The organism is Streptococcus sp. 20925_1_22 (genome assembly GCF_041431685.1).
GTDB lineage: Bacteria > Bacillota > Bacilli > Lactobacillales > Streptococcaceae > Streptococcus.
In genome coordinates, this window is sequence record NZ_JAPVYE010000006.1 from 57,672 (window position 1) to 100,213 (window position 42,542).

Consider the following 42,542-nt stretch of genomic DNA (forward strand, 5'->3'; position numbering starts at 1 on the left):
AAAGCCTCCAAGATCATAGTCTGTTTCGTAGGAGAAAAACTCTTCTGCTGGTCGACAGATAATATCATCCAGATCAGCATGGCGCGCCAGACCAGATAGGTTATCTGTCGGTGTGTAGAGCCAGCTGCTTTCACTCTCAGCCACATAGACAGGTGGGGCAGCATAGTGCTCCCGGACCTTTTCTAAACTCATAATGTGGTCATAATGGGTATGGGTCAAGAGTATAGCAATCACAGGCTTGGCTAGTTCCTCTAATTTGCGCTCAATCTTTTTCCAGTCACTGCCAGGATCGACGACTAGGAGACCCTGATCGTTCTCTAAGATATAGGTGTTTTCAAAAGCAACAAGGTTGATAATTTTATGAATCTTCATCTGATTTCCTCGGAAAATGTATTCTGCTATTGAGTGTAACAGAAAAGCGGATTTTTTGCACATAATTGCTTTCTAAGCTAGGGCTGAAAATTTTCAGATGTCTCAGAATGGCTTTTATGATATAATCATAGCAGTATGACACAAAATGATTATAAGTATGCCGTTGTGGACTTGGAGGCTACAGGAACGGGCAGCAGTGCAAAGATTATCCAGATTGGCATTGTTCTGATTGAGAATGGAATCATTACCAAGACTTATGAAACAGATGTCAATCCTCATGAGGAACTGGATGAGCATATCAAAGAGCTGACAGGTTTGGATGATGAGAGGCTTGGCCGAGCACCGGAGTTTTCTCAGGTAGCAGCTGAGGTATATGAGTTGATTCAGGATGCGATTTTTGTCGCTCATAATGTCAAGTTTGACGCTAATCTACTGGCGGAGGCCCTTTTCTGGGAAGGGTTTGACTTGCTGACACCGCGTGTGGATACGGTGGAGTTGGCTCAGGTCTTTTACCCGACCTTTGATAAATATTCCTTGGGCAATCTCTGTAATTTGCTGGATATTTCTTTGGAAAACGCCCACACTGCTCTGGCAGATGCTCAAGCAACGGCTCAGCTATTTTTAAAAATACAAGACAAAATCAAGAGCCTGCCCAAGGTCTTGGTTGAGAAAATGTTAATGTTGGCGGACAGCATTATCTATGAGTCGCGCCTGGCTATCGAGGAAGTTTATCAGACAATGCCGGATCAGCAAGATAAGGAACTGCAATCCTGCCATGGTATTTTCTTGCGATGTCCCCAAAAGCTGACTTCGGAAAAGAAACTGTCGCAGGATTTCCTCACCAATCTATACCTGCTGGGCTTAGAAGATCGGCCTGAACAGCTCAAGTTTGCTCGTTTTATGGAGGAAGCTCTGAACCAGCAGGAGGCTAGTTTTTTAGAGGCGCAGACAGGCTTGGGCAAGACCTTTGGCTATTTGCTGCCTATTCTGTCTAGAGGTCAAGAAAAAGTACTAGTGACGGTTCCGACTAAGATCCTGCAGGATCAGCTGCTGCAAAAAGAAGGACGATTGTTGGAGGAAGTATTTGGTATTTCCTTTCACAGTCTCAAGAGTCCGGAGAATTATCTCAAGCTGGACCATTTCTATCAGACATTGGATAGGGAATATGACAACCGTCTGATTAATCGTTGCAAGTTGCAACTCTTGGTCTGGCTGACAGAAACCAAAACAGGTGATTTGAACGAAATCGGACAGGCCCATCGTTTCTCAAGCTACTTCAATGAAATCCGTCATGACGGTAAGCTAAGCAAGCATTCTCTCTTTTACGAGGAAGATTTTTGGCGGCTGGGACAGGTCAGGTCAGCTACTAGTCGAGTTGTGATTACCAATCATGCCTACCTGCTGACGCGTTTAGAGGATGACCAGTCTTTGCTGGACAATCGCATTCTGGTAGTTGATGAAGCTCAGAAGATGTTTTTCGCCTTGGAAAGCTTCTCTCAAGCCAGTATAAATCTGATTAAAACGCTGCAGCAGATAAATCATCTCCTTCAGGAAGAAGGGGAACTTCTGCAGCAACGGCTTTTGCAAAGCATTCAGTTTGAGCTGGCTGATGCCGCAGAGAAGCATCGCAAGAAAGCATCTGAGTTAAGTCCGGAAAAGATTGCCCGGCTGCTTCAGGATGTGTCCGAGTTAAAGACTAGTGCACTGCCTGAGCTACAGCACTTGTTCAGTGGCAAATACCAGTATTATTGGTTGGTTGATGAAGTTTTGGCAGATCATCGCTTGATGACTCTGCATGCCGGCCGTTCAGAATTGCTGCATTTTACAGACTTTTTGCCTGAAAGGGCCAAGGTTATCTTGGTTTCGTCTACTCTGGAAATCAGCTCTAAGGTCAATTTGGCGCAGTTACTAGGCTTTGAAAGTTATCACTTTTACAAGCTGAAAAGCAAGAAGAAGCCACTGCAGAAGCTCTTTTTAAATGAGAGTTTTCCAGCAGTAGTGGATTTGTCAACTGAGGATTTTGCCCAACAGATTGTTGCTTTCCTGCAAGAAGTGGCAAAACTTGGTCTGCCTATCGTCGTCCTCTTCACTTCTAAAGACTTGCTTTTGGCTGTTTCGGACTTGCTGGCTCTGCCGCATTTGGCCCAATATAAAAATGGCGATGCCAGCAATATCAAGCGGCGTTTTGATAGAGGAGAGGCAGGTATTCTTTTAGGATCTGGCAGCTTCTGGGAGGGGGCGGATTTTGCTGAGCAAGAACAGATTATTCAGCTGATTACTCGGATTCCATTTGACAATCCCAAGGATTTTTTTGTACAGAAGATTAATAGCCGCCTGAAAGCGGAAGGTAAAAATGCCTTTTATGATTATCAACTGCCTCTTGCCATCTTACGGCTTAAGCAGGCCATTGGCCGGACCCGGCGCAATGAACATCAGAAGTCAGCTGTTATTCTTTTGGACAATCGAATCTCTAGTAAACGCTATGGCAAGCAGATTCAGCATCATCTGTCACAATTGGCTTCTTTGGATATTCTGCTGGAGGCAGCTATGATGCAGGAATTACAAGACTCTTTTGACTGAAACTATTTAAAATCAGCTGAGTTTTATCGGCTGATTTTTTAGGTTCATTCAGATTTTTGGGACAAAATTTGTTATAATGAGAGGCATAGGAAAGAAGGGGTGTTCGTGAAAAAAAATTTACCAGGAGTTCTCTTATCATTTGGCATAGCAGCTGTTTCTATCTTTTTAGGCGGTCTGTTTCCCTTGATAGGCTCTAGCGTATTGGCTATTGTTTTTGGGATTGTGTTAAACAACAGCATAAAGCTACCTGCTGCTTTTAAGGAAGGACTCAGCTATTCGGGGAAGAAATTGCTGCAGTATTCCATCATCTTTTTGGGATTTTCCATGTCCATTGGTCAGGTTTCTGAGACAGGGATTTCTTCTCTTCGTATCAGTCTTATCACCATTCTGATAGCCTTTCTAGCGGCCTATCTTGCTGGGTGTTTCTTTAAGATGAACCGCGTCTTGACTATTTTAATCGGTTTTGGAACAGCTATCTGCGGCGGCTCTGCCATTGCGGCTGCTTCACCAATCTTGGACGCTGATGAAGAGGACATTGCCTTGTCCATCTCCACTATTTTCTTTTTCAATATCTTAGCAGTATTCATTTTCCCCTTTTTAGGGCATTTGCTGCAGATGTCGGATGCATTTTTCGGGACTTGGGCTGGAACAGCTATCAATGATACTTCGTCAGTAGTGGCAGCAGGCTATACATATAGCTCGTCAGCTGGGGACTTGGCGACCATTGTTAAGCTTAGTCGAGCCCTGATGATTGTACCAGCCTGCTTGATCTTCGTAGCTTATCGCTATATCAAGTCTAAGCAGTCAGCACAAAAGACAAACTTGAAACAGATTTTTCCTTGGTTTATAGCTTGGTTTGTCCTTGCTTCACTTGTCAGCAGCCTTGGATTTTTGCCGGCTGCTATCATCCCCTATACAAAATTCATTTCTCAGTGGCTGATGGCTATGGCCTTGGCAGCTATTGGCGCCAAGGTTTCCTTTAAGCAGTTTAAGCAAGCAGGAGCAGCGCCTTTGCTGACTGGTGCCTTCGCTTGGTTTTGCGTCGCTGTTTCTAGCTTGATTATCCAGTATTTTTTCTAAAAAGGAGGGACTATGCCCTATCAAAGACGGACGTTTGAGTCTCGGATTGATTATAGTTTAATTTTGCCCGTTTTGATGCTACTTTCAATCGGAGTTGTAGCTATTTACATTGCTGTTAGTCATGATTATCCTGACAATGCCTGGCCAATGGTTGGTCAGCAGATCGCCTGGATTGCGGTGGGCTTCCTGCTCAGCTTTATCCTCATGTTTTTTAACACCAAGTTTCTCTGGAAAATCACCCCTTATCTCTATGTTTTTGGTCTTGGCCTCATGGTCTTGCCTCTGATTTTTTACAGCCAATCTCTGGTAGCCTCCACTGGTGCCAAAAACTGGATTGCTATTCGTGGTGTGACCCTCTTTCAGCCCTCGGAGTTCATGAAGATTTCATATATTCTCATGCTGTCGCGGCTGGTGGTTCATTTTCTCCAGCAGCACAAGCAGGATGAGCGAACCCTGACTTTAGACTTTTTTCTGATTCTGAAGCTTGGGCTCTACACAGTGCCTGTTCTGGTTCTGTTAACCCTTCAAAGTGATTTGGGAACAGCTCTAGTTTTTGTTGCTATATACGGCGGCATCATTCTACTGTCAGGTGTTTCTTGGAAGATTATTCTGCCGGTCTTTCTGACGGGAGTCCTGCTGTTGGGAGGATTTCTCTTTATCTTTATTTCCGATGGCGGCCGTGCTTTTCTGCATAATCTAGGCATGCCAACCTACCAGATCAATCGGATTTTGGCTTGGCTTCATCCTTTTGACTACGCTCAGACGACTACCTTCCAGCAAGCACAGGGACAAATCGCTGTCGGAAGCGGCGGTTTGACTGGTCAAGGCTTTAATGTTTCTAATCTCTTGGTTCCTGTTCGGGAAAGCGATATGATTTTCACTGTCATTGCGGAAGATTTTGGCTTTCTGGGCTCGACCTTGGTTATCATGCTCTATTTACTGTTGATTTATCGCATGCTCAAGATTACGATTAAATCCAACAACCAGTTTTATACCTATATCTCAACTGGCTTTATCATGATGCTGCTCTTCCATATCTTTGAAAATATTGGAGCGGTGACAGGGATTTTACCTCTGACAGGGATTCCGCTGCCCTTTATTTCACAGGGTGGCTCTTCTATCATCAGTAATCTTATCGGTGTTGGTCTCCTGCTGTCCGTCTCCTATCAGAACAGCCTGACGGATGAAAAGAAGGAGCGAATTCCAACTGTCCGTAAAAAAGTCGTACTGAAGAAATTAAAATAAAAATAAAGCAAGTTTTTGACTCACAAATCCGATGCGATTTTGTGACTGGCTCATCTCAGAAAGGATAGTTTCATGAAAAAAGCAGCTTTACTCTTAGCTCCCGGCTTTGAAGAAATCGAGGCCTTGACAGTTGTGGATGTCTTGCGCCGTTCAGGTCTTGTCTGTCATATGATTGGTTTTGATGAATCAGTGACTGGCTCTCACGCCATCACTGTTCAGGCGGATCAGGTCTGGAAAGGCCGACTGGATGACTACGATATGGTCATCTTGCCAGGGGGAATGCCAGGATCGGCCAATCTTCGTGATGATGATAGCCTGATGCAACTTTTGCAGGATTTTCAGAAGGAGGATAAATTCATCGCTGCCATTTGTGCCGCTCCCATTGCTCTTGACCGCGCAGGTATCTTGACTGGTAAGTATTTCACTTGCTATGATGGTGCTCGAGACAATATTAAAAATGGAACTTACCGGAAAGAAACAGTTCTTGTTGATGGGAAGTTGATTACTAGTCGTGGTCCATCAACTGCCTTGGCTTTTGCCTATGAGCTGGTTCGTCAGCTGGGCGGAGACGCTGACCAGTTGGCTGATGCTATGCTTTATACAGATGTATTTGGAAATTAAAAATAGGCTGGGATTCATAATGTTTCCCAGCTTTTTTGAACCCTTATGACTCTTTGTCGTCCTCTATATGGAACGAGTTTAGAGCTGTTGAAAAGGACGAAACCAGCAGCCATTTTTTAATTTTGGATTCTTCGAAATATTTTGTTTAGAAAATGGGTTGAAAAAAGTCGGAAAAGTGCTGGATTCGGGCAAATATTAGCCCCTTTTTCATGAAAATTATGGTATAATGAAAGGTATGAATTATCAAGATTACATCTGGGATTTAGGTGGAACACTCTTGGATAATTATGAAACTTCGACTGCAGCTTTTGTTCAGACTTTGAAAGAATACGGTCTGCAAGCTGGTCACGATGAAGTTTATAAGGCCCTCAAGGTGTCTACAGACTATGCTGTCCAGCAGTTTGCTTCCCAAGAAAAAGACTTTTTAAAGTTTTATAAGGCCAATGAAGCAGAAGAGTTGACTCATCCTGTCTTATTTGACGGCGCGGCAGACTTGCTTAGGCGGATTGTGGCCAAGGGTGGTCGGAACTTTCTGGTCTCCCACCGGGACAATCAAGTGCTGGAAATCTTGGAGAAAACTGCCATTGCATCAGCATTTACAGAAGTGGTGACATCGGCGAATGGCTTTCCAAGGAAACCTTCACCAGACTCCATGATCTATCTAAAAGACAAGTATCAGATTTCCTCTGGCTTGGTCATTGGTGACCGTCCTCTGGATATTGAAGCAGGTCAGGCAGCTGGCTTTGATACCTATCTCTTTGATAATATGCAGCATCTTGAAGAATTTATAGATATTGATTAGAAAAGGAACACTATGACAGAAGAAAAGCAGCAAGATATACAGGCCCAGGAATATGATGCCAGTCAGATTCAGGTCTTAGAAGGCTTAGAAGCCGTTCGTATGCGTCCGGGGATGTATATCGGTTCGACCTCCAAGGAAGGTCTTCACCATTTAGTATGGGAAATTGTTGACAACTCGATTGATGAAGCGCTGGCTGGTTTTGCCAGTCACATTCAAGTCTTTATCGAAAAAGACAATTCCATCACAGTAGTGGATAACGGTCGGGGAATTCCGGTTGATATTCAGGAGAAAACAGGCCGTCCGGCCGTGGAAACCGTCTTTACTGTGCTCCATGCCGGAGGAAAATTCGGCGGTGGCGGATACAAGGTATCAGGAGGTCTGCACGGTGTGGGTTCTTCCGTTGTAAATGCCCTGTCCACTCAGCTGGATGTCCGCGTTTATAAGAACGGTCAAATTCATTACCAAGAATACCGTCGCGGTCATGTAGTCGCTGATCTAGAAATCATCGGTGAGACAGACCGTACAGGTACGACAGTTCACTTTACACCAGATCCAGAGATTTTCACTGAAACAGTAGAATTTGACTTTGAAAAGCTCAATAAGCGGGTGCAAGAATTAGCCTTCCTCAACCGTGGTCTCAGAATTTCCATCACTGATAAGCGAGATGGAATGGAGCAGTCCAAGGATTACCACTATGAGGGTGGGATTGCCAGCTATGTCCAATACATCAATGAAAACAAGGATGTAATCTTTGAAACGCCGATTTATACCGATGGTGAAATGGACGACATTACGGTTGAAGTCGCTATGCAGTATACGACTGGCTACCATGAAACGGTCATGAGCTTTGCCAATAACATCCATACCCACGAGGGTGGAACGCATGAGCAAGGCTTCCGGACTGCCCTGACACGGGTTATCAATGACTATGCCAAGAAAAATAAGCTTCTCAAAGAAAACGAGGACAATCTGACTGGGGAAGATGTTCGTGAGGGCTTGACAGCGGTCATCTCTGTCAAGCACCCTAACCCTCAGTTTGAAGGTCAAACCAAGACCAAGCTGGGCAATAGCGAAGTGGTCAAGATTACCAATCGACTTTTTAGCGAAGCTTTCTCAGATTTCTTTTTGGAAAATCCTGCGGTGGCTCGGAAAATCGTTGAAAAGGGAATTTTGGCTTCTAAGGCTAGAATTGCTGCCAAGCGAGCTCGGGAAGTAACCCGCAAGAAGTCTGGCTTGGAAATTTCCAATCTGCCAGGAAAATTGGCTGACTGTTCGTCCAACGATCCACAGGAAACGGAACTCTTCATCGTGGAGGGGGATTCAGCGGGTGGTTCAGCTAAGTCCGGTCGTAACCGTGAATTTCAGGCCATTCTGCCAATTCGTGGTAAGATTCTCAACGTTGAAAAAGCCAGCATGGACAAGATATTGGCCAATGAAGAAATCCGCAGTCTCTTTACTGCTATGGGAACTGGTTTTGGAGCTGACTTTGATGTCAGCAAGGCCCGCTACCAAAAATTAGTCATCATGACCGATGCCGATGTAGACGGTGCTCACATTCGGACCCTGCTATTGACTTTGATTTACCGCTATATGAAGCCGGTTCTGGAAGCTGGATTTGTCTATATCGCTCAGCCGCCAATCTACGGTGTCAAAGTTGGAAGTGATGTTAAAGAATACATCCAGCCAGGTGCTAATCAGGAAGAAGAGCTTCAGGCTGCTTTGGCTCGTTACAGTGAAGGTCGCTCCAAGCCAACCATTCAACGCTACAAGGGGCTCGGAGAGATGGATGACCATCAGCTGTGGGAGACAACTATGAATCCTGAACATCGCTTGATGGCTCGGGTTTCAGTGGATGATGCAGCGGAAGCTGACAAGATTTTTGACATGCTGATGGGTGACCGAGTTGAACCTCGTCGTGAATTTATCGAAGAAAATGCTGTATACAGTACGCTCGACGTCTAAAAAAATCAGAAAAATCAACCATTATGGGCAAAAATATGATATAATCATTATGTTTGCTTTATAGTAACAATGTGAAGGAGTTCTATATGTCTATTGGACTAGTTATTCTCGTTGCTGTGGTAGCTCTGCTTTTGGTTGTCGGCTATGGTACTGCAGTTCTGATGAGAAAGAGAAATGAAGCTTTACTTCAAAATTTGGAGGAGAGAAAAGAAGCACTCTATAATCTCCCGGTAAATGATGAAGTTGAAGAAGTAAAAAATATGCATTTGATTGGGCAGAGTCAGGTAGCCTTCCGTGAATGGAATCAAAAATGGGTAGACCTGTCCTTAAATTCATTTGCTGATATCGAAAACAATCTATTTGAAGCAGAAGGTTACAATAATTCTTTCCGTTTCATAAAAGCCAAGCATGCTATCGGTAATATTGAGAGTCAGATTGATTTGATTGACGAAGATATCAAGATGATTCGTGCTGCCTTGGAAGATCTTAAAGAGCAAGAGTCTAAGAACAGCGGCCGTGTGCTCCATGCCTTGGATTTGTTTGAAAAACTGCAAACTCAGGTGGCGGAGAATGCGGACTCGTATGGACAAGCCTTAGCTGAGATTGAAAAACAGCTGGAAAATATCCAGTCAGAGTTTTCTCAGTTTGTGACCCTTAATTCTTCAGGTGACCCGGTTGAGGCGGCTGAAATCTTGGATAAGGCAGAGGATCATATTCTTGCTCTGACACATATCGTTGAGAAAGTTCCTGCCATTGTCGAAGAGTTGACTGTGAAATTGCCAGATCAGTTGGAAGACTTAGAATCTGGTCATCGTAAGCTCTTGGAATCTGGTTATCACTTTATCGAAACAGATATAGAGTCTCGCTTCCAGCAGCTTCATGCAAGTCTCAAACGCAACGAAGACAATATTTCAGCCCTGGAGCTGGATAATGCTGAGTATGAAAATGAGCAGGCGCAAGAAGAGATTAACGCTCTCTATGAAATTTTTACGCGGGAAATTGAAGCCCATAAAGTAGTGGAGAAGCTGATTAAAAACTTGCCTAGCTATCTGGCTCATACAAAGGAAAACAACCAGCAACTCCAAAAAGAGATAGAACGTTTATCTCAAACCTTCCTTCTCTCTGATACGGAAACTTCTCATGTCAAGGAGTTGCAGGCTGAGCTTTCTGCCCAAGAAGATGTGGTGCTTAGCGCGGTAGAAGATTCTTCTGAAACCAAGCAAGCTTATTCTGTGGTTCAGGAAGAGTTGGAAGCTATCCAAGAGCGTTTGAAAGAAATCGAAGATGAGCAGATTTCTCTTGGTGAGGCACTGGCAGAGATTGAAAAAGATGATGCCAACGCTCGCCAGAAAGTCAATATCTATGCTAACAAATTGCATACCATTAAGAGATATATGGAAAAACGCAATTTGCCAGGTATTCCAGATTCTTTCTTAGAAATTTTCTTCTCAACCAGCAACAATATTGAAGAGTTGGTGAAGGAGTTGGAAGCTACACGAGTCAATATCGAATCGGTTAACCGTTGGCTGGAAATTCTAGGGAATGATATGGAGCAATTGGAAGAAGAAACCTATCGTATCGTCCAAGATGCTACCTTGACTGAGCAGTTGCTGCAGTATTCAAACCGCTATCGTTCCTTTGATGATAACGTACAAGCAGCTTTCAACAAGTCCTTATATGTCTTTGAACATGACTACGACTATGCTCAATCCTTGGAAATCATTTCAAAAGCTTTGGATCTTGTCGAGCCAGGTGTGACAGAGCGTTTTGTCACATCCTACGAAAAAACACGCGAGAATATTCGTTTTTAAAAGAAGTTCCTTCGGGAACTTTTTTCTTTTACAAAGAGAACGCTAGAGAACAATCAGTAACAAGGATTCTGAGACTTCAATTTTTCCCAGCTTGTTTTGAAATAGAATTTCCTGTATAATACAAAAAAATAGAAAGAATGAGGTCGGATGATGAAAACAGTCAAAGGCTTGTTGGTCATGGATGTAGATAGCACCTTAATCATGGAAGAAGGGATTGACCTGCTAGGTGAGGAGGCAGGTGTAGGAGCTCAGGTTGCGGATATTACCGAGCGTGCCATGCGAGGAGAGTTGGACTTTGAAGCTGCCTTACGTGAGCGGGTTGCCCTTTTAAAATGCCTGCCAGAGGATATTTTTGCTCAAATTGCTGAAAAGATTCACTTCACTCCGGGAGCCAAGGACTTGGTCAAGGAGCTGCATAAACGTGGTTATAAAGTAGGCTTGGTGTCAGGTGGTTTTCATGAGACGGTGGACAGACTGGCTGAGCAGCTTGGAATTGACTACGTCAAGGCCAATCGTTTGGAAATCCAGCAGGGCTTTTTAACAGGCCAAGTCTTAGGAGAGATTGTCACTAAGGATACAAAGCTTGCCATGTTAAAAGCATGGGCAGCTGAAAATAAGTTGGAATTAAATCAAACAATTGCTATGGGGGATGGTGCCAATGATCTGCCTATGATTCAGGCAGCTGGGATGGGAATTGCCTTTATGGCCAAGCCGATCGTGCGAGAACAGGCACCTTATCAGATTCAGGAATGCAATCTCTATCGGGTCATTGATCTTTTAGACAATAGAAAAGAATAGGAGAGAGGCATGCATATTCTAATTGCGCCGGATTCTTTCAAGGAAAGTTTGTCAGCTGCTCAGGTTGCTCAAGCTCTTCAGACAGGCTTTTCTCAGGCCTTGCCAGATGCCAGCTTTGACTTGCTGCCGGTCGGTGACGGCGGAGAGGGGACAATGGCTGCGCTGACAGCAGCCTTGGGCTGGGCTGAATTTTACCACACTGTAACCGGACCCTTTGGCCAGCCAGTAAAAATGCCCTACGCCAGAAATGGTCAGCAAGCGCTTTTTGAAATGGCTGATTTGGTTGGACTCGCATCTATTCCGCAGGAAAAACGAAATCCCTTGGCCATAGAGACCAAAGGGTTGGGAGAATTGATTTTGCACCTGGCTGAAGACGGTGTCAGAAAGATTTTAGTTGGTGTTGGGGGCTCAGCTAGCAATGACGGTGGAATTGGGCTGGCAGCGGGCCTTGGCTATGAATTTTTCGATGCGGATAATCATAGACTGCGCCCCATTGGCTCGTCTTTGGGAAAAGTCGCTCGAATTTCAGCTGAGCAGGTTCCTGCTTTCTTGAAGGAAGTTGAGATTGAGATTTTGACGGATGTAGACAATCCTCTCTGCGGAGAGCGAGGTGCGACAACTGTTTTCGGAGGACAGAAAGGTCTAGCTCCCCTACTCTTTTCTCAAGTAGACCAAGCCATGGCAAGCTTCTATCAGTTGGTCGCTCCTCAGGTGATTGATATGGAGGGAGCCGGAGCCGGAGGCGGAATGGCAGCAGGACTGCTTGCTTTTGCCGGAGGAAAAATCGTTTCGGGTATTGAAACCTGTCTAGATTTACTGGATTTTGATGAAAGAGTTAAAGAAGCGGACTTGGTCGTAGTTGGCGAAGGGCGGATGGATCGTCAGTCCTTGGCGGGCAAGGCACCGATCGGGGTCGCAAGACGAACACCAGAAGGCATCCCTGTACTGGCGATTTGCGGTAGCCTGGCTGATGATTTACCGGATTTCCCAGTTGAGAATATCCAGGCAGCTTTTCCGATTATTGCGCGAGCGGATAGGTTGGATAGGATTCTAGAGCAAGCGGAGCAAAATTTGATTCGCACAGCAAGAAATATTGGCAATGTACTAAAAATGAAAAAAAGCGGTTAGTCCGCTTTTTTTAGTAGATATTCAATTTCTTTTACAATCATGCCCTTTTCAAAGAAGAAGATGTCACAAGAAAGGTCACCAACGTCATTTTCTAGAAGGGTCACAATCCGATTCTGGTCGGGACTAAGCTGATAATGAGTGCAAGAAAATTGGACGGGGTTGTTATGGTAGACTTTTTGAATTTTAGTCAGGTAGTCCGCTTTGCCTTTGATGATTTCGATTGTGTCACCCTCTAATTCCCAACTAACATGATCAGAAAGAAAGGTCTGATAGGTGTGCCAATCGCGCTGATTTTCAGCTTCAAAAAAGGCAAAAAGTTTTTCTAAATTTGTCATCTTACCCAAACCATTTTTTCCACAGGGAGCGCTTTTCTTTTACTTGTTTTTCTGCTGGCTGAAGGAGGCTAGCAAACTGTTGGCTCATGTCCTTGTCATCTACTTGGACAAGATGGTCGCTATGGACAATCAGTCCAAAAGGAGAAGACTGGTAATCGCTAGAGACGATAGTGGCTTCGCAGCCTAGCTCCTTAGAGGCTTTTAGATAAAAGATTTGATTGCTAGACTCGACTTCTGGGGAAATTTTGACAATTACTGGTTGGCAGTTTTTGATAATGCTGCTGAGCATTTCCTTGAAATGACTGCGAATGAGAGAGCTGTTAGCTTGCTCAATAGAGCAGGAAGCCAGCACTCGCTCCTCAAAAGTACCTAAAAATCTACGCTGTTCATCAGGGTTGAGCTTGACTCCGCCCTGAGTTTTTTCCATGATTACTTTATTAATATCAGTCATAATAAAATTGTATCATAAAAGGAGAAATTCTAAAAGGTCGAATCTTCTTTCTGATTCGCTGGAAAAACATTTATATAATAAATTTGGAATCGCTTTCTTGTGCAAAAATTCTCAAATTTGCTTAGATTCTCTATTTTTCCTTGAAAAAAAAGCGTTTTTGAGGTATCATAGACTAGTAAATAATTTTAAATAATAAGGAGAGTAAGAAATGTCAATTATTACTGATGTTTACGCTCGCGAAGTCCTAGACTCACGCGGTAACCCAACACTTGAAGTAGAAGTTTATACTGAATCAGGTGCTTTCGGACGTGGTATGGTTCCTTCAGGAGCTTCTACAGGTGAGCACGAAGCAGTTGAACTTCGTGATGGCGACAAATCTCGTTACGGTGGTCTTGGTACACAAAAAGCAGTTGATAATGTAAACAATGTTATCGCTGAAGCTATTATCGGTTACGATGTTCGTGACCAACAAGCCATCGACCGTGCAATGATCGCTTTGGACGGTACTCCTAACAAAGGTAAATTGGGTGCGAACGCAATCCTTGGTGTGTCTATCGCTGTAGCTCGTGCTGCTGCTGACTACCTTGAAGTGCCACTTTACAGTTACCTTGGCGGTTTCAACACTAAAGTTCTTCCAACTCCAATGATGAACATCATCAACGGTGGATCTCACTCAGATGCTCCAATCGCATTCCAAGAGTTCATGATCTTGCCAGTTGGTGCTCCAACATTCAAAGAAGCTCTTCGTTACGGTGCTGAAATCTTCCACGCTCTTAAGAAAATCCTTAAATCTCGCGGTTTGGAAACTGCCGTTGGTGACGAAGGTGGATTCGCTCCTCGCTTTGAAGGAACTGAAGATGGTGTAGAAACTATCATCGCTGCTATCGAAGCTGCTGGTTATGTTCCAGGTAAAGATGTATTTATCGGATTTGACTGTGCATCATCAGAATTCTACGATAAAGAACGTAAAGTATACGACTACACTAAATTTGAAGGTGAAGGCGCTGCTGTTCGTACATCTGCAGAACAAATCGACTACCTTGAAGAGTTGGTTAACAAATACCCAATCATCACTATCGAAGATGGTATGGATGAAAATGACTGGGATGGTTGGAAAGCTCTTACTGAACGTCTTGGTAAGAAAGTACAACTTGTTGGTGACGACTTCTTCGTAACAAACACTGACTACCTTGCACGTGGTATCAAAGAAGGTGCTGCTAACTCAATCCTTATCAAAGTTAACCAAATCGGTACTCTTACTGAAACTTTTGAAGCGATTGAAATGGCTAAAGAAGCTGGTTACACTGCAGTTGTATCACACCGTTCAGGTGAAACTGAAGATTCAACAATCGCTGACATCGCAGTTGCAACTAACGCAGGTCAAATCAAGACTGGTTCACTTTCACGTACAGACCGTATTGCTAAATACAACCAATTGCTTCGTATCGAAGATCAACTTGGTGAAGTTGCTCAATACAAAGGTCTTCAAGCTTTCTATAACTTGAAAAAATAATCTAACAAGATATAAGAGGAGCTAGGACTAAGTCCTAGCTTTTTTGGGGTAGAAAGATGAAACAATGGATATTTTTTGATTTAGGGTCAACCCTAATTGATGAAAGGGAGACCTATCATCTTTTCCGAGAACATTGCATAGAAGTTCTGTGTGAGGCTGGGCATACTTTATCTCTTGAGGAATTTAAGGCTAAAATGATAGCTTTTGCTAAGGAAAATAAAGATCCTGTTAAGGAGACATGGACTTTCTTTGCACCGAGTGCTCTTTCACGTCCCAAATGGGATCATACAACAGATATTCTCTTTCAAGATGTAGCAACTGTTTTGGGAGAATTGAGCAAATCTTATCGCCTCGGCATCATTGCCAATCAGCAAGAAAATCTAGCAGAGCGTTTAGAACGATTTGAACTAGGCTCTTATTTTGGAGTAGTAGTAGGTTCTGCTGATGTTGGATTCAGTAAACCTGATCTAGCTATTTTTGAATACGCTTTGGAAAAAGCAGGTATTTCTCCACAGGAAGCTATTTACGTTGGAGATCGTATTGACAATGATATGATTCCTGCTAAAAAGCTAGGAATGACAACAATCTGGATTCGACAAGGTTTAGGAAAATATAATCAAGAAATTCCTGCGTTCCCTTGTGACTACATGGTTGAAAAAGTGAGTGATTTACTGAAGATTTTATAGCTTTCTTGTATCAAAATCAGTCTTTTATGGTATACTAGCAAAGTGGAAGGAGGAGTACAATGGAAGAATTATTAAATCAGGTCTTACTATCACAGGATAGGGAAGTTTTCAATCAGATATTTGACGATTACTATCCCATTGATATTGCTCTTTCTTTGGAAGCCTTGGAGGATGAGGAAGGGAATCTCCTCAAAACCTTTACGGAAATGGCTAGTGATGATCAATTGGTAGAGATTTTAAAAGAAGCCGAACCAGACTTGCAAAGGCAGATTATCCAATCGATTTCTTTCAAACGTACCAGCACTCTTTTTCATCTTATGCCAGATGATGATGTGGTAGATATTTTGGGTTACTTGAGTGTGGACTTGCGTAAGCAATACCTAAGTATGATGAAAAATACCAGTCAAGAGAATTTGAAAGCTATGTTGGCTTACGATCCTCAGACAGCTGGTGGTCTGATGACGACAGAATTCATCACCTTAAATGAAAATCTGACCGTCTCAGCAACTCTCAATAAATTGAGGGAGATTTCGCCCAATACGGAAGTTATTGATACCTTATTTATTAGAAATGTGCATCATTCGCTAGTTGGCTGGATTGATATCCGTGATTTGTTTATTCATGATGCGGAGATGAAACTCAGTGAATTTATGAATACTCAGATAGTGAGTGTAACGCCAGAGGTTGACCAAGAGGAAGTGGCACAGCTTTCTGCCAAATATAATTTATCTGTCGTACCGGTCGTCAATCATCGGCAGGTATTGCTAGGAATCATCACAATTGACGATATCGTCGATGTTTTGCAGGAAGAGTATCAAGAAGATATCTTGCGGATGGGTGGTGTCCAAGAAAGCGAAGAAATTGGAGGACCTTTTAAAGAATCACTCAAGAAACGCTTACCTTGGTTGATGATTAACCTAGTAACAGCCTTTCTAGCTTCTGCAACAGTAGCACTTTTTGATGATACGATTTCAAAAGTTGTAGCATTAGCAGCGATTAGTCCTATTATCACAGGAATGGGCGGAAATTCTGCCTCTCAGACACTTGCTTTAGTTATCCAGGGAATTGCCTTGGGGAAACTGGATCTGAAAGAAGATCGGAATTTAGTATTCAAAGAAATCGTGTTAGCTTTGGTTAATGGTTTCTTTACAGGCTTGATTGCAGCGATTGTCATGTTTGTCTTCTATCAAAATTTCTATCTGTCTGTGATTGTTGTATTGGCTATGATGATCAATCTAGCATGTGGTGCTCTATTTGGTTACTTTGTACCGCTGATTATCAAGACACTGAATCAGGATCCAGCTCTAGCTTCGACCATTTTCATTACCACGGCAACAGATGTGTTAGGTTATCTAGCTTTTCTAGGCTTAGCACAAATTTTCTTACCATTGATTGTATAAAAAATGATACACAAAAAACGCTTGATTTTTCAAGCGTTTTTGTTTTCTTAGTTGTCAAACAAACCTTTAACTTTATCAATAGCACCGCTGGCCATTTCATTTCCAGCTACTAATTTTTGGGCTTGTTCTAGGTATTCTCCGAGTTTGTCTTTGTTTTCTTCGATAAACTTTTTAGCGCCCTCAAAGTCTTTCTTTTCAATCATTTCTTTTACTTGGTTAAATAAATCTACTGGATTCATAGTTGTTGCTCCTTAGTAATTTTTTATATTATTTAATCAAATTTCTAGTAGAAAGACAAGAAATCTGCTTATTTAAAAGTCACGCAAACAGCTTCAGGAACATAGAAATCGCTGGAGATTTCTGTTAATTTTCCACTCTCTGCATCGCGTTTGAAAATGGTTGCATTGTCAGAGTCTTGATGGACAGCGATGATATGGTTTTGATCCGGTGTGATGTTGAAATCTCGTGGATTTTGACCATTGGTAGGCGCAATATGGATTAACTCCAAACTGCCGTCAGCTAAGATTTTATAAACGGCAAGAGAGTCATGGCCGCGGTTGGAACCGTAGAGGAACTTGCCATCAGCAGACAGACGGATAGCAGCAGTTCCATTGGCTCCTTCAAAGTCCTCTGGCAAGGTGGAGACGGTTTGCAGGTGTTCAAAATGGCCGACTCCATCGTAAATTAGGACTTCAATAGTAGAATTAAGCTCACAGATTAAATAGGCGATTTTATAATGATGGTGGAAAACGATATGGCGGGCACCAGCTCCAGCGGCACACTTGTAGGTGTTCAGAGGAGCAATCTTTCCGTCTTCAGAAACATCATATGTGGTGACTTCATCAGTTCCCAAGTCGCAGGAGATCAGGTATTGATCTGGTGTAAGGTCAGCATAGTGGACATGAGCAGAGGCCTGATTAGCGTGTGGTCCTTGACCTTGATGGCTAGCTGAGTCAGCCAGTTCCAGTCTGCCATCAGCCAGTCGTCTGTAGACCAAGACTTGTCCCTTATGATAATTGGCACCGTAAACCAAGTCACGTTCTTCGTCAACTGCCACATAGCAAAGCGGAGCCCCTTCTTCAACGACATGGTTGAGGAGCTGACCTGCCTGGTCAAAGGCTGCAATCCCCCCCTGTCCGTCCTTTGCTCCAACAGAATAGAGATGCCCAGCCTTGTCAAAGGCTAGGTAGGTTGGACTGGGCTCTTCAGCAACCAAGGTTAAGTTTTCTAAAGTTCCTTTGTTAGAATTAAAATCTGCCTTGTAAATTCCCTTGGAATCTCTGCGAGTATAGGTTCCAAAGTAAACTGTTTGTGTCATGACATTACCTCGTGTATATTTAAATTGCTTGCTACTATTATATCATAAAAGCAGATAATAGGCCTGAGAGCGAAGGATATGCTTGATTTTCAAAAGAATAGTATTGATTCGAAAAAACAGATAAAAAACAGATAGTGGGTAGGAAGGGGATAGATGGCTTTGTTAGAATAGAATTGTTCAAAAAAACAATTACTGTCAGGAAACAACAAAGTTCCTGCTTGCTAAACAAAGGAGAAATCAAATGAACGTTAAAAAAATTGCTATGCTCGTTGCTCTTATCGGAATGTCAGGATTCTTTTTAGCCGCATGCGGAAATAAAGAAGCAGATAACTCAGAAATTAAGGATGGGAAACAAGTAGACTTCCAGAAGGATGCTGTTGATAAGAAGACCAAGACAGTAGATGGCAAAGAAGTGACAGAATACACAATGCCTGATGGGAACGTTATCCAAATCCCAGCAGATGGTGAGGAAATTCCAGAAGATGGATCAGGATCTAGCTCAGAAGCTGAATAAAGATTAAAACATGTAGGTTGGAGGCAATATGTTTCGAAGAAAAAAAATGAATCGTAAGACCATTCTATTGGGCAGCACGGTCATTCTTGCTTGTGCTGGACTGGGAGGCTATCTGTATTTTAGACAGATCAATCAACAACAGGCCATGAAAATGGTAGATAAGACGATTGATTCGCTGACGGTCCAAGAAGCTGTCAATAACAGTAAAAAAACAAGCCTGGTTTTATCTGGGGAAGTAGTTGCCAACAATAGCAGTAAGGTCAAGATTGACCCTTCTAAGGGGGAAGTCAAGGAAGTATTTGTCAAAAATGGTGATACAGTTACACAAGGACAGCCGCTCTTTTCCTATGCGACAGAGCAACAATTGACAGCCCAGTCGGCTCAATATGATGCCCAGTCCAAAGCTAATGGCATTACAGCTGCTCAAAACAGCGCTGCGATTAAATGGGAAACCTATAATCGCAAGTTGGCCAGTCTCAATGCTCTCAAGGACAAATATAATTCCAGTCAGGATGAGTCATTGCTGGAGCAGATTAAGTCTGCTGAAGACGAGCTGGCTCAGGCGCTGAGCGATGCCAAGACTGCGGATAATGAAGTAACGACAGCTCAGATTGAGGCTGAAAAGGCTCAGGTAACAGCCCAGACAGAATCAGACCGGATGAAGTATGATACTGTGACTGCAGATACAGCAGGAACAATTACCTCTATGAATGAAGATTTGCCCAATCAGTCCAAGGCCAAAAAGGAAGAAGAAAACTTTATTGAGATTATGGACAAGTCTAAAACTCTGGTCAAAGGGACTGTCAGTGAATTTGACCGTGAGAAGCTGAGTGTTGGCCAGAAAGTGGAAGTGGTGGATCGCAAGGATCCTAAGAAACGCTGGAGTGGTACGGTAACTCAGGTCGGCAGTCTGACTGCAGAAAATACTTCCAATAATAATGGTGGGAATAAGCAACAGGAAAATCCCAACCAAGGTAAGTATCCTTATACAGTTGAGCTGGATCAGGGTGGTGAAATGCCGCTGGTGGGCTCCCATTCCTATGTTAATATCGTGGAGAATGCTCCTGAGGCAGGAAAGGTAGTTGTCAATAAGGCTTATACTTTCAGTAAAAATGGCAAGACCTATGTCTGGAAGGTAGAGGGCAAGACTCTGAAAATGCAGGAAGTCAAGACCAAGAAAGTTTCTGACCGTTTAGTAGAGATTACAGAAGGTCTGACTATGCAGGATACCATTTCAACACCGAGAGCAGGTATGGAAGAAGGGATGGAGGTAGGACAGCATGTTAAAGCTTAAGGATATCCACAAATCTTATCAGCAGGGCAGTCAGGAATTTCCGATTTTAAAAGGAATTGATCTGCATGTGAAAGAGGGGGATTTTCTGGCTATCATGGGACCGTCTGGATCTGGTAAGTCCACACTGATGAACATTATCGGCTGTCTGGATAAGGCAAGTTCTGGGACTTATCATATTGAAGGGACCGATGTGTCTGAACTGTCCGACAATCAGCTGTCCGATTTGCGTAATCAGAAGATTGGCTTTGTTTTTCAAAATTTTAACCTCATGCCCAAGCTGACGGCCTGTCAAAATGTGGAACTGCCTCTGACTTACATGAAAATTCCTAAAAAAGAGAGACGGGAGCGGGCTCTGGAAATGCTGCGATTAGTTGGCCTGGAAGAAAGAAGTGATTTCAAGCCTATGGAGCTGTCCGGTGGTCAAAAGCAGCGGGTAGCCATTGCGCGAGCCTTGGTAACCAATCCCAGCTTCATCCTTGGTGACGAACCAACGGGGGCTCTGGATACCAAGACCAGTGTGCAGATTATGGACCTATTTAAGCAGTTTAATGATGAGGGAAAGACCATTGTCATCATTACCCATGAGCCGGAAGTAGCCCAACTCTGCAAGCAGACGGTTATCCTGCGGGATGGTAATATAGAGAGCAAAGCGATAGGATAGAAAGGAAGCTGTATGGAAGATATTTTTGTAGCTCTGAATTCAATCTTGTCGCATAAAATGCGCTCTATGCTGACCATGTTGGGGATTATCATCGGGATAGGCGCTATCATCGCTATCTTTTCTATCATTGAGGGAAATACGGAGAATACCAAGCGTCAGCTCATTGGCGGAAACAATAACACAATCAAGGTTGTCTATGACAAGAAAAGCGCCATCGATCCAACCATTCCAGAGAAATCTCAAGCTCAGAAGCCTTCTTATATTCCCTTTATGGGAGAGGATGTGTTGAGCAAGATTAAGGAGATCTCCGGGGTCAAGAATGCTCTGCTGACCTATGGTACAGATGAGAAGATTTACTACCTGAGCCAAAAGTCATCTGGGAAGATTCAGGCTGTTTCGCAGACAGCCGCTGACATCAAGCAGCAACGTCTGCTAGAAGGTGAAGGATTTGACTCAGAAGCTTTTAAAAATCAAGAGCAGGTGACCTATCTGGAAAAGTCCCTTTATGACAGTCTTTTTCCAAAGGGTGATGGTATCGGCAAATATGTTGAAGTCTTGGGCAATCCCTTTAAGGTCATTGGCGTGTTTGAGTCGACTGAGCAGAGTGGCTTAACAGCTGGTGCGGAAAAGGTGGCCTATATTCCCCTGCAGCAGTGGCATCGGATTTTTGATACCATTAATGTCAGTCCTGAAGTGACTGTCCAAACCCACAAGGCTGATGATTTGAAGAAGATAGCCAAGAAGGTCAGTGATTATCTCAATCAGCAAATGCCACCGTCGGACTATATGTTTGGTGTGCTCAACCTACAGGAATTTGAACGGCAGCTGGACAATCTCAACAAGTCTAACTTCGTCTTGCTAGCAGGTATTGCCAGTATCTCCCTCCTAGTCGGAGGTATCGGTGTTATGAATATCATGCTGGTTTCAGTGACAGAGCGGACTCGTGAAATCGGGATTAAAAAGGCTTTGGGAGCTAGGCGGAAGATCATTCTCAAGCAGTTCCTGATTGAGGCAGTTATCCTGACTCTGATGGGAGGAATTATTGGCGTGGTGGCTGGTATCGCCTCTGGCTTTGCAATCACCCAGTCTCTGGCCTATCCGTATATTTTATCCCTCTTTTCTGTCTTTGTAAGTTTGCTCTTTTGTTGTATAATAGGAGTAGTATTTGGGCTCCTGCCAGCTGTGAAAGCATCTAAGCTGGATCCGATCGAAGCCCTGCGATTTGAATAGGTAAAGGAGAAAAATCTAAGTATGCACAAGATTCTAGTGGTGGAAGATGATACGACGATTAATCAAGTTATTTGCGAGTTTTTAAAGGAAAGTCAGTATGAGGTGAGGCCAGTATTTGACGGAGGCGAGGCCTTACAGGCTTTTGAAGAAGAGCCCTTCGATCTGGTCATCTTAGATATGATGCTACCGACCAAGAGCGGTCTGGAAGTGTTGAAGGAAATCCGCAAGACTTCTCAGATTCCGGTCATGATTCTGACAGCTCTGGATGACGAGTATACCCAGCTGGTCAGCTTTAATCACCTCATCAGTGATTATGTCACCAAGCCTTTTTCACCGCTAATCTTGGTCAAACGGATTGAGAATATTTTGCGCAGAAATACAGTTGCTTCAGAGATTGCTGTTGGAGATTTGACGGTTTCTATTGATGACTGCACGGTTTACTGGCAGGGTGAGAAGATGCCTCTGACCAAGAAAGAATATGAAATCTTGCAGACTCTGGCTAAGAGGAAGGGGCATTTGGTGACCCGAGATCAGCTGATGAATACCATTTGGGGTTACAGTGAGCTGGATAGTCGGGTACTGGATAATCATATAAAGAATATCCGCAAAAAGATTCCGGGTGTGCCGCTGAAAACTATTACAGGTATGGGCTATCAGCTTGGAGGAGAAGACAAGTGAAAATTGTCAAAAAGAACTTTCTCTTGACCTCGTCTATCATTTTCGTGGTGGTGACTATCGTTCTAGCCAGTCTTTACTTTGCCATGCCGGTGTATTATCAGCAGGTTAAGAGTGGAGAAGCTAAGAGAGAATTTGACCAAGTTTCCAAGCAGGTTAAGGGAAAGTCCAGTCAGCAAATCGGCGAGCTGTTGAGTGATTATAGTAAAAAGAGCAATCTGATTTGGTTTACCTTGCTGGCGAAAGATAATACTATTCTCTATCCCTCACTCGAAGCTGGCGATGAAAGTTCTCTGCAGCTAACTATCGTTCCAACGATTGCCAACAGCGACTATGAGAGCAAGAGTTTATCAGAAAGTTTTCGAACTTCTGATGGTAAAGAAGTTGTCCTGAGAGGGGAATATTCCTTACAGCCGGTTTCTGATGCAAGTCGGATTTTGCTCAATCTCTATCCATTTGTCTTGATCGTATCTCTGAGTCTGGGTGGTCTGGCTGCCTATCTCTATAGCCGGACTTCTAGTCAGCGGATTAAAGCCATCTCTAAAAGCACCCGTCAAATGACGAGTCTGGCTCCAGATGTGACCTGTCAGGTCAAGGGGCGCGATGAGATTGCCGAACTGGCCCAAGACATCAATCATCTCTATGCCAATCTACTGACCAGTATTGAGGCTCTGCGCCTAGAAAATGAAAAGGTTGCAGAAAGCGAGCGGGAAAAGGCTGAGTTCTTACGGATGACATCGCATGAGCTCAAGACACCCATTACCAGCATGATGGGGATGGTTGATGGCATGATCTATGGAGTAGGAGAGTTCAAGGATCGAGACAAGTACTTGCAGAAGTGCCGAGAAATCCTAGAGGAGCAGTCTGAGTTAGTCCAGTCTATCTTAGCCATTTCTAAACTGGAGATGAAGACTGAAACCGAACAGGAAGTCTTTTCACTCAAGCAGGTCTTGGAGGAAAATCTGAGCACCTATCGAGTTTTAGCAGATGTCAGACACTACCATTTTCAGGTCGAGCTGGCAGAAGCGAAGGTCAAGGGGAACCGCACCTATCTGCTCAAGGCTATCAAAAATTTGCTGGACAATGCCTTTCATTATACAGTAGAAGGTGGACAGATTCTACTTAGGCTGGAAGAGCGTAAGCTAGTCATCGAAAATGAGGCGGAACGAGTTTTGAACAAAGACCAAATTCAGCAGATTTTTCAGCCTTTCTATCGGCCAGACTACAGTCGCAATCGCAAGGATGGCGGAACTGGTCTGGGACTCTTTATCGTTCAGCAGATTTTGGATAAGCATGGTCTGCGATATCAGTTTGAAGCCGTTGATGGGCGGAAGATGCGCTTTAGCATTTCTCTGTCAGCTGTCGAGAAATAGCCTTGCATTCTAGCTGGTCCTGTAGGAGCAGAAGAGAGAAGTCAGAAGCTGTATTTTGCGAAAAATACAAGTTTTCTGGCTCCTCTCTTTTTTTGCTTTTCCCTATAGCTGAGCAGAGAATTTTTCTCTGAAAAATGTTACAATGAAATGACAAGTTAAAGGAGGAGAATATGGAGCACAAAGAAAAAGATTTTAGCCTATCTTGGTTTTTTAAATGGTTTTTAGATAACAAGGCCATTACAGTATTTTTAGTAACCCTTTTGATGGGACTGAATATTTTTATACTTAGTAAAATCAGTTTTATTTTTAGTCCAGTCATTGAATTTTTGGGAGTAATCATGCTGCCGGTTATTTTAGCTGGCCTGCTTTATTATCTGCTAAATCCGATTGTCGACTGGATGGAAAAGCATAAGATTAATCGACTGGTTGCTATTACCATTGTCTTTGTTTTAATTGCTTTTTTGATTATCTGGGGCTTGGCTGTTGCTATTCCTAGCTTGCAGCATCAGGTCATGGCTTTTGTCAGAAATGTTCCAGCTTATCTGAAGCAGGCTGACAAGTTCATCGATGATGTCGTGACCAAGTATATTTCGGCAGATTTCAAGCCGCAGATTGAGGAATACACTAGCAATCTGTCTAGTCAGATTACCGATTGGGCCAGCAATTTTTCATCGCGGGCAGTTAATTGGGCAGGGAACTTGATTAGTACAACTTCGCAGATTATCGTGGCTATTATCATCATGCCATTTATCCTTTTTTACCTGCTGAGAGATGGGAAAAATCTGAAAGGCTATGTGACCCAGTTTCTGCCAACTAAATTCCGCGAATCCTTTGGTCAAGTGATGACGGATATCAACAGCCAGTTGGCTAATTATGTGCGAGGTCAGGTGACGGTTGCTATCATTGTAGCTCTGATGTTTATTGTTTTCTTCAAGATTATTGGTCTGCGCTATGGTGTCACTCTTGGAGTAATTGCCGGCGTTCTCAATCTGGTACCTTATCTGGGCAGCTTTTTGGCTATGCTTCCAGCTCTGGCAATCGGTTTGATTGCTGGCGGTCCAGTGATGCTGGCTAAAGTCATTGTCGTTTTCATCGTTGAGCAGACAATCGAGGGGCGTTTTGTTTCTCCTTTGGTCTTGGGCAGTCAGCTCAGCATTCATCCAATTACGATTTTATTCGTATTATTGACTTCTGGTACCATGTTTGGCATTTGGGGCGTTTTCCTGGGAATTCCTGCCTATGCTTCGGCCAAGGTAGCTATTGCAGCCATCTTTAAGTGGTATCAGAAAGTAAGTGGCCTCTACGAAGCCGATTTTGAACAAGAAGGAGAAATCAGTGAGCAAGAGTGAGCAAATGTTGGCGGCTTTACAGGAGCAGGACCTAGCTCTGGCTGACCGCTATTTCGAGCAAGCCCTGACTACAGACAGCGAAGAAGAATTATTGGACTTGGCCGATTACTTAGAGAGTATCGGCTTTTTCCCTCAGGCCAAGCGTATTTTTGAAAAATTGGCCCCTGACTATCCAGCTTCTTATATCAGTCTGGCAGCTATTGCCAGCGATGATGGGGACTTGGAGCAGGCTTTTACCTATCTGGAGGAGATTCAGCCAGACAGTGACTGGTATGTGGCTGCTCTCTTGGCTAAGGCTGACCTCTATCAGCTAGAGGGGCTGCCTGATGTAGCACGTGAAAAATTAGCTCAGGCAGCAGAGCTGACTGATGAGCCTTTGGTAACCTTTGGTCTGGCTGAGATAGATTTGGAGCTGGGGGATTTTTCACAGGCGATTAAGGAATACGCCCAGCTGGACAATCGTACAATCTTTGAGCAGACAGGCGTCTCAACTTATCAGCGGATTGGGGTCTGTTATGCCAGCCTTGGAAAATTTGCAGCTGCTATTGAGTTTTTGGAGAAAGCAGTTGAGCTGGAATACGACGATGCTACGGTTTATGAGTTGGCGACTATTTTAGCGGATCAAGAAGAATACCAGAAGGCCAATCTTTATTTTAAGCAATTAGATACTCTTTCGCCGGATTTTGAAGGCTACGAATATGGCTATGCCCTGTCTCTTCATGCGGAGCATCGGACGGCTGAAGCCTTGACTCTTGCCCAGCAGGGCTTGGCTAAGAATCCTTTTGAGACTCGACTCTTGCTTTTAGCCTCACAGCTTTCTTATGAACTTCATGATGAGAAAGCTGCTGAAAATTATCTTTTGCAGGCTCAGGAAGATGCGGATGATTTGGAAGAGATTGCCTTGCGACTGACTACTCTTTACTTGGAGCAGGAACGCTATGAGGATATTTTAGAATTTGCTGAGCAAGAAGTCGATAACGCCTTGACCCGCTGGAATCTGGCGCGTGCTTATCAGGCTTTGGAAAATCTGGAAAAAGCAGAAGAACTCTATAATCAACTGGCTCGCGAATTGCAAGACAATCCAGAGTTTCTGGAGCAGTATGTCTATCTTTTACGAGAACTAGGCCGATTTGAAGAAGCTAAAAGGGCTGCTGCTTCTTACCTGAGATTGATACCTGATGATGGGAGTATGCAGGAGCTTTATGAAAGCTTATAAAAGCACTCGATCAGCCATTTCCCGAGATTTATGGTATAATGATTGGCGTAGAAATTCAGTAAGCCACTGTAATAAAGATGAAAAAAGCTTAGCTGGATGGGCAATAATATTTTTAGGAAGAGAAAGATTAAGGAAAAAGAATGGCAGAACCAATCAAATTATTTCAATATAATACTTTGGGAGCTTTGATGGCTGGTCTTTACGATGGCAGTATGACTGTTGGAGAGCTGCTTCAGTATGGAGATTTGGGCTTGGGAACACTGGACTCTATTGATGGTGAGCTTATTATTCTCGATGGTAAGGCTTACCAAGCAAAGGGCTCTGGAGAAGTGCCGGAAGTGGTTGAGGTGTCACCAGATATGACAGTACCTTACGCGGCAGTTGTTCCCCATCAGGCGGAGGTCATTTTCCGTCAGCGCTTTGAGATGGATGACAAGGAGCTGGAAAAGCGGATTGAGTCTTATTATGATGGCGAAAATCTTTTCCGCTCTATCAAGATTCATGGCGATTTCGCCCGCATGCATGTTCGGATGATTCCCAAGTCTACGACAGAACGGAAGTTTGCGGAAGTAGCGGTTAACCAGCCTGAGTATCGTAAGGAAAATGTCACAGGCACCATCGTTGGTATCTGGACGCCTGAGATTTTCCACGGAGTCAGTTTGGCAGGCTACCATCTGCATTTTGTATCGGATGATCTGACTTTTGGCGGACATGTTATGGACTTTGTCATCAAGGAAGGTGTCATCGAGTTGGGTGCTGTAGACCAGCTGGATCAGCGTTTCCCGGTACAAGATCGCAAGTATCTCTTTGCTAAGTTTAATATGGATGAGATGAAAGAAGATATGGAAAAGTCGGAATAAATAGCAGGGGCTAGCATTGTTTGCTGCCTCTTTTTTTGATATAATTGGAAAAAGAATAGAGGAGAAGTGAAGCTATGATTTGTTTGGTAAACGCCAGCCCAAATAGGAATGGCAATAGTTTTAAGCTGGGGCACTTTTTTCTGCGAGATAGAGATTATGAGGCTCTTCAATTAGTGGATTACCATATTGAGCAATATGGCCAGTCGGCAGAAAACGATCAGTTCTTTCAAGTCTATGAGCAGCTGAGCCAAGCCGATGTTTTGGTATTTACCAGTCCTATTTATTGGTGGTCTTTTTCAGGCTTGCTAAAAACTCTGTTGGACCGAGTGGCTGATGTGCATGAGCCGCAGGAAGCACTTAAGGGCAAAAAGGTATTCTTGCTCTTGCAAGGTTCTCAGCCTAGCAAAGAAATTGAAATGCTGGACTACGTGATGAGCCGCTTTTGCCGGAACTGCGGACTCAAATATGAGGGGCTGGCAGTGACCAATCATAAGCTAAAAGAAATCGAAGGTTGGGAATTAGCAGCCCTGCAGGAAAAATTAGATAAGGTTTTATCAGAAGGTTAAAAGTGAGAAGATTCGTTTGCGGATCTTCTTTATTTTGCTTTAAAAATGGAGCCTTTTTTTTATGTGTCCATTTTTGGACACAATAGCCCTCAACTACAGTCATATCCATGGCTAACTAAATATAAATGTTGTATAATACCAGTTGCTATTAAATATTAATATAGGAGATTCTATGGGAAAAGAATTATTTAACCCCCATTTAAACAAATTTTCGATTCGAAAATTAAATGTCGGAGTTTGCTCGGTATTATTATCTACCGTTTTCCTTTTAGGTACTGCGGCTACAGTCAATGCAGATGAAACTGCCAGCGGAACTGTAGATGATAATATCTCACTGCCAGAAAAACCGACGGACTCTGCTGTCAGTCAGCCTGCTAATGAAAATATAGCAACATCTGCTGTTTCTGAAACAGCTAACTCAGAAGCAAGTGCGGATCAAAATCAGCTGGTAAGCCCAGCTGCAGCTCCAGAGCAAGCGACACCTGAAAAGGCACAAGAAGCTAATCAAACAGCTGAGACCTCTAATGAAGCAGGACCTGCTGAAGCTAGTCGGACTCGCTCTTATTCAGTGCAATATACGCCAAAACCAAGTTCTGCAGCTATGCCTAGGTCTGAACGTAATGGCCAGCCGATGGAGAGAGGAACATCATTCCGTACTACCAGTCCTGCTGGCCAAGCTAGTTCTGCTATACAAGATGCAACAGCTAATCCTACAGTTTCTAAACCAACACTGGAAGAATCTGTAAGAAAACGCTCTGATGAGTTGATGAAGCAGGTAAACTGGCTAGATTTTGGTGATACGAAATCACTGAGAAATCTAGATAGAGATGGCTCCTTTAAAGTTGGAACGGTTTATGAAAAAGAGATTTCTCCGGGCTATGTAGTCAAACTGACCGTGACGGAATTGAAACCTTTCTATGCGACCGAAATCTATCGTGATCGAGTAAAGGGAACTGAGTACGAAAGCACTTATGATCCCAATGCGAAAAATACTTGGCTTCAGTATAACAATAGTAATAATTATGCTTATCAGTATTGGTATGGTGATGATTACCGTCCTAAAATTACTGGTGCTGCTCAGAATCAATGGTCTGCTATTAAGTCAGAGGGAATTGATACTAAAGGTCGTAAGACCCAACTGCAGGTTCCTAAAGATGAAGCCAACTATGGTGTGAAATTCAAAGTTGAAGCTAGATATCGTGGGAAGCCAGTTAAAGCAACTGTTGTCATGGCTGATGGAGAAGAGGCAAACCCTGGTGAGTACGCTATCTTTACAACCAATGGTAAGGGTTGGGAACATTTGGCTGAGTGGAAGCGTACAGTTACAGACGCAAATGGTGTGACTACTGAGATTACAGAAACCTATAAGCCGATGAAGCCTACTACAGAAGGACAATTTATTGGAAATGACGGTACTGGGGTTCATTGGCAAGCCTATGTCAGTCCTGACCAAAAGACAGGCGGATTGGGAAGTCAAGTATTTGGACCGAACGTTTCTAGAAACAATACAATTCCGCTTGTCATGACACGTGGTGCATCAGAGGTTGGTATTTACATAGCTTCTTCTGGTCAGCAGGCTGCGATGATTGGTTTTATGGCAATCGATGAAGGTGATGCACCGGATTCCTATGGAAAAGCTATCCATGCTATTTCAAGATACAATGCAGAAACTGGCGGTCAAAATCCACAGCCATTCTTGGGCCGTGTTGCGGCTGATATTGATACCACATCTGGAAACAACTGGAAGCATGACGATCAGAATGATTTAGCCGATGAAGGTATTAATCAGCTCTTGTCTGATGATTTAGTCGGGAAAACCAATGGTCTTTTTCCAGTCAACCGTCTGCATGACGGAGATTATTCTCTCCGCATCCATGCTTCGGCTAATGGATACGAAAAAGCCTATGTTCGCGCCTGGATTGACTTCAATAATAATGGTGTCTTTGACGAAGACGAAGCCAGTGAATTTACCGAAGTAACAACTGCGGGAGATTATACTGTCAACTTTAAGAAGAATCCAGCTATGACCAATCCTGAACTTAGCAAACTGGGAATGCGGATTCGGATTGCCTTGAACAAGGGAGATATTGAAAAGCCTACCGGAACTGCATTTAGTGGTGAGGTGGAAGACCTAGAAGTTGAACTGACCTATCCACCAAAAGGTGAGAAGAAGGAAAGTACTGGAATCCGTGATCAGAGACAGACAGCCACTCTTCATTTTACTCCGCAGGGGATTGCTCAAAATACTGAAAATAAGAAAGTAGCGATTGATACTACTAAAGCTCCGATTGTATTGGATGCGAGAGGAAATGCCCTGACAGCTGATGCAGAAGGCTGGTATAACACTGCTGAAGGCCGTTATAAAGTAACTGCAAACGGTGCTGATGTAGATGTGGTATATGAGCCTAAGGCAGGCTTTATCGGCACAGCTCAGGGGATTAACATCCGTCGTTTTGATACTAACGGCGCAAGTACGGATTGGATTGCCAAGAATCAGGCTGAACCAGTCATCAATGATCAACTGAATACGATGGATGGACGCTATGTGCCAACCGTGCTCAATGTTCCTAAGTATGAAACAACGGATGCTCAAGGATTAACGCAAGAAAATACGCCTGTCTTTAATGATGGTGATGCTGGCAAAACTCCGGCAAGTCCGACGGCAGCAAATCCAGTGAAATTTGTGAAAGCAGATGGAACGACTACAGATGATACTAGAGTTCCAGCTTCATCAAATGGTCAGGAAGTTGGTCGTTTTGAAGTCCAAGCTGCAACAGGTAAAATTACTTTCAAACCAAACAAAGACTTTGTTGGTACTGTAGACCCTGTGTCTGTTCGAATGATTGATGGCAAAGGTATTCCGCATCAAGTTGTTTATCAGCCAAAGGTGACTCCTGTTAGACCATCTGCTCAAGGTGCCAGCAGCGAGGGCATTCAAGGTGCAGTTCAGACAGGGCAATTGACCTTCAGTCCAGGCAATAATCGTGTGCCTATTGATAGCAAGAAGTTGCCAACCTTTGATAATGACAGCCAAACTAAAACAGTTGCTGGTGTCGGCAATTATCAGGTGGATAATCAAGGCCTAGTTACCTTTACTCCACTGCCGACTTATGCTGGACGTCCAGCGGCAGAGACTGTCAAGCGAGTAGATGTCAATGGAACAGAAGTAACAGCTACCTATCAGGCTGATGTAAAAGCAGCAACACCAAGTGCAACGAATGCTGAAACCAGTGGTATACAAGGCCAAGTTCAGCGAGGAAAAGTCAGCTTTACAGAAGGTTCTGCGCAAGTCAACGGTCAAAAACAAACTGTGGCTTTTCCGGCTGGTTCCACTCCGCTCTTTGACAACGGTTCGACTGTTAAAGAAGTACCTACTGTTGGTAAGTTTGAAGTGGATGAGGATGGAAATGTAACCTTTACTCCAGAGAAACAATTTAAAGGCCTTACGCCAGACATCAGGATTACTCGTACAGATAGGAATGGCAGCACAGCTACAGCTATCTACAAGGCGACAGTCACTGCTGTAACTCCAACAGGAACAAACATTACAAGCACTGGTAAACAAGGCCGTCCACAGACAGGTAAGCCAAACTTTGTCAGTGGCAACCCAGATGTACCACTTGATAATGACACTCCTGCGACTTTCGACGACGGAAGCAAGCACAAGGTTGTTCCAAATGTTGGTATCTTTGAGGTGGCACCAGATGGATCTGTCACTTTCACACCTGACAAGCAATTTGTTGGTACACCAGATCCAGTAACAGTTAAGCGAGTAGATAAGAATGGTACTCCAGTAACGGCTAAGTACACGCCAACAGTTGAGAAAGTGACCCCAAGAGCAACAGGCGCTCAGACAAAAGGCCCTCAAGGTCAAGTTCAAAAAGGCAAGGTTACTTTTGAACCAGGAAGTCCTCAAGTTGGTTTCCCGGAGAACAGCACGCCAGTCTTTGATACTGGCACGAATGTGAAAGAAATTGCCAAGGTCGGTAAGTTCGAAGTGGATGGAGAGGGTTATGTCACCTTTACTCCAGTCAAAACCTTTGTCGGTAAGACGCCAGAAGTCGAACTCAGTCGTACAGATGTCAACGGTACATTAGCCAAGGCCAAATATCGAGCGACTGTGACCGCTGTGACTCCGACGGGAACTGGAGATCAGACAGAAGGTCCGCAAGGCCAAGTTCAAAAGGGCCGTGTAACTTTTAAAGCTGGCGATCCAAAAGTCGGATTCCCAGCCAACAGCACGCCAGTCTTTGACACGGGTACGAATGTCAAAGAAATTGCCAAAGTCGGTAAGTTTGAAGTAGATGCGGAGGGCAATGTCACCTTCACGCCAGACAAACAGTTCAAGGGTGAAACACCAGAAATTAGCATTTCTCGCAAAGATGCAAATGGTATTGCCGCGAAAGTCACTTATATCGCGACGGTTACATCTGTAACTCCTACAGGAACTAATGTGACTAGTACTGGCCCTCAAGGTGTCCCTCAAACGGGTACCCCGACTTTCCAAGGTGGTGATCCGCTAGTTCCGATTGATGAAGCAGTCAAGCCAAGCTTTGACGATGGCAGAAAGGAAAAAGTAATTCCAGGTCAGGGAACTTACACCATTGCACCAGATGGCACAGTGACCTTCACGCCAGAGAAGCAGTTTGTAGGAAAGCCAGATCCAATCACAGTGAAGAGAGTTGATAAGAATGGTACACCAGTCACTGCGACTTACAGTCCAGAGTTTACCAAGGTGACTCCAACTGGTACTGGTGATAAGACAGAAGGATTGCAAGGTCAGGTTCAAGAAGGTCATGTCACCTTCACGCCTGGTCATGCTTCTGTACCATTCCCAGCTGAAACAACTCCACTCTTTGACAATGGTTTGACTGTTAAAGAGATTCCAACCGTTGGTAAATTTGAAGTGGATGCCAATGGCAAGGTGACTTTCACGCCAGACAAGCAGTTTAAGGGAACCACTCCTGAGCTGACATTGGTTCGAGCTGATGTGAATGGCACTCCTGTCACCGTCAAATACCAAGCTGTAGTGAAAGAAGTGGTTCCAACGGGAACAAATATCACCAGCACTGGTGAGCAAGGCCGTCCACAAACAGGCAAGCCAAACTTCGTAAGTGGCACTCCGGGAGTACCACTGGATAATGACACTCCGGCTACTTTCGACGACGGAAGCAAGCGCAGGGTTGTTCCAAATGTCGGTATCTTTGAAGTGGCACCAGACGGTTCTGTTACCTTTACTCCAGATAAGCAATATGTTGGGACGCCAGATCCAGTTGTTGTTAAGCGAGTGGACAAAAATGGCACTCCTGTGACGGCTAAGTACACACCTACAGTTGAGAAAGTGACTCCAAGAGCAACAGGTGCTCAGACAAAAGGCCCACAAGGCCAAGTTCAAACAGGCAAGGTTACTTTTGAAGCAGGAAGTCCGCAAGTCGGCTTCCCAATCGACAGCACACCGGTATTTGATACTGGTACGAACGTCAAAGAAATTGCCAAAGTCGGTAAGTTCGAGGTTGATGCGGATGGTAATGTTACCTTCACACCAGTCAAATCGTTTGTCGGTAAGACGCCAGAAGTTGAACTCAGCCGTACAGATATCAACGGTACAGCAGCAAAAGCCAATTACCAAGCGATTGTGACCGCTGTTACTCCGACAGGTACTGGTGACAAGACAGAGGGCTTGCAAGGTCAGGTTCAAAAAGGTCATGTCACCTTCACACCAGGTCATGAATTAGTTCCATTCCCAGCAGGCTCGACTCCGCTATTTGGTAACGGAAAAAATATTAAAGAAGTACCAAATATCGGTAAGTTCGAAGTAGATGCTGATGGCACTGTGACCTTCACTCCAGACAAACAGTTTAAGGGTGAAACACCAGAATTAGGAATTATTCGTGTGGATGTCAACGGCACTCCAGTAACAGTCAAGTACCAAGCGGTAGTGAAAGAAGTAACTCCGACAGGTACTACCGTTACCAGCACCGGTCCTCAAGGTGTTCCACAAACAGGAACTCCAATCTTCAAAGCTGCGGACCCACTAGTTCCAATCGATGAGACTGTTGAGCCAACCTTTGCAGATGGAAGTAAGGAGAAGAAGATTCCAGGTCAGGGAACATACACCATCACTCCAGATGGCGCAGTGACCTTCACACCAGACAAGCAGTTTGTAGGTAAGCCGGACCCAATCACAGTTAAGCGAGTGGACAAGAACGGCACACCAGTAACGGCGACCTACAGTCCAGAGTTCACTAAAGTAACTCCAACAGGTACCAATGCAACTAGCACAGGCCCTCAAGGTCTTTCTCAAACAGGAACTCCAACCTTCAAAGCTGCGGATCCGCTAGTTCCGATTGATGAAACAGTCGAGCCAACTTTTGAAGATGGCAGCAAGGAAAAGACCATTCCAGGCCAGGGAACGTACACCATCACTCCAAATGGTGCAGTGACCTTTACTCCAGACAAGCAATTTGTAGGTAAACCAGATCCAATCACAGTGAAGCGAGTGGACAAGAACGGCACTCTAGTGACGGCAACTTACAGTCCAGAGTTTACTAAAGTAACTCCAACAGGTACTGGTGATAAGACAGAAGGCTTGCAAGGCCAGGTTCAAAAAGGTAAGATTACTTTTGAAGCGGGAAGTCCGCAAGTAGGTTTCCCTGAGAATAACACGCCAGTCTTTGATACTGGCACGAATGTCAAAGAAATTGCCAAAGTCGGTAAGTTGGAGGTTGATATGGAGGGTAATGTTACCTTTACTCCAGTCAAAACCTTTGTAGGCAAAACTCCAGAAATCGAACTCAGCCGTGCCGATGTCAATGGTACAGTAGCTAAGACTAACTACCAAGCGACTGTGACTGCTGTAACTCCAACAGGCACCGGTACTAAGACTGAAGGCTTGCAAGGTCAAATTCAAGAAGGACAAGTCACCTTCACTCCAGGCCATGATTCAGTTCCATTCCCGGCTGGTTCGACTCCGTTATTTGACAATGGTACATCTGTGAAGGAAGTGCCAAATGTTGGTAAGTTTGAAGTGGACGCAGACGGCAAAGTGACCTTCACACCCGACAAACAGTTCAAGGGTGAAACGCCAGAACTTGAATTGACTCGTGTAGATGCCAACGGAACCCCTGTTACAGTTAAGTACCAAGCGGTAGTGAAAGAGGTAGCTCCAACAGGCACCACCTCAACCAGCACGGGCCCACAAGGCCGCCCTCAAACAGGTAAGCCAAACTTTGTCAGTGGCAACCCAGATGTACCACTGGATAATGATACTCCAGCTACTTTTGATGATGGAAGCAAACGCAAGGAAGTTCCAAATGTCGGAATCTTCGAAGTAACGCCAGATGGATCTGTTACTTTCACACCTGACAAGCAATTTGTTGGGACACCAGACCCAGTTGTTGTTAAGCGAGTAGATAAGAATGGTACACCAGTGACGGCTAAGTACACACCAACTGTTGAGAAAGTGACTCCAATAGGTACTACCGCAACTAGCACTGGCCCACAAGGCCTTCCTCAAACGGGTACTCCAACCTTCACAGGTGGTGACCCACTAGTTCCGATTGATGAAACAATTGAGCCAAGCTTCGACGATGGCAGCAAGGAAAAGACTATTCCAGGTCAGGGAACTTACACCATTACTCCAGATGGCTCAGTGACCTTTACTCCAGAGAAGCAATTCGTTGGCAAACCTGACCCAATCACTGTGAAACGTGTGGACAAGAATGGTACGCCAGTGACAGCAACTTATATACCAGAATTCACCAAGGTAACTCCAACTGGTACTGGCGCCAAGACAGAAGGTCTTCAAGGCCAAGTCCAAGAAGGCAAAGTGACCTTCACGCCTGGTCATGATTCAGTTCCATTCCCAGCTGGTTCGACTCCGTTATTTGACAATGGCTCTTCTGTCAAAGAAGTACCAAATGTTGGTAAGTTCGAAGTGGACGCAGACGGTAAGGTTACTTTCACTCCAGATAAACAATTCAAGGGTGAAGCGCCAGAACTTGAATTGACTCGCACTGATGTCAATGGTACCCCTGTTACAGTTAAGTACCAAGCAGTAGTGAAAGAGGTAACTCCAACAGGTACCACCGTGACGAGCACTGGCCCACAAGGTCTTCCGCAAACTGGCACTCCGACCTTCAAAGCTGCGGACCCACTAGTTCCGATTGATGATACTGTTGAGCCAACCTTTGCAGATGGCAGCAAGGAGAAGACTATTCCAGGTCAGGGAACGTACACCATCACTCCGGATGGCGCAGTGACTTTCACACCAGACAAGCAGTTTGTAGGTAAACCAGATCCAGTCACAGTAAAACGAGTGGATAAAAATGGCACACCAGTGACAGCTAAGTACACACCAACTGTTGAGAAAGTGACTCCGACAGGCGCCGCCGCAACCAGCACCGGTCCTCAAGGCCTGCCTCAAACGGGTACTCCAACCTTCACAGGTGGTGATCCACTGGTTCCAATTGATGACTCAGTCGAGCCAAGCTTCGACGATGGCAGCAAGGAAAAAAACATTCCAGGTCAAGGAACGTACACCATCACTCCAGATGGCGCAGTGACCTTTACTCCAGACAAGCAATTTGCAGGTAAACCGGACCCAATCACAGTGAAACGTGTTGATAAGAACGGCACTCCAGTAACGGCAACTTACAGCCCAGAATTTACCAAGGTAACTCCAACTGGTACTGGTGTCAAGACAGAAGGACTTCAAGGTCAAGTTCAAGAAGGCAAAGTAAGCTTCATCCCAGGCCACGACTCTGTTCCATTCCCAACTGGTTCGACTCCACTGTTTGATAATGGTTCTGCAGTCAAAGAAGTACCGAATGTTGGTAAGTTTGAAGTAGATTCGGAGGGTAATGTCACCTTCACGCCAGACAAACAGTTCAAGGGTGAAACGCCAGAACTTGAATTGACTCGCACTGATGTCAATGGTACCCCTGTTACAGTTAAGTACCAAGCGGTAGTGAAAGAGGTAACTCCAACAGGTACCACCGTGACGAGCACTGGCCCACAAGGTCTTCCGCAAACAGGCACTCCAACTTTCAAAGGTGCGGACCCACTAGTTCCGATTGATGAGACTGTTGAGCCAACCTTTGTAGATGGAAGCAAGAAGAAGACCATTCCAGGTCAGGGAACTTATACTATTACTCCGGATGGCGCAGTGACCTTCACTCCCGACAAGCAGTTTGTAGGCACACCGGACCCAATCACTGTGAAACGAGTAGATAAAAATGGTACACCAGTGACTGCGACCTACAGTCCAGAGTTCACCAAGGTAACTCCGACAGGTACTGGTACCAAGACAGAAGGTCTGCAAGGTCAGGTTCAAAAAGGTCAAGTGACTTTCACGCCAGGACATAAATTAGTTCCATTCCCAGCTGGTTCAACTCCACTCTTTGGTAACGGAAAGAATATTAAAGAAGTGCCAAATGTTGGTAAGTTCGAAGTGGATGCGGATAACAAGGTGACCTTCACCCCAATAAAACAATTCAAGGGCGAAACATCAGAACTGGGATTAATTCGTTTAGACGCTAACGGAACTCCTGTTATTGTCAAATATCAAGCAATAGTGAAATCAGTAGTCCCAACTGGTAAAGATGCGACCTCTACGAATATCAAAGGTCATGTTCAAACTGGGAAACCTGTCTTCGAGGCAGGTGATCCATTGGTTCCAATTGATGAGTCAGTTGAGCCAAGCTTTGAAGACGGAAGCAAGGAAAAGACTATTCCGGGTCAGGGAACTTATACTATCGCACCAGATGGTACAGTCACCTTCACTCCAGAAGCTGATTTCCTTGGTCAGGGAAGCGGTGTGACCCTTGTCCGTCGTGATAAGAATGGCAGCTCAGTGACGGCTCGCTATGTTCCAACCGTGGTTGAACCATCAACCAGCAAGAACAGTGTGTCCAGCGGTCGCAAGGGTCAAGCTCAAACGGGCACGCCAACCTTTGAAGGGGCGATTGACCAGGCAGTAGCACCGACCTTTGCGGACGGCAGCACCGAAATGGTTGTCCCAGGTGAGGGAACTTACAGGTTCAATATGCTGGGAGCAGTGACCTTTGTGCCGGAAGCCGACTTTGTCGGAACTGCTCGCGGAGTTGTCGTGAAGCGTTCAGATATTTATGGCAATGCCGTAACAGCGACTTATACTCCGACTGTATTGGGAAGCACTGATACTATAGACAGTGGAAGTACGGGGCTTAAAGGCCAGCCTCAGACTGGTAAACCTATCTTTGAAGGAGACGTGGATCCAACCGTTCCGCCAACTTTCGAGGATGGCAGCACTGAAAAGGCTGTTCCAGGCCAAGGTACTTACACGATTGCGCCAGATGGTACTGTGACCTTTGTACCGGAAACGGGCTTTGTCGGTCAAGCTGACGGCGTAACAGTGATTCGCAAAGACCGCAATGGTCAGACGATTTCAGCAGTCTACGTTCCGACTGTGACAGAAGATCCTGTTCAGCCGGAGCGGAAGATTACACCTGCACCGCCATCACTTTCTAAGAGTGAGGGTGCAAAATCCCTTCCTAAGACTGGTACAGAAGAAACCTCATACTTAGCTGCAAGCTTACTTGCGGGAGTATCAGGTTTGGGACTGATGGGCTTAGAGAAGAGAAAGAAAAAGTCTGAAGATTAAATGGTGAGAGCTTAGGTTTCAGACTCTAGATTGAAAGAGGAAAGATTCGTTTATGGATCTTTCCTATTTTTTGTTAAAAATAGACTATTTTTAACAAAGTGTCTAATTACAATGTTAGTTTCTTACAATAATAGTTATATATATGGATAACTAAAATAGAATAGTGTATAATAAAGGCTGGAATTTAAATGATTATTTAGGAGATTATTATGGGAAAAGATTTGTTTAATCCACACCTGCGTAAGTTTTCGATTCGGAAACTAAACGTCGGTGTTTGTTCTGTGCTCTTATCGACCTTGCTTCTTTTGGGAGCGGCAACGCAGGTTAGCGCTGATGAGACTGTTTCTTCTGGGACTCAAAGCGAGGTTTCTCAAAAAGGCATAGCTGATTCCTCAGTAAGTACTGCAGAATCAGTAAATTCACCAGCTGAGGAAAGTAAGCCAGACACTTTCGCGGCCCAAGCAGAAGATGCGTCTGCGGTAACGACTGTAAGGTCTGATTCAGTCGGCAAGTCAACAAGTGAGCAGCCGGGGGCAGAAACTACCTCTGCACCAGCTGTTGTTTCTGCAGAAGTTAAGTCTGAGGAGAACAACCAACCAGCTCCTGCTCAACCAGCAGCAGTCGCAGAGACTCCTCAGCCTAGTCGCTCTCGTCGGGTAAGACGGGATGCAGCACCTACTGGTCTGCGAGATGGTGATCCTAACAACACCATTGAGAAGCCTACTTTGGCTGATTCTGAAAAAAAGAACCCAACGGAGTTGATGAAGCAGATTAACTGGCTGGATCTTGGTGATAAAAGTGCCATCAGCAACTTAGATACGGACGATTCCTTTAAAGTTGGTACTGTTTATGAAAAAGAAATTTCACCAGGCTATCGTATCAAACTGACAGTGACGGAATTAAAACCCTTCCACTCAACAGAGATTTATCGTGACCGCGTCAAGGGTACTGCGTATGAAAACAGCTATGATCCGAATGCGAAAAACACTTGGTTCAGATATGTAAACGAAGACTATAAAAAGCAAGAAGCCGAAGGAGATTCAGCTAGACCGAAAATTATAGGAGCGGAACAGAATCAATGGACAGCCGTCCGAGACCAAGGGATTAACACCAATGGTCGAAAGACTCAATTACAAGTCCCTAAAAATGGTGCTAGCTACGGTATAAAATTCAAGGTAGAAGCGACTTACCTTGGAAAACCTGTAAAAGCAACGGTTATCATGTCAGATGGAGAAGAAGCCAACCCAGGGGAGTATGCTATCTTCACGACCAATGGCCAAGGATGGGAACACTTGGCAGAATGGAAACGTGTCCTGCCAGATGGTCGGGAAATTACCGAAACTTATGACCCAATGAACCCTAACAGATATGGTCAATATATAGGAGATAATGCGACTATACCTGTAATCGACTGGACTGCTTTTACTAATCCAGATCAAAAAACAGGAGGCTTAGGCTCCCAGGTCTTTGGTCCTAATACTTCTAAAGATCACACAGTTCCGATTGTGATGACACGAGGTGCTTCAGAAGTTGGAATTTATATTGCTTCTTCTGGTCAGCAAGCTGCTATGATTGGTTTTATGGTAGTTGACGAGGGGGATGCACCAGCTTCTTATGGAAATGCTGTTCATGCTATTTCTGGTTATGATGCCAATACAGGTGCAAGAACTCCTCAGCCATTCTTGGGTCGAGTTGAAGCTGATATTGATACTACTTCGGGTAATGACTGGAGACATGATGACGATACTGATCACGCAGACGAAGGGGTTGATCAGCTCTTGCCTTCAGATTTGACTGGTAAGACAAATAACCTTTTCCGAGTTAATCGTCTTCAAAATGGTGACTACTCAGTTCGCCTGCAAGCCTCTGCCAATGGCAATAGCAAGGCCTATGTCCGTGCTTGGATTGATTTCAATCAAAACGGTGTTTTTGATGAAAATGAGGCCAGCGAATTTACTGAAGTAACAACGGCTGGCGACTATACTGTTAATTTTAAGAATAATCCAGCGATGACCAATCCTGCAGTTAGCAAGCTGGGAATGCGGGTCCGCATTGCCCTGAATAAGGGAGATATTGAAAAACCTACTGGAACAGCCTTTAGTGGGGAAGTTGAAGACTTAGAAGTCGTCTTGACCTATCCGCCAAAGGGTGAAAAGAAGGAAAGTACGGGAATAATCGGCCAGCGTCAGAAAGCTACTCTTCAATTTACACCTCAAGGTATTGATCAAAATGATGAAAGCAAGAAAGCGGCTATTGATACAACTGTAGCACCTGTCGTTTTGGACAATGCAGGTCATACATTAACAGCAGATGGCGACGGTTGGTACAGTACTGCTGAGGGACGATATAAAGTAACAGCCAAGGGTGCAAATGTGGATGTGATATTTGAACCTAGCACTGGCTTTATCGGTACTACTCAAGGCATTAATATCCGCCGTGTCGATACTAATGGTGCAAGTACAGATTGGATTGCGAAGAATAATGGAGAACCTGTTATCAACGATAAGTTGAATAATATGGATGCTCGCTATATTCCGACTGTTTTGAATTTCACGGAACATCGTTCGACGGACGCACAAGGTTTGCCTCAAGTGCAAGATATTGTCTTTAATGATGGCAATCCTGCTAAGACACCTGCTCAACCATCTGCAACGAATCCTGTCTTTTTCTTGGATGCTGATGGCAATCGTATTGTTGGAACAAGCGCAAAGGCAACATCGCAAGGCCAAGAAGTGGGAATCTTTGAATTAGATCCAGCTACTGGGCGTGTGACTTTCACTCCAAATAAGTCATTTGTGGGAACGGTTGACCCTGTTAACCTACAATTGCATGATACCGATGGAATAGAGCACCGTGCAACCTATCAACCAACAGTAACGCGTGTTGTTCCAACAGCGCAAGGAGCAAGCTCTGAAGGTATTCAAGGTGCTGAACAATCTGGTAATTTGATTTTTGTGCCAGGTGATAATCGTGTGCCAATTAATGAGGCGGTCGCTCCAACTTTTGATAACGGTCAAACAACTAAGGTTGTTCCGAATGTCGGAACTTATATGGTTGATAACGCAGGTCGTGTAACCTTCCAACCAGTTCCTAGTTACACTGGCCGTCCAAGCGCTGAATCCGTTAAACGTGTTGATATGAACGGGACTGAAGTAACCGCTGCTTATCAAGCTGAAGTTAAGGCCGCAACTCCAACAGGTCAAGATACACAGACTGTTGGGCTTCAAGGACAACTTCAAACTAGCCAGCTTAACTTTACTCCAGGTCAAGCAACTGTTAATAACCAAACACAAACAGTCCCATTAAACCCAGCAGGACCACAATTCGTTGTGGATGGGCAGGTTCAACAGGGTAATACCTTGGCAGTTAGCGACGCAAGTGGCAAGCTACAAGGAACTTACACTGTTCAAGCTAATGGAGATATTAGCTTCCAACCTGCTCCTGATTTCTACGGAACGCCTACTCCTGCACATCTTCGTGTAAGGGATAAGAACGGTTCTACTGCAGATGCAGTTTATTGGCCAAACGTTACGCAAGTAACTCCAACTAGCACTGATGCGACTAGCACTGGTCCTCAAGGTGTGCCACAAACTGGCACCCCAAGCTTCCAAGGTGGTAATTCACTGGTTCCAATCGATGAAACAGTTGAGCCAACTTTCGAAGGTGGAAGCAAGAAGAAATCCATTCCAGGTCAAGGAACATACACGATTGCCTCAGATGGGGCAGTGACCTTCACACCAGAGAAGCAGTATATTGGTACATCAACACCAGTCACTGTGAAACGTGTAGATAAGAATGGAACTGAAGTAACCGCTACTTATACTCCGACAGTGACGAAAGTGACTCCAACTGGTACTAGTGCAACGAGCACAGGTCCTCAAGGTGTTCCACAAACTGGCATTCCAACCTTTGCGGGTGGTGATCTACTAGTTCCAATTGATGAAACAGTTGAGCCAACTTTCGGAGATGGAAGTAAGGAGAAGACTATTCCAGGTCAAGGAACATACACGATTGCTCCAGATGGCGCAGTGACCTTCACCCCAGAGAAGCAGTTTGTAGG

General features: G+C 44.4%; 30 protein-coding genes (1 of these 30 only partly in view). 25 read left to right on the top strand and 5 right to left on the bottom strand.

Going from position 1 to position 42,542, the window contains the following annotated elements:
• On the bottom strand, window positions 1–372 hold the 5' portion of the coding sequence (locus tag O3621_RS09525; protein ID WP_293825069.1) for an MBL fold metallo-hydrolase. It extends 267 nt beyond the left edge of the window; 372 of the gene's 639 nt are visible here — the first part of the coding sequence; it begins with the start codon at window positions 370–372; its stop codon lies beyond the left edge, outside the window.
• Window positions 373–507: 135 nt separating this feature from the next.
• Here O3621_RS09525 and O3621_RS09530 point away from each other — a divergent pair, with 135 nt between their 5' ends.
• The 9 genes from O3621_RS09530 to O3621_RS09570 all read left to right on the top strand — a co-directional run bounded on the left by O3621_RS09530 (window position 508) and on the right by O3621_RS09570 (window position 12,399).
• A complete protein-coding gene (locus tag O3621_RS09530) occupies window positions 508–2,952 on the top strand; it encodes a bifunctional DnaQ family exonuclease/ATP-dependent helicase (protein ID WP_314449828.1) in 2,445 nt (814 codons plus the stop codon).
• 99 nt (window positions 2,953–3,051) lie between these two features.
• On the top strand, window positions 3,052–4,032 hold the full coding sequence (locus O3621_RS09535) for a YeiH family protein (protein ID WP_314449829.1): 981 nt from the start codon (window positions 3,052–3,054) through the stop codon (window positions 4,030–4,032).
• Between the two features lie 12 nt (window positions 4,033–4,044).
• Window positions 4,045–5,277, top strand: a complete 1,233-nt coding sequence (locus O3621_RS09540) for an FtsW/RodA/SpoVE family cell cycle protein (protein ID WP_314449830.1) — start codon at window positions 4,045–4,047, stop codon at window positions 5,275–5,277.
• A 72-nt stretch (window positions 5,278–5,349) separates the two neighbouring features.
• On the top strand, window positions 5,350–5,898 hold the full coding sequence (locus tag O3621_RS09545; RefSeq protein ID WP_314449831.1) for a DJ-1 family glyoxalase III: 549 nt from the start codon (window positions 5,350–5,352) through the stop codon (window positions 5,896–5,898).
• A 235-nt stretch (window positions 5,899–6,133) separates the two neighbouring features.
• Window positions 6,134–6,700 (top strand): HAD-IA family hydrolase, encoded by a 567-nt coding sequence (locus tag O3621_RS09550; RefSeq protein WP_314449832.1) that lies wholly within the window; start codon window positions 6,134–6,136, stop codon window positions 6,698–6,700.
• A 12-nt stretch (window positions 6,701–6,712) separates the two neighbouring features.
• Window positions 6,713–8,662 carry a DNA topoisomerase (ATP-hydrolyzing) subunit B gene (gene gyrB, locus O3621_RS09555; RefSeq protein ID WP_371514094.1) on the top strand — a complete coding sequence of 650 codons (1,950 nt, stop codon included), beginning with the start codon at window positions 6,713–6,715 and terminating at the stop codon, window positions 8,660–8,662.
• Between the two features lie 86 nt (window positions 8,663–8,748).
• On the top strand, window positions 8,749–10,473 hold the full coding sequence (gene ezrA, locus O3621_RS09560) for a septation ring formation regulator EzrA (protein WP_314449833.1): 1,725 nt from the start codon (window positions 8,749–8,751) through the stop codon (window positions 10,471–10,473).
• Window positions 10,474–10,623: 150 nt separating this feature from the next.
• Complete coding sequence (serB, locus tag O3621_RS09565) at window positions 10,624–11,271, top strand: phosphoserine phosphatase SerB (protein WP_314449834.1); 648 nt, start codon at window positions 10,624–10,626, stop codon at window positions 11,269–11,271.
• A gap of 9 nt (window positions 11,272–11,280) precedes the next feature.
• Window positions 11,281–12,399 (top strand): glycerate kinase, encoded by a 1,119-nt coding sequence (locus tag O3621_RS09570; protein WP_371514095.1) that lies wholly within the window; start codon window positions 11,281–11,283, stop codon window positions 12,397–12,399.
• On the opposite strand, the gene O3621_RS09575 is transcribed toward O3621_RS09570, so the two are convergent.
• Both O3621_RS09575 and O3621_RS09580 read right to left on the bottom strand, forming a co-directional pair.
• Entirely contained in the window at window positions 12,396–12,734 is a 339-nt protein-coding gene (locus O3621_RS09575; RefSeq protein WP_311154266.1) for a nuclear transport factor 2 family protein, read from the bottom strand. The genes O3621_RS09570 and O3621_RS09575 overlap by 4 nt on opposite strands.
• Window position 12,735: 1 nt before the next feature.
• Window positions 12,736–13,185 carry a DUF1694 domain-containing protein gene (locus O3621_RS09580; protein WP_371514096.1) on the bottom strand — a complete coding sequence of 150 codons (450 nt, stop codon included), beginning with the start codon at window positions 13,183–13,185 and terminating at the stop codon, window positions 12,736–12,738.
• A 208-nt stretch (window positions 13,186–13,393) separates the two neighbouring features.
• Here O3621_RS09580 and eno point away from each other — a divergent pair, with 208 nt between their 5' ends.
• From eno to mgtE, 3 genes are read left to right on the top strand one after another with little or no spacing between them, the layout of a single operon-like run.
• Window positions 13,394–14,698, top strand: a complete 1,305-nt coding sequence (gene eno, locus O3621_RS09585) for a surface-displayed alpha-enolase (RefSeq protein ID WP_002897814.1) — start codon at window positions 13,394–13,396, stop codon at window positions 14,696–14,698.
• 56 nt (window positions 14,699–14,754) lie between these two features.
• Window positions 14,755–15,384 (top strand): HAD family hydrolase, encoded by a 630-nt coding sequence (locus O3621_RS09590; RefSeq protein WP_371514097.1) that lies wholly within the window; start codon window positions 14,755–14,757, stop codon window positions 15,382–15,384.
• Between the two features lie 59 nt (window positions 15,385–15,443).
• Window positions 15,444–16,784 (top strand): magnesium transporter, encoded by a 1,341-nt coding sequence (mgtE, locus tag O3621_RS09595; protein ID WP_371514098.1) that lies wholly within the window; start codon window positions 15,444–15,446, stop codon window positions 16,782–16,784.
• 47 nt (window positions 16,785–16,831) lie between these two features.
• Here the strand turns inward: mgtE and O3621_RS09600 are convergent, their stop codons facing one another.
• Window positions 16,832–17,023 carry a hypothetical protein gene (locus O3621_RS09600; RefSeq protein WP_371514099.1) on the bottom strand — a complete coding sequence of 64 codons (192 nt, stop codon included), beginning with the start codon at window positions 17,021–17,023 and terminating at the stop codon, window positions 16,832–16,834.
• Window positions 17,024–17,091: 68 nt separating this feature from the next.
• A complete protein-coding gene (locus O3621_RS09605) occupies window positions 17,092–18,102 on the bottom strand; it encodes a lactonase family protein (protein WP_371514100.1) in 1,011 nt (336 codons plus the stop codon).
• Window positions 18,103–18,343: 241 nt separating this feature from the next.
• Between O3621_RS09605 and O3621_RS09610 the strand changes: the two genes are divergently transcribed.
• From O3621_RS09610 to O3621_RS09670, 13 genes are all read left to right on the top strand, one after another.
• Window positions 18,344–18,616 carry a hypothetical protein gene (locus O3621_RS09610; protein WP_002895853.1) on the top strand — a complete coding sequence of 91 codons (273 nt, stop codon included), beginning with the start codon at window positions 18,344–18,346 and terminating at the stop codon, window positions 18,614–18,616.
• A 28-nt stretch (window positions 18,617–18,644) separates the two neighbouring features.
• On the top strand, window positions 18,645–19,910 hold the full coding sequence (locus tag O3621_RS09615; RefSeq protein ID WP_371514101.1) for an efflux RND transporter periplasmic adaptor subunit: 1,266 nt from the start codon (window positions 18,645–18,647) through the stop codon (window positions 19,908–19,910).
• Complete coding sequence (locus O3621_RS09620; protein WP_002895848.1) at window positions 19,897–20,571, top strand: ABC transporter ATP-binding protein; 675 nt, start codon at window positions 19,897–19,899, stop codon at window positions 20,569–20,571. The genes O3621_RS09615 and O3621_RS09620 overlap by 14 nt, the downstream gene beginning before the upstream one ends.
• Before the next feature lie 75 nt (window positions 20,572–20,646).
• Window positions 20,647–21,801 carry an ABC transporter permease gene (locus O3621_RS09625; protein ID WP_371514106.1) on the top strand — a complete coding sequence of 385 codons (1,155 nt, stop codon included), beginning with the start codon at window positions 20,647–20,649 and terminating at the stop codon, window positions 21,799–21,801.
• Window positions 21,802–21,822: 21 nt separating this feature from the next.
• Window positions 21,823–22,479 carry a response regulator transcription factor gene (locus tag O3621_RS09630; protein WP_002900619.1) on the top strand — a complete coding sequence of 219 codons (657 nt, stop codon included), beginning with the start codon at window positions 21,823–21,825 and terminating at the stop codon, window positions 22,477–22,479.
• Window positions 22,476–23,849, top strand: a complete 1,374-nt coding sequence (locus O3621_RS09635) for a sensor histidine kinase (protein ID WP_371514102.1) — start codon at window positions 22,476–22,478, stop codon at window positions 23,847–23,849. Before O3621_RS09630 ends, O3621_RS09635 begins: the two co-directional genes overlap by 4 nt.
• Window positions 23,850–24,019: 170 nt before the next feature.
• Window positions 24,020–25,198 (top strand): AI-2E family transporter, encoded by a 1,179-nt coding sequence (locus tag O3621_RS09640; protein WP_002895838.1) that lies wholly within the window; start codon window positions 24,020–24,022, stop codon window positions 25,196–25,198.
• Complete coding sequence (locus tag O3621_RS09645; protein ID WP_002925213.1) at window positions 25,185–26,414, top strand: tetratricopeptide repeat protein; 1,230 nt, start codon at window positions 25,185–25,187, stop codon at window positions 26,412–26,414. Before O3621_RS09640 ends, O3621_RS09645 begins: the two co-directional genes overlap by 14 nt.
• Complete coding sequence (locus O3621_RS09650) at window positions 26,401–26,586, top strand: hypothetical protein (protein WP_145959617.1); 186 nt, start codon at window positions 26,401–26,403, stop codon at window positions 26,584–26,586. The genes O3621_RS09645 and O3621_RS09650 overlap by 14 nt, the downstream gene beginning before the upstream one ends.
• Window positions 26,555–27,274: an acetolactate decarboxylase gene (gene budA / locus O3621_RS09655; RefSeq protein WP_002925212.1), complete on the top strand. Its 720-nt coding sequence runs from the start codon at window positions 26,555–26,557 to the stop codon at window positions 27,272–27,274. The genes O3621_RS09650 and budA overlap by 32 nt, the downstream gene beginning before the upstream one ends.
• Before the next feature lie 74 nt (window positions 27,275–27,348).
• Window positions 27,349–27,840, top strand: a complete 492-nt coding sequence (locus tag O3621_RS09660; RefSeq protein WP_268697694.1) for a flavodoxin family protein — start codon at window positions 27,349–27,351, stop codon at window positions 27,838–27,840.
• A gap of 172 nt (window positions 27,841–28,012) precedes the next feature.
• On the top strand, window positions 28,013–38,482 hold the full coding sequence (locus O3621_RS09665; protein WP_371514103.1) for a CshA/CshB family fibrillar adhesin-related protein: 10,470 nt from the start codon (window positions 28,013–28,015) through the stop codon (window positions 38,480–38,482).
• 209 nt (window positions 38,483–38,691) lie between these two features.
• A partial coding sequence (locus tag O3621_RS09670) for a CshA/CshB family fibrillar adhesin-related protein (protein WP_371514104.1) occupies window positions 38,692–42,542 on the top strand: 3,851 nt, incomplete at its 3' end.

What these genes read in the sequence shown, in the direction of transcription:
- O3621_RS09530 (WP_314449828.1), top strand. Translation starts at nt 508, where the DNA reads ATGACACAAAATGATTATAAGTATGCCGTTGTGGACTTGGAGGCTACA.
- O3621_RS09625 (WP_371514106.1), top strand. Translation starts at nt 20,647, where the DNA reads ATGTTGGGGATTATCATCGGGATAGGCGCTATCATCGCTATCTTTTCT.
- mgtE (WP_371514098.1), top strand. Translation starts at nt 15,444, where the DNA reads ATGGAAGAATTATTAAATCAGGTCTTACTATCACAGGATAGGGAAGTT.
- O3621_RS09610 (WP_002895853.1), top strand. Translation starts at nt 18,344, where the DNA reads ATGAACGTTAAAAAAATTGCTATGCTCGTTGCTCTTATCGGAATGTCA.
- budA (WP_002925212.1), top strand. Translation starts at nt 26,555, where the DNA reads ATGGCAGAACCAATCAAATTATTTCAATATAATACTTTGGGAGCTTTG.
- O3621_RS09615 (WP_371514101.1), top strand. Translation starts at nt 18,645, where the DNA reads ATGTTTCGAAGAAAAAAAATGAATCGTAAGACCATTCTATTGGGCAGC.
- O3621_RS09605 (WP_371514100.1), bottom strand. Translation starts at nt 18,102, where the DNA reads ATGACACAAACAGTTTACTTTGGAACCTATACTCGCAGAGATTCCAAG.
- O3621_RS09660 (WP_268697694.1), top strand. Translation starts at nt 27,349, where the DNA reads ATGATTTGTTTGGTAAACGCCAGCCCAAATAGGAATGGCAATAGTTTT.
- O3621_RS09590 (WP_371514097.1), top strand. Translation starts at nt 14,755, where the DNA reads ATGAAACAATGGATATTTTTTGATTTAGGGTCAACCCTAATTGATGAA.
- O3621_RS09630 (WP_002900619.1), top strand. Translation starts at nt 21,823, where the DNA reads ATGCACAAGATTCTAGTGGTGGAAGATGATACGACGATTAATCAAGTT.
- O3621_RS09600 (WP_371514099.1), bottom strand. Translation starts at nt 17,023, where the DNA reads ATGAATCCAGTAGATTTATTTAACCAAGTAAAAGAAATGATTGAAAAG.
- O3621_RS09545 (WP_314449831.1), top strand. Translation starts at nt 5,350, where the DNA reads ATGAAAAAAGCAGCTTTACTCTTAGCTCCCGGCTTTGAAGAAATCGAG.
- O3621_RS09650 (WP_145959617.1), top strand. Translation starts at nt 26,401, where the DNA reads ATGAAAGCTTATAAAAGCACTCGATCAGCCATTTCCCGAGATTTATGG.
- O3621_RS09620 (WP_002895848.1), top strand. Translation starts at nt 19,897, where the DNA reads ATGTTAAAGCTTAAGGATATCCACAAATCTTATCAGCAGGGCAGTCAG.
- O3621_RS09570 (WP_371514095.1), top strand. Translation starts at nt 11,281, where the DNA reads ATGCATATTCTAATTGCGCCGGATTCTTTCAAGGAAAGTTTGTCAGCT.
- O3621_RS09550 (WP_314449832.1), top strand. Translation starts at nt 6,134, where the DNA reads ATGAATTATCAAGATTACATCTGGGATTTAGGTGGAACACTCTTGGAT.
- eno (WP_002897814.1), top strand. Translation starts at nt 13,394, where the DNA reads ATGTCAATTATTACTGATGTTTACGCTCGCGAAGTCCTAGACTCACGC.
- O3621_RS09540 (WP_314449830.1), top strand. Translation starts at nt 4,045, where the DNA reads ATGCCCTATCAAAGACGGACGTTTGAGTCTCGGATTGATTATAGTTTA.
- O3621_RS09575 (WP_311154266.1), bottom strand. Translation starts at nt 12,734, where the DNA reads ATGACAAATTTAGAAAAACTTTTTGCCTTTTTTGAAGCTGAAAATCAG.
- O3621_RS09665 (WP_371514103.1), top strand. Translation starts at nt 28,013, where the DNA reads ATGGGAAAAGAATTATTTAACCCCCATTTAAACAAATTTTCGATTCGA.
- ezrA (WP_314449833.1), top strand. Translation starts at nt 8,749, where the DNA reads ATGTCTATTGGACTAGTTATTCTCGTTGCTGTGGTAGCTCTGCTTTTG.
- gyrB (WP_371514094.1), top strand. Translation starts at nt 6,713, where the DNA reads ATGACAGAAGAAAAGCAGCAAGATATACAGGCCCAGGAATATGATGCC.
- serB (WP_314449834.1), top strand. Translation starts at nt 10,624, where the DNA reads ATGAAAACAGTCAAAGGCTTGTTGGTCATGGATGTAGATAGCACCTTA.
- O3621_RS09640 (WP_002895838.1), top strand. Translation starts at nt 24,020, where the DNA reads ATGGAGCACAAAGAAAAAGATTTTAGCCTATCTTGGTTTTTTAAATGG.
- O3621_RS09580 (WP_371514096.1), bottom strand. Translation starts at nt 13,185, where the DNA reads ATGACTGATATTAATAAAGTAATCATGGAAAAAACTCAGGGCGGAGTC.